This window comes from Ruegeria sp. AG7 (genome assembly GCF_056541545.1).
This window is the reverse complement of record NZ_JBQFYP010000001.1, coordinates 446,382-501,181: the sequence shown is the minus strand read 5'-3', so window position 1 is coordinate 501,181 and position 54,800 is coordinate 446,382. Positions and strand designations below refer to the sequence as shown.

Here is a 54,800-nt window from a genome sequence, read left to right as displayed (position 1 = left end):
GCAGAGCACTTCGCCGCCAACATTGTTGGAGCGAGCGTTTGCGTCCGACATCACACCTTTCGGAGTGCTGACAATCGACACGCCCAGACCCTGACGGACCTGCGGGATGTCATTGACGCCCATGTATACGCGGCGACCGGGTTTCGAAACCCGCTTCAGTTCGCGAATGACAGGGGTGCCTTCGTAGTATTTCAGGCTGATTTCGATGGCCGGATGACCGTTTTCGCCGGTCGTCTTTTCATAGCCACGGATGTAGCCTTCGTCCGCCAGCACGTCCAGAACCCAAACACGCAGCTTTGACGCCGGAGTGGATACGGTGGATTTGCCGCGCATTTGCGCGTTGCGGATACGGGTGAGCATATCGCCGATAGGATCATTCATATCTATGTCTCCCTTACCAGCTCGATTTCACCATGCCGGGGATCTGACCAGCAGAACCCAGCTCGCGCAGCATGATACGGCTGACCTTCAGCTTACGGTAGTAAGCGTGGGGACGACCGGTCAGCTGACAACGGTTGTGCAGACGGGTAGCCGAGCTGTTGCGCGGCAGTTTCGCCAGTTTCAGACGCGCTTTGAAACGCTCTTCCATCGGCTTGCTCTCGTCATTCGCGATTTCTTTCAGCTCGGCACGCTTTGCGGCATATTTGGCCACCAGGCGTTCGCGCTTCTTTTCGCGTTCGATCATTGCTTTTTTAGCCATGTCTCAATCCTCCCGGCGCTTACGCGTTGAACGGCATGTTGAATGCTTTCAACAATGCCTTTGCTTCAGCGTCGGTTTTCGCTGTGGTGGCAATTACGATATCCAGGCCCCAGACCTCGTCGACCTTGTCGAAGTCGATTTCCGGGAACACGATGTGCTCTTTCATGCCCATGGCAAAGTTGCCACGACCGTCGAAAGAAGGCTTAACACCGCGGAAGTCACGAATACGCGGCATTGCGATCGTGATCAGACGATCCAGGAATTCGTACATCCGGTCACCGCGCAGGGTCACTTTCGCACCCAGCGGCATGTCTTCCCGGACGCGGAAACCCGCGATCGACTTCTTCGCCTTAGTTGAAACGGCCTGTTGACCGGCAATTGCAGTCAGATCCTCGACAGCAGCTTTCGCTTTCTTCGAGTCTTTGACGGCCTCGGCACCACAGCCGATGTTCAGAACGATTTTTTCCAGCTTGGGCAGCTGCATGTCGTTCTTGTAGCCGAACTCTTCTTTCAGAGCGGCACGGATGGTCTCGGCGTACTGCGCTTTCAGACGCGGGGTGTAGGTTGCGTTATCAAGCATCGATCACGTCCCCTGTGGTCTTGGCGAAGCGAACTTTCTTGTCGCCTTCCACGCGGAAGCCAACGCGGGTTGCTTTGCCGTTCTTGTCCAGCAGTGCCAGGTTCGAAAGATCGACCGGCAGAGCTTTGGGCAGGCGGCCGCCTTGCGAGGTTTGCGACTGGCGGGTGTGGCGGATGGCGATGTTGATGCCATCGACCACAGCTTTGCCGGCTTTGGGGTCAACCGAGGTGATAGTTCCCTCTTTGCCCTTGTCCTTGCCGGACAGCACGACGACCTTGTCGCCTTTGCGGAGTTTAGCAGCCATGATTACAGCACCTCCGGAGCCAGCGAGATGATTTTCATGAAGTTCTTCGCGCGCAGTTCACGAACAACGGGGCCAAAGATACGGGTACCTACGGGCTCGTTGTTGTTGTTCAGGATGACGGCGGCGTTGCGATCGAAACGGATCGCGGTGCCGTCTTCGCGACGGACTTCCTTGGCGGTGCGTACGACGACGGCCTTACGGACGTCACCTTTCTTTACGCGGCCGCGCGGGATGGCTTCCTTCACCGAGACGACAATGATGTCGCCAACGGAGGCGTATTTACGCTTGGAACCACCCAGGACCTTGATGCACTGAACTCGGCGTGCGCCAGAGTTGTCAGCGACATCCAGATTGGTCTGCATCTGGATCATGTGGTTTCTCCCGACCTGTGGGGGCTGGTCTGATTAAATCCCCCAGGGTTTCGACAAATGAAAAATCCCGGAAGCTTACGCTTCCAGAACTTCCCAACGTTTCGTCTTCGATTTCGGCGCGCATTCGATGATGCGTACAGAGTCGCCGACCTTGAAGGCGTTCTTTTCGTCATGAGCCCGGTATTTCTTGGACTTACGAACGGTTTTGTGCAGCAGCGGGTGCTTGAAACGGCGCTCGACCAGCACGGTGATGGTCTGTTCGTTGGCGTCGCTGGTCACGGTGCCTTGCAGGATACGCTTGGGCATCTGATTACTCCTCGGATGCCGCAGCAGCGGCCTTTTCGTTCAGGATGGTTTTGACGCGGGCAGCGTTGCGGCGGGCCGCTTTGATGCCAGCAGTGTTTTCCAGCTGACCGGTTGCCTGTTGAAAGCGCAGGTTAAAGCTTTCTTTCTTCAGGTTGACCAGTTCCTCGCGGAGCTGATCAGGGGTCTTGTCACGCAGTTCTTGGGCGTTCATCGCCTTTTCCTTTGCTCAAAACACCAGAAGGCCCCGTACTCGGGTCACCTTTGACCTGGTGGATGAATGATAGACATACGAATCGCCCGACAACGCCGGGAGACCGCAAGATGCCGCTCTATAGGGGGTTAGGGGTGGGGTGGCAAGGGAAAGTTTGCCATGCGGGAACAGGGAATTTCCCGAAATCAAAAACCCGCTTGTGTCACCGTGTCAGACCCTGGCTATTTGCCACTCTGGTCAATACGGACAGCATCTCGGAAACCTCTTCCGGCGAAAGACGGCCATGACCGTCCAGGAACGCTCCGATGTCACGCCCGGTATATCGCCCCGTCAGCTTCCCTTCGTCAAGGATCAGATTGTTTCGCACAAGCTCCACGGCGGTCACATGGCAAATACGGCATTTCTCGATGAAGACACCGCCCGAGTCCCGGATAATCCGGAAATGAGCAAGCAGTACCTCGGCCTTGTCCGTAGTCACCCCGCCATGACCGGAGCGCAAGTAATTTTCGACCGCCCGTCCGGACCGGGCTCCGACCAGCACGCCATCTGACACACCAAGCTCATCCCAAACGAAATCACCGGAATGGGGGGCGTGGCATCCGGCACAGCTGTCTTCGTAGATGCGGTGCGGGTTCGCAACTTGCCCCACAGCACTTGTCGTGCAGGCAATTGTCGCAACCAGAACGAATGAGAATAGGGCTTGCATCGTAAATGCCTGACCAAAGCCTGAACAATACACCTCAACATGACGGGCGGGTGCATAGCTTGGATTCTATCGTGTGTCTGAACCCAATGGAATGATTGAGATCAGATGGCTCAAATTCGCTTTTACGAAAAACGCGGCCCCGTTTGCACGAGACCGCGTCTGCAACTGTCTAAGTCTGGGCGACTTACGCCAGAGCGATGTTCACAGCCGACTCGCGGCCGTCACGGCCGGGCTCGATGTCGAATGTTACTTTCTGGTTGTCGGCCAGACCGGTCAGACCCGAGCGTTCGACAGCAGAGATGTGTACAAACACGTCTTTGCCACCGGTCTCCGGTGCGATGAAGCCAAAACCTTTAGTTGTGTTGAACCATTTTACGGTGCCATTGGCCATATCCGTATTCTCCAAATAATTGCTGTCCGCGGAATTGCGACAGCGCGGCGTGGTCGGTCTGGATCGAGAGACTGAACGCCGAATATCGGGAGACAGTGGTCGAAAAAGAAAAACGTAAGCGTGCCTCACATGGTCCATGTCGGCACATATTGCAAGTGTTATCGAAAACTCTTTGTGAATCGTGATTGGTAGGGGGCCGCCCGTTCGTCTCGCAAACGCTACACTGAACAACTACCGTGCAATGAGCTGATGCTCACTCCCACTTATAGTTGAAACTCACTGAAATCCGCTCTTCCTCGGCCATGTTCATCGGCACCTCGTGGCGCAGCCAGCTTTCCCACAGCAGAACATCGCCCACCTGCGGCTTCACATAGATGAAGGGCTGCAAATCGCGCCGCCCGCCTTTCAGCCGCGTCGGCGCGGCCATCATGCGGCCTGAGCGGGGGTCTTCCAGCTTCAGCGCGCTCGCGCCTTCGGGCATCGCCACATAGGTGGTGCCGGAAATCACACTGTGCGGGTGCAGGTGGCTGGAATGCATGCCACCCTCGGGCAGGATGTTGATCCACAGGTCTTCCAGCTTCAGCTTACCCTCGCCCAGATCAAACTCCAGATCCTTGGCAAAAGCCGCCACATGGCTGTCCAGCGCCTTGACCAGATCGGCGAATATCGGAAACCGCCAGGGCAGGTCGGTCAGCGAAGCATAGCTGGTGTAACCGGGATAGCCGTTTTCTTCGCACCAGTCCTGACCGGCCTCGTCATCCTCGGCGATGACAAGGCACGAGCTTTCCAACTCCTCCGCATCGATCGGGGGACCGAACTCGGACAAAGAGGCACGATAGAGGCGGGTGACGAAGAGTGATTCAATCTGTGGCATGGGGCTGTCTTAAACCAGCCGCGCAGTGAACGCGATGGCTGTTTTGCGAGGCTCTGCCTCGCGCTCCGGGATATTTGCAGCCAGATGAAGAACGGATCCCCTGCTTCATCTAGCCCAAAATATCCCGGGGGAGGCGCGCGGCACGCGCGGCGGGGGCAGAGCCCCCTAAAGAAAAACCCCCGCCGGTGTTCCGACGGGGGTCAATCTTGTCACGAGCGGGGGTGCCCCCGGATCGCTTACCAGTCTTCGCGAACCACGACGCGGGTCTTGATCGGCAGCTTCATCGCAGCCAGGCGCAGGGCCTCGCGGGCGATGTCGTCATTGACGCCGTCGATCTCGAACATCACGCGACCGGGCTTGACCTTGCAAACCCAGCGGTCGACCGAGCCCTTACCTTTACCCATACGAACTTCGATCGGCTTTGCCGTGACCGGAGTGTCGGGGAAGATGCGGATCCAGACACGGCCCTGACGCTTCATGTGACGCGTCATGGCACGACGTGCAGCCTCGATCTGGCGTGCGGTTACACGCTCAGGCTCAATCGCTTTCAAGCCGTAGGTGCCAAAGTTCAGATCAGAGCCGCCCTTGGCTTCGCCCTTGATCCGGCCTTTGTGCAACTTGCGGAATTTTGTACGCTTTGGTTGAAGCATATCTTTCCCTCCTTAGCGACGACCGCCACCAGCACCACGAGGTGCAGGGCCGTCCTGGAGTTCCTGTGCTTTACGGTCACGTGCCTGCGGATCGTGCTCCATGATCTCCCCTTTGAAGATCCAGACCTTGATCCCGATGATCCCGTAGGGGGTCATCGCTTCGGCATGTGCGTAATCGATGTCGGCGCGCAGCGTGTGCAGCGGCACACGGCCTTCGCGGTACCATTCGGTCCGTGCGATTTCGGCACCACCCAGACGGCCAGCGACGTTCACCCGGATACCCAGGGCGCCCATGCGCATGGCGTTCTGTACGGCACGCTTCATCGCGCGGCGGAACGAAACACGGCGTTCCAGCTGCTGAGCGATCGACTCGGCAACCAGCTGACCGTCAAGCTCGGGCTTGCGCACTTCGACGATGTTCAGGTGCAGTTCGCTGTCGGTCATCGCAGCCAGCTTCTTGCGCAGGACTTCGATGTCCGCACCTTTCTTGCCGATGATGACACCCGGACGTGCGGTGTGGATCGTAACGCGGCACTTCTTGTGCGGACGTTCGATGATCACACGGGCAACACCGGCCTGCTTGCACTCTTTCTGGATGAACTCACGGATCTTGAGGTCTTCCAGCAGAAGATCACCGTAGTCCTTGGTATCTGCGTACCAGCGGCTGTCCCAGGTGCGGTTGACCTGAAGGCGCATGCCGATCGGATTGACTTTATGTCCCATTAGGCTTGCTCCTCAACTTGACGCACCTTGATGGTGATCTCCGAGAACGGCTTCATGATCTTGCCGAAACGGCCACGGGCACGCGGGCGACCGCGCTTCATGACCAGGTTCTTGCCAACCCAGGCTTCGGCGACGATCAGCTCGTCAACGTCCAGGTTGTGGTTGTTTTCGGCATTCGCGATTGCGGACTGCAGGCACTTCTTGACGTCCTGCGCGACACGCTTGTTCGAGAAAGTCAGGTCGGTCAGGGCCTTCTCGACTTTCTTGCCGCGGATCATAGCTGCTACCAGGTTCAGTTTCTGCGGGCTGGTGCGAAGCATGCGCGTTTTCGCCATTGCTTCGTTTTCAGCCACGCGGCGGGGGTTCTTTTCCTTGCCCATGACTTACTTCCGCTTCGCTTTTTTGTCTGCGGCGTGGCCATAATAGGTCCGGGTCGGCGAATATTCACCGAACTTCTGACCGATCATGTCTTCCGAGACGTTTACCGGGATATGCTTCTGGCCGTTGTACACACCAAAGGTCAGACCCACGAACTGGGGCAGGATGGTGGAACGACGCGACCAGATCTTGATGACTTCGTTGCGGCCCGACTCGCGCGCTGCTTCGGCTTTTTTCAGCACGTAAGCATCGACGAAAGGACCCTTCCAAACAGAGCGAGACATGGATTAACGTCCCTTCTTCTTGGCGTGCCGCGAGCGGATGATCAGCTTCTGGGACGCTTTGTTCTTGTTGCGGGTACGCTTACCCTTGGTGTCCTTACCCCACGGCGTAACCGGCGTACGGCCACCCGAGGTACGACCCTCACCACCACCATGCGGGTGATCGATCGGGTTCATAGCAACACCACGAACCGACGGACGCACGCCCTTGTGGCGCATACGACCGGCTTTACCGATGTTCTGGTTGCTGTTGTCGGGGTTGGACACGGCACCGATGGTGGCCATGCATTCCTGACGGACCATGCGCAGCTCGCCCGAGCTCAGACGGATCTGAGCGTAACCGCCATCGCGGCCAACAAACTGAGCGTAAGTACCGGCCGCACGTGCGATCTGACCGCCTTTGCCAGGCTTCATCTCGATGTTGTGGACGATGGTACCGATGGGCATGCCCGAGAACGGCATTGCGTTGCCCGGCTTGATATCGGCCTTTGCCGACGCGATGACCTTGTCACCAACAGCCAGACGCTGCGGAGCCAGGATATACGCCTGCTCGCCGTCTTCGTATTTTACCAGTGCGATGAACGCGGTCCGGTTCGGGTCATATTCGATCCGCTCGACGGTTGCCGCGACATCAAATTTGTTCCGTTTGAAGTCAACGATCCGGTAGAGACGCTTTGCGCCACCGCCGCGGCGGCGTGAAGTGATCCGTCCGGTGTTGTTCCGGCCGCCCGATTTGGTCAAACCCTCTGTGAGAGACTTGACCGGACGTCCTTTCCAAAGCTCCGAACGGTCGATCAGCACCAGCCCGCGCTGGCCCGGCGTCGTCGGCTTGTACGACTTGAGTGCCATGCTTTCTGTCTTCCGTTTAGCAAGTGCAGGGGAGGTCCCCCGCTATGTGATAGGCCCCCGTAGGTGCCAAAGGTATAGGGCCCCGAAGGTCCCCGGTTGCAAAATATCTAAGGCCCCGGAACGAATCCGAGGCCGCAAGATTGGGAGCGTTTAGCAGTGTTGGCGGTGGGTGTCTATAGGATAAAGCACATTCTCTTAGCACATATCAGAAAGCCTGCACACGCACGTTTCGGCGTTTAAGAGCGCGAAAGACGATCCGCTCCTGCACGATCACTTTTTGTCGCGCGCGGCCTTCTCGTCCTTGGTCAGCTTGTTATTCCAAACATTGTTGCTTAAACCCAGCTCAACGCGTGCAGGTTTGGTTTTTCCGACGCTGACTTTGCCTCCCTTATCTAGGAACTCTTTAATAAGGGCGTCATCTGTCGTTTCTTTGGGGATATATTTCATGAGAATGACACTATCCGCATCAAACTCTAGGGGCAATGACCGCAATGCGGACTTAGCCGCCGCTCAAAATCCGTCAGGAAGCCAAAATGACAAAATTGGTCAAATTCTAGCTGGTTCAGTTCTCTGGTAATCCGGCTGCCCGGAGGCCGTTTAACCAACGCTCAAGGAACTCCGGGTTGTTTACGGTCTCGCGAATTTGGTTGCCGTGTGTACCGATCGTAAAGTCGGGATCGAGTTCCAGAAGCTTGGCGGCCACCTTTTGCGCTTCGTCTATTTCGCCGAGGCATGTGAGGTTGACGATCATTGCCCTGTAGTCCCATGCTCGGAGCGTTGGTCTACGCTTGATCGCTTCAAGCCCCTCGTCACATCGCCCAACTGCCCAATAGGCGCGGGAAAGTTCGTTGAAATACCAGCCGGGAGTTATTGGATTGATGTCAATCGCACGCTCCATCAACGCAACAGCTTCGTCGGCACGACCGAGATACAGCAAGGGATCATTGGCAACTGCCATCGCTTCACTGCTGCTTGGGTTCAGTTCAAGCGCCATTTGATATCTTTTCACCGCATCTGCGTGTTCACCGACGGCAAGATGAAGATCGCCACGTGCAATATGCGATTCATAAAACGTGGGATCTGCATCAAGAGCCTTCTCTGCAAATTCAACGCCTCGTCGAATAAGCTCATTGCGAGGGACATCGGGATAGACCCATCCCTGAAGCAAGTCGAAATAAATCAAGGTTGCCATACCAGCGTATCCGAAGGGTGCATCGGGATCTGCCTCAATGGACTGTTCGAACAGTTGTGCGGCTGCCTGCCTCGCTTCCGGAGATCTTTTTTGGAACTCATTCACGCCCGTTAAGTACCAGTGCAGAGCATCTACCTTTGCTCTTCCTCCGCTTGGTGGCGGTTTCGAGGTCAATTCGCTGCCGATCTGCGTAGCAATGCTTCGCACAATCTGCGATTGGACTTCGAATAACTCGTCGATGGAAGCGTCGAACTCGTCCGCCCATATGTGCGAACCGTCGTGGCCATTGATCAATTGGACGGTCACCCTGAGCCTGTCCTTAGATTTCTGTTGACTGCCCTCGACCACGTAATCCGCATTCAACTGCTTTGCTATGTCGGTAATATCGGTAGGCTTGTCCCGGAAGCTAAAGCTTGAGTTTCGTGCCAGTACGAGAAATTCACGATAGCTGGCCAGTTCCGTAATGATACCTTCCGCAATTCCGTCGCTCAGCCAGCCTTTGTCGTCGCCGGTGCTGTGGTCATCCAGAGCGAGGACGGCAATTCGCGGCGGACCTGAAGGCTTGGACGCAAACGGGGATAGCCAGAAAAAAAGGCCTGCGCCAAGTGCCAGAATGACAGATAATGCAGCAAGCAAGAGTGGAGTGCGTCTTTTCTCTGGCAAAGGGGCTACAGATTTAGCACTGAATACTTCCACCTGGCGGTCAATATTTTTCAAACGCTTGGAACCCAGCGGGTGAAAGTAGAAGTCAGTTTTGCCTTTGGTGTAGTCAGCCACCGCCTTACTGACGATGATACCGCCCGGATCAGCAATAGCTTCCAACCGGGCTGCAACATTAACGCCATCGCCGAGCAGGTCTTGGCCATTGGCAATCACGTCGCCAACATTGACACCGATCCGAAACAAAATCTCACGGCCAGTTTCGGACGCCGAGTTGTAGCGGGCGACGCTGGACTGAATGTCCCATGCACATTTTACCGCTTCGACCACGCTTGCAAATTCCACGATCAAGCTATCGCCAGCCGTATTGGCTATCCTACCTCCGAATTTTTCTATGATTGGATCAACAATCGTTTCACGCAAAACTCGGAATGCACGAACGGTCCCTTCCTCGTCCTCGGCGACTAGGCGTGAATAGTCAACTACATCAGCCGCCAGAATAGCAGCTAATTTTCGATTAGAGTTTTCGCTCATTTCAGCATCATGGCTCGTGGTCTTTCCCCTCCAGTTTTGCACACTTAGCCAGATGTCGTCGAGAAGAAGTCGCGGGACCGCTTTGGGCTCCCAGCAGAAACTCATCTAAGTAAAAGAACTCCTGCTTTTTCGAAGTTTTCTTTCCGGCGTTCAGAGCCGTTGAACGAACCCCTCACCCATAAAGTGCGCGGGCTTCGGCGAAGGACAGCAGTCGGCGGCTTTGCTCATCCCACAGGTGCAGGCGCGCGTTGGCGAGGCTCTCGCGGATGGTCATCCGGTTGCTGTTGGCCAGCTCATCATGGTCGCGCAGCACTTCGGTCAGGCGATAGAACGGAATGCGGCTGTACAGGTGATGCACGTGGTGGATGCCGATATTGGCGGTGAACCACTGCAACACGGACGGCAATATATAATGAGAGCTTCCGTGCAGCGCCGCTTCGTGCAACTGCCAGTCTTCATCGGCGTCCCAATGTGTGTCCTCGAACTGGTGTTGCACATAGAACAGCCATACCCCGGCGGTGGCGGCAATCAGGGTCGAGGGCAGGAAGATCAGCACCATCGGCATCAGCCCGCCAAAATAGTAGATGGCCACAAGCGCAACCAGAATTGCAAGATTGGTGGCCATCGCGCTGACCCAGAACCGGACGCTGTCGGTCAGACCCAGTGGAAGGCGGTTCTGAAACAGGAACAGATATCCGGGGCCAAAGACGAACAGGGTGATCGGGTTTCGATACACACGATACCAGAACCGGTTCATCGGGGTTTTCGCCTGATACTCGGCCACGGTCAGGGTGTGGATATCGCCCATCCCGCGTTTGCCCAGATTGCCGGAACTGTTGTGATGTGTGGAATGCGTGCGGCGCCAGACATCATAAGGTGTCAGCGTCAGAACTCCGATCGAGCGTCCAACCCAGTCACTGACCGTCCGGTTCTTGAAGAACGCGCCGTGCCCGCAATCGTGCTGGATGGCAAACAGGCGCAACAGAAAGGCCGCGTTGAGAACGGAAATCGCAAAAGCAAGCCAATAGCTGACCGACAGCAACATCCAGGACAAAGCCCAGAGCGCGAAGAAGGGGATGATACTGACGCCCAGCTCAAACGCGCTGCGCAGCTGGTCGGGTTCGCGATATTTGGCAAGCGTTGTTACCCAGTCACGTGCAGCGGTAGTCTCCGGCTGTTTCCGGGTCGAGAGAGTGGTTTCAGTCATGCGCCTGCCAAGTTCTTGTTTGTGGCAATCCGGATAGACTACCGCCCGGTCATGGCAAGCGATAATTGCCAAAATCGCCATATTTCGTGCTCGATTTTCGGTCAGACCCCGGTGAAGGTGTCCTTTTGGGTTCACCCGCGGGGCCGGTCCCGGGGCTTTTGCCGGTCATGACAAGCGGCTGGCGATCTACAGTCTTGCCAAGCCCTGCCATCGGGCCTATACGCCTGCGGTGGCTTTTTGGCCGCGAGAATCAAAACCAAGAAATGCCGTGTTTGGCCCATCACGCTTCGGGGGTCATATCCGGCTTAGGAGAAGCGAAATGAAACTGAACGAATTGCGCGACAATCCTGGCGCCGCCCCAAAACGCACCCGCGTTGGCCGTGGTCCGGGTTCCGGCAAAGGTAAAATGGGTGGCCGTGGTATCAAAGGCCAGAAATCCCGCTCGGGTGTGGCCATCAATGGCTATGAAGGCGGTCAGATGCCCTTGTACCAGCGTCTGCCCAAGCGTGGCTTCAACAAGCCAAACCGCAAGGAATTCGCCGTCATCAACCTGGGCCTGATCCAGAAATTCGTCGAAGCCGGCAAGCTGGACGCCAAGGCTGCGATCACCGAAGACGCTCTGGTTGCGTCCGGTCTGGTCCGCCGCAAGCTGGACGGTATCCGCGTTCTGGCCAAAGGCGAGATCAGCGCCAAGGTTGATCTGGAAGTGACCGGTGCGTCGAAAGCTGCTGTCGAGGCAGTTGAAAAAGCGGGCGGTTCACTGAAAGTCACAAAAGCCGCTGCGGCAGAGTAAGCGCTTGTGAGCGGGCAAAGACCCGCTTACATAGACTTCAGAGTTTTCCAAGACGCCGTCCGAGCCGGAAAACGGTTCCGGGCGGCGTTTGCATAAGAGAGACCGACTTTATGGTATCAGCAGCAGAACAAATGGCAGCCAACACAAGCTGGGCTGCCCTTGGCAAGGCCACCGATCTGCGCAACCGCATCCTGTTCACGCTGGGTTTGCTGATCGTCTATCGTCTGGGCACCTTCATTCCGGTGCCGGGGATCGACGGAGCAGCATTGCGCGAGTTCATGGAACAGGCGGGGCAGGGCATCGGCGGCATGGTTTCGATGTTTACGGGCGGGGCGCTTGGCCGAATGGGCATCTTTGCCCTTGGCATCATGCCCTATATCTCGGCCTCGATCATCGTGCAGCTGCTGACGTCGATGGTTCCCGCGCTCGAACAGCTCAAGAAAGAGGGCGAGCAGGGCCGCAAGAAGATCAACCAATACACCCGTTTCGGCACCGTGGCGCTGGCCACCGTCCAGGCCTATGGTCTGGCCGTTTCGCTGGAATCGGGCGATCTGGCGACCGATCCGGGGCTGTATTTCCGCATGTCGACCATGATCACACTGGTCGGCGGCACCATGTTCCTGATGTGGCTGGGTGAGCAGATCACCGCACGCGGCATCGGCAACGGTATCTCTCTGATCATTTTCGTCGGCATCATCGCCGAGGTCCCCGCCGCCTTGGCGCAGTTCTTCGCGTCGGGCCGTTCGGGCGCAATCAGCCCCGCCGTGATCGTTGGCGTGATCGTGATGGTGATTGCCGTCATCATGTTCGTGGTCTTCATGGAACGGGCGCTGCGAAAGATCCATATTCAGTACCCGCGCCGTCAGGCCGGGATGAAAATCTACGAAGGCGGCTCCAGCCACCTGCCGGTCAAGGTCAACCCCGCGGGCGTGATCCCGGCGATCTTTGCCAGCTCGCTGCTGCTGCTGCCGGTGACGATCTCGACCTTCTCGTCGGGCGCGGCAAATGGGCCGGTCATGTCGTGGCTGCTGGCCAATTTCGGCCCCGGACAGCCGCTGTATCTGCTGTTCTTCGCGTCGATGATCGTGTTCTTTGCATATTTCTACACGTTCAACGTGTCGTTCAAACCGGATGATGTGGCGGACAACCTGAAAAAGCAGAACGGGTTCGTGCCCGGTATCCGTCCGGGCAAGAAAACCGCCGAGTATCTGGAATACGTGGTCAACCGCGTGCTGGTTCTGGGGTCGGCCTATCTGGCACTGGTCTGCCTGCTGCCCGAGATTCTGCGCAACCAGTTTGCCATCCCGTTCTATTTCGGCGGCACCTCGGTTCTGATTATCGTCTCCGTGACCATGGATACGATCCAGCAGGTTCAGAGCCATCTTCTGGCGCATCAATACGAAGGGCTTATCGAAAAGTCTCAACTGCGCGGCAAAAGCAAGAAACGCGGCAGGAAGGGACCCTCTCGTCGATGAATATCATTCTTTTGGGCCCCCCGGGGGCTGGGAAAGGAACGCAGGCCCGTCACCTGGTGGAAACACGTGGCATGGTGCAGCTCAGCACGGGCGACATGCTGCGCGAAGCCAAGACCTCGGGCACCGAGATGGGCCGGAAGGTTGCGGCGATCATGGACGCGGGCAAGCTGGTCACCGATGAAATCGTGATCGGCCTGATCGAAGAGAAACTGACCACCGAAACAGGGGCCGGTTTCATCTTTGACGGCTTTCCCCGCACGCTGGCGCAGGCCGATGCTCTGGCCGCTTTGCTGGCCAAGCTGGGCCAGTCGCTGCACACCGTGATCGAGATGCGCGTTGATGACGACGCGCTGGTGGGCCGGATCACGGCGCGTTCGACCTGTGGTGGCTGTGGTGAGGTCTATAACGACAACACCAAACCGATCCCGGCAGATGGTAAATGCACCAATTGCGGCAAGGAAAATGATTTCCAACGCCGCGCCGACGACAACGAAGACAGCCTGCGCACGCGCCTGATGGAATACTACAAGAAGACGTCGCCGCTGATTGGCTATTACTACGCCAAGGGCGATCTGCGTCCGGTGAATGGGCTGGCGGATATCAAGGAAGTCACCGCGTCGATCGAGGCGATACTGGGTTGACCGAAAGTTGGGGCTTGACGGCCCCACCAAAAGCCCATATCGACCCCCATCCCTAAAGGGAATCAAGACTGCATGCGGGATTCGTCCCAATTGCCCCGACCACCTCGAATAATACTGGACCCTCTGGCGTCACTGCCACGGTAAAGTGTTGTGAAAAAAGGTTCCGGAGTTACGGAACCGCAACAAAAAGGAAAGTGACACGTGGCACGTATTGCCGGCGTAAACATCCCGACTGCAAAGCGGGTTCCAATCGCCCTCACATATATCACCGGTATCGGCAACACCTCGGCCAACGCGATCTGCGAAGCCGTGGGCATTGAATCGCACCGCCGCGTCAATGAACTGTCGGATGCCGAAGTTCTGGCCATCCGCGAACATATCGACGCCAACTACACCGTCGAAGGTGACCTGCGTCGCGAAGTTCAGATGAACGTCAAGCGTCTGATGGACCTGGGCTGCTATCGCGGTCTGCGTCACCGCCGCAACCTGCCGGTTCGCGGTCAGCGTACCCACACCAACGCTCGTACCCGCAAAGGCCCCGCAAAGGCCATTGCCGGTAAGAAGAAATAAGGGAGGGTCTGACTGATGGCACGCGATAAGACTCGCATCAAGCGCAAAGAGCGCAAGAACATCGCATCGGGCGTTGCCCATGTGAACTCGACCTTCAACAACACCAAGATCCTGATCTCGGACGTACAGGGCAACGCCATCTCGTGGTCGTCTGCCGGTACCATGGGCTTCAAGGGATCGCGGAAATCTACCCCGTATGCCGCGCAGATGGCTGCGGAAGACGCAGGCAAGAAAGCGCAGGAACATGGCGTCAAGACGCTGGAAGTCGAAGTTCAGGGCCCCGGTTCGGGTCGTGAGTCGGCTCTGCGCGCACTGGCTGCCGTGGGCTTCAACATCACGTCGATCCGTGACGTGACCCCGATTGCTCACAACGGCTGCCGTCCGCCGAAGCGTCGTCGCGTCTAAGCGATCTGAAATTAAGCTGGGGCTGTGTTTTTACACGGCCCCAGCACGTCATTTTGAACCTCGGGCGTCTGCACCTTGTTGGTCATGGGGCGCGGGCAGGAATGGAGGGATTACATGATCCACAAGAATTGGGCAGAATTGATCAAGCCGACCCAGCTGGAAGCCAAGCCGGGCAACGACCCTGCGCGTCAGGCGACTCTGGTTGCCGAACCGCTGGAGCGTGGTTTTGGTCTGACCCTGGGCAACGCCCTGCGTCGCGTCCTGATGAGCTCGCTGCAAGGCGCGGCCATTACCAGCGTCCAGATCGACAACGTCCTGCACGAGTTCTCGAGCGTGGCGGGCGTGCGCGAAGACGTCACCGACATCATCCTGAACCTCAAGCAGGTTGCCCTGCGCATGGAAGTCGAAGGCCCCAAGCGCCTGTCGATCAATGCCAAAGGTCCGGCAATCGTTACCGCAGGTGACATCAGCGAAAGCGCAGGTATCGAGGTTCTGAACCGCGATCACGTCATCTGTCACCTGGACGACGGCGCCGACCTGTTCATGGAGCTGACCGTCAACACCGGTAAGGGTTACGTTTCGGCCGAAAAGAACAAGCCGGAAGATGCGCCCATCGGCCTGATCCCGATCGACGCGATCTATTCGCCGGTCAAGAAAGTCGCCTATGACGTGCAGCCGACCCGCGAAGGTCAGGTTCTGGACTATGACAAGCTGACCCTGAAGATCGATACCGACGGTTCGATCACTCCCGATGACGCACTGGCCTACGCCGCGCGCATCCTGCAGGATCAGCTTTCGATCTTCGTCAACTTCGACGAGCCGGAATCGGCAAACCGTCAGGACGAAGACGATGGTCTGGAGTTCAACCCGCTGCTGCTGAAGAAAGTGGACGAGCTGGAACTGTCGGTCCGTTCGGCAAACTGCCTGAAGAACGACAACATCGTCTATATCGGCGACCTGATCCAGAAGACCGAAGCCGAGATGCTGCGCACCCCGAACTTCGGCCGCAAGTCGCTGAACGAGATCAAGGAAGTGCTGTCCGGCATGGGTCTGCACCTCGGCATGGATGTCGAGGATTGGCCGCCCGACAACATCGAAGATCTGGCAAAGAAATTCGAAGACGCGTTCTAAGCATCTTCGGCTGCGGCGGCGGGTCCAACCTGCCGTCGCAGGTTTTGTACATTTCGGACCAATGGGGTCTGAAAGCCGGTACAAAACGTACAATCCGGGCAATCCCGCCCCAAGGTGAGCCTCTGACACGCATCGGAGGCCGGACAAAGCAAAACGCGAAAGAAGGAATTGAAAAATGCGTCACGCACGTGGTTACCGCCGCCTGAACCGTACTCATGAGCACCGCAAGGCTCTGTTTGCAAACATGGCTGGCTCGCTCATCGAACATGAGCAGATCAAGACAACTCTGCCCAAAGCAAAAGAACTGCGCCCGATCATCGAAAAGCTGATCACCCTGGGCAAGCGCGGCGACCTGCACGCCCGCCGTCAGGCCGCAGCTCAGCTGAAAGAAGACAAAGACGTCGCCAAGCTGTTCGAAGTTCTGGGCCCCCGCTATGCTGAGCGTCAGGGCGGTTATGTCCGCATCCTGAAAGCCGGATTCCGCTATGGTGACATGGCTCCGATGGCGATCATCGAATTCGTCGATCGCGACATCGATGCCAAAGGCGCCGCGGACAAAGCCCGCGCTGCCGCCGAAGAGGCCGCAGCCGAAGAATAAGCACTACGGTCATCGACCTGATGCGCCTGCCCGAGCAATCGGGCGGGCTTTTTTGTGCCTCAGCCAGCCAATTGTCATCATGTGGTTTGTCCATTAAGTTCAAACCGTTATGACAAATAAACCTGCAACTGGATACTCGGGCAAACCGCTCTGGGCGAAACTGGGTTTCAAACCCGGATATGCGGTCCGCACGCTCAACGCCCCTGCCAATTATCCCAACCTGACAGCGGGTGCCGACGGTGTTCTGTTCGACCCCGTAGCCGATCTCGCGGATGCGGTTCACATGTTCCTGAACCACCCGGACCAGATCGCCGAAATGGCCGCTGAGCAAATCGCCCACATACGGCCCGGAGGAATGCTGTGGGTCTCCTGGGCCAAGAAATCTTCGCCCCTGCACGCAGGTGTGACCGAGGATATGCTGCGCGGTGAAATCCTGCCGCTGGGCTGGGTCGACGTGCAGGTTTGCGCGGTTGACGCCGATTGGTCCGGGCTCAAGTTCCTGCGCCGCCGAAGCTGAGCGCGCGGCTTGCATTTATCGCCTTTGCCCCGCATATCCCAAGGATGATCTAATCCGGAGCCCCCATGATCCGCGCATCCTTTATCGCTCTTATGCTTGTCATGGCCCTGCCAGCATTCGCCGAAACCCGCGTCCCGCAATCACAGTCCGAAATCTCTCTGGGCTTTGCTCCGGTGGTCAAAAAGGCCTCGCCTGCGGTGGTGAATATCTACGCCAAGATCGTGCGGCAGGGGCGGGCCAGCCCGTTTTATTCGGACCCGTTCTTTCGGGATTTCTTCGGCGGCAGCCTGGGAACACCGCAGCCGCGGGTTCAGAACTCGCTGGGCTCCGGGGTCATCCTGTCTGAAGATGGTTACGTTGTGTCCAACTACCATGTTGTAGGCTCGGCGACCGAGATCAGGGTCGTGACAACCGATCGGCGCGAGTTTTCTGCCACGGTCGTACTGGGGCACGAAGAAAGCGATATTGCGATCCTGCGTCTGGAAGAGGCGCAAGATCTGCCCTACCTGACCCTGCGCGATTCCGATCAGGTCGAGGTTGGCGAACTGGCCCTTGCCATCGGCAACCCGTTCGGGGTGGGGCAGACGGTGTCCTCTGGTATCATCTCGGGCTTGGCGCGTACAGGTACGGCGACGGGCAATGCGCGCGGGTATTTCATTCAGACAGATGCAGCGATCAATCCGGGGAATTCCGGCGGTGCGCTGATTGATATGAACGGGGACCTGATCGGGATCAACACGTCTATTCTGACACGCTCGGGCGGGTCGAATGGCATCGGTTTTGCCATCCCCGCAAATCTTGTGGCCGAGTTCCTGAAACAGGCACAGCAGGGCAATGACAGTTTTGTCAGCCCTTGGGCAGGCATGACCGGTCAGCATATGAGCGCGGATATTGCTGAATCCCTTGGTCTTGCCATCCCACTGGGTGTTGTCATCTCGGACCTGCATGACCTTAGCCCGCTGCGCGAGGCGGGGCTTAAGGTGGGGGATGTCGTGACCCATGTGGACGGGGACGAAGTGAACTCACCTGCCGAGATGAAGTTTCGCATGTCTGTCGCAGGGGTTGGGGGAACATCGGTTCTGACACGGCTGCGTGGCACCCAGAGCGAAGAGGTTGAGGTGGCACTGATCAAAGCGCCCGAAGTCCCGGCGGCTGAAGAGACGACATTGGATGAAGACACTGTCCTGCCGGGGCTGGTGGTGTCCCGCGTCAACCCTGCGGTGATCTCTGATATGGGCTTGCCACTGTCCCAGACAGGTGTCGTTGTTGTTGATCCCGGTCCCTATGGTGGACGCGCGGGTTTGCGATCGGGGGATATTCTTGAAAGCATCAATTCCAATGACATCGAACGTCCTGGGGATGTAGAGAATGCGCTGACAGATCCGGGTCGTCGTGTGCAGATGGGTCTTCTGCGCGGTGGCCGGTCAGTCTCATTGCGGTTCCGGCTGTAACCCGTGAGCGATCTGTTCGATACCGGGCCAACGGAACCCACCGCTGCGCCACACCGTCCCCTGGCGGACCGGTTGCGCCCGCAGACTCTTGCCGAGGTCATCGGTCAGGAACAGGTTCTTGGCCCGAATGCGCCGCTGGGGGTCATGCTGGCGTCGGGCAGTCTGTCCAGCTTGATCTTCTGGGGGCCGCCCGGTGTCGGAAAGACGACGATCGCACGGTTGCTGGCGCAGGAAACCGATCTGCATTTCGTTCAGATCAGTGCGATTTTCACCGGTGTGCCGGATTTGAAGAAGGTTTTCGAAGCGGCCAAGATCAGGCGTCAGAATGGGCAGGGGACCTTGCTGTTCGTGGACGAGATTCACCGCTTCAACAAGGCACAGCAGGACGGTTTTCTGCCGCATATGGAGGACGGCACGATCCTTCTTGTCGGGGCAACGACCGAGAACCCGTCCTTTGAGCTGAACGCCGCTGTTCTCAGCCGGTCGCAGGTTCTGGTGCTGGAACGGCTTGGCCTTTCCGATCTTGAACGCCTGACCCAGCGTGCCGAAAAAGAGCTGGGCCGCGCGTTGCCGTTGACACCCGCAGCCCGCGATGCGTTGCAGGAAATGGCCGATGGGGACGGACGGGCGTTGTTGAACCTGATCGAACAGGTTTCGGCTTGGAAGGTTGATGCGCCGTTGGACACGGACGCGCTGTCGACGCGTCTGATGCGGCGGGCGGCGAAATATGACAAGTCGGGCGATGAACATTACAACCTGATTTCAGCCCTGCACAAATCGGTACGCGGGTCCGACCCGGACGCGGCGCTGTACTGGTTCGCGCGAATGCTGACAGGGGGCGAAGACCCGCGCTATCTGGCGCGTCGGATCACACGGATGGCGGTCGAGGATATCGGTCTGGCCGACCCGCAGGCGCAGGCCATATGCCTGCAATCCTGGGAAACGTATGAGCGGCTCGGTTCCCCCGAAGGTGAGCTGGCGCTGGCGCAGGCGCTGGTCTATCTGGCCCTGGCCCCGAAATCCAACGGCGCCTATGTCGGCTATAAGGCAGCGATGCGGCTGGCCAAGCAATCGGGAAGCGAGCCACCGCCCAAACATATCCTGAATGCCCCCACATCACTGATGAAGGATCAGGGATATGGTGCCGGCTACGCGTATGACCATGACGCCGAAGACGGGTTTTCCGGTCAGAACTATTTCCCCGAAACAATGAAACGCCCGGTTCTGTATCAACCGGTCGAGCGCGGGTTCGAGCGTGAGCTGAAAAAGCGCCTCGATTACTTCGCCAAGCTTCGGACCCAGCGCAACAGCTAGGCTGGCTGGGAATGCACTGATCGTGCCGAGAAGTGGCGGGCGGCGCTGAGCCCCCTCGAACGCCAAAGGTTCCTGTCTGATACCTTGACTCTTGCCGCGTTGCGCGCGAGAGACCCCCATGATTTCTGGGATACGGACAAAGACGCAATCCGGGCGGATCACCCGCGCGGCGCAAGGGGCAATGGCATGAGTGGCGTACAGATGATTACAGTCGCTGAAGGGGACGGCGATCAGCGTGTGGACCGCTGGTTGCGCCGCCTGTTCCCGCATGTCAGCCAGGGCCGCATCGAAAAGATGTGCCGCAAGGGGGAACTGCGCGTGGATGGCAGCCGGGCCAAGGCCTCGACCCGATTAGAGGTCGGGCAGGTGGTTCGTGTGCCGCCGTTGCCGGGGCCAGAACACAAACCGGTTGAGGTCAGGCATAGTATCTCGGATGCGGATGCCAAGATGATCCAGTCCTGCGTGATCTACCGTGATGATCACATTCTGGCCCTGAACAAGCCGCAGGGCCTGCCGGTTCAGGGCGGCAGCGGGCAGACCCGGCATGTCGACAGCCTGTCCGAGGCGTTGCGGTTTGGGTATGACGAAAACCCGCGTCTGGTTCACCGCCTGGACAAGGACACGTCAGGTGTTCTGCTGCTGGCCCGCACGCGCGAAGCCGCAAAGGGGCTGACAGCCGCTTTCCGTCACCGCGATACACGCAAGATTTACTGGGCGCTGGTTGCAGGTGTTCCCACGCCATATCTGGGTGAAATCAAGACGGGTCTTGTGAAAGCAGCTGGTCATGGCGCGCACGGCGAGGGTGAAAAGATGATCCCCGTCCATATGAACGAGATCGACAGCACCCCCGGTGCGAAACGGGCACATACACATTATGCGACCCTCTACCGCGTGGCCGGGCGCGCCGCTTGGGTGGCGATGGAGCCGATCACAGGCCGCACCCACCAACTGCGCGCGCATATGGCAGCCATCGGGCATCCGATCATCGGCGACGGCAAATACGGTGGCTCGGGGCAGGAAAACCTGGGTGATGGCTGGGGCGCGCAACTGGGTGGGATCATCAGCAAAAAGCTGCATCTGCACGCGCGGCGACTGTCATTCCTGCATCCGACAACGCGCAAACCTGTGACCGTGACAGCGCCCTTGCCGGAACATATGAAACACAGCTGGGACACCTTCGGCTGGACCGAGGATCTGGCCGCCGACGACCCGTTTGAGGCGCTGCAATGAGCGCACCCCTGCGGCTGGTTCTGTTTGATGTAGATGGTACTCTGGTCGACAGTCAGGGCAGTATCGTTCACGCCATGACCACCAGCTTTCAGGCCGCTTCGATCCCTGTACCGACGCGAGAGGTGATCCTGTCCATCGTCGGGCTGTCCCTGCCACATGCTATCGCACGGTTAGTGCCGGACCAACCTTCCTCGGTCCAGAACGATCTCGTTGAAGGGTATAAGGAAGCCTATCACGCGCATCGTGTGGATATGGGCGCGGCCAGCTCTCCGCTCTATCCCGGTGCGAGAGAGGCGATTGAAGCCTTGCACGCCGTGCCCGAAGTGCTTCTTGGGGTGGCAACCGGCAAATCCCAGCGCGGGCTTGATGCGTTGATCGAAGTGCATGGGCTTGAGCCCTACTTCGTCACCCGGCAGGTTGCCGACCACCATCCGTCGAAACCGCATCCATCCATGGTGCAGACCGCGTTGGCCGAGACCGGTGTCGAACCCGACTGCGCGGTGATGGTCGGCGATACAAGCTATGACATGGACATGGCTGCCGCTGCCGGAGTGCGCGGCATCGGCGTGGCATGGGGGTACCATGATCGGTCTGCTTTGACCTCGGCCACCTGCGTGATTGAGACCTTTGACCAGTTGCCCAATGCGCTGGCCGGGATATGGAACTGAAACATGAGCGACTGGAAACCGAAACGCTTCTGGAAAGAAAGCCGGATCACCGAGGTCGACGGCGGGTTTACGGTTGAACTGGATGGCCGCCGCGTCAAGACCCCTGCCAAAGCGGCGTTGATCCTGCCGACCCGCGCCATGGCCGAAGCGGTTGCGGCAGAATGGGATGCCCAGCAGAAAGAGGTAGATCCGTCGACAATGCCATGCACCCGTTCGGCGAATGCGGCAATCGACAAGGTTCGGTTCCAGTACGGGGAAGTTGCCGATATGCTTGCGGATTACGGCGATTCTGATCTGCTGTGCTATCGGGCGACACATCCAACAGAGTTGCAGGAACGTCAAAGCGCCGAATGGGACCCGGCGCTGGACTGGGCCGAGGCTGCGCTGTCTGCTCGCTTGCAGCCGGTTATCGGTGTGCTGCACAAGCCGCAATCTGCCGCTGCCCTGTCGGCGCTGCGTGCTCGCGTCCATGCGCTGGATGCGTTTCAACTGGCGGCGTTCCACGATCTGGTCAGCTTGTCGGGGTCATTGATTCTCGGGTTTGCGGCGGCCATGGATTGGCGCGAACCAGCCGAAATTTGGCGCATTTCGCGGCTGGACGAAACCTGGCAGGTCGAACAATGGGGTCACGATGACGAGGCCCATTTGGTCGCCGAAACGAAGAAAGCCGCGTTTCTGCATGCTAAACGCTTCTTTGATATGTCGGTTTGATCCTTATTTTCCGATTTTTGGCCAAATGTTCAAATTGGTTGGGGTCTGATCCATCGTTTTCGATGATCCGACCCTTGACGTTTGTTTATGAATACGCCCAAACTCAGTGCCACTAAAGGGGAGACACCTTTGGAGTAACCTATCCGGCATCCACTTGCCGGGCAGAGCCGCCTCTGATGGGGCGGGAAATCAGGAAGAGGTAAAAATGAAAAAATCCGTAATCTTGGGCGCGGCAACGATTGCCGGTCTTGCTGCTGGCGCAGCCGTGGCAGGGACCGTTGACGACGTTAAAGCGCGCGGCAAGCTGAACTGTGGCGTGACCACCGGTCTGGTTGGCTTTGCTGCTCCCGATGCCAATGGCGAATGGCAGGGCTTTGACGTATCGCTGTGCCGCGCCGTTGCTGCTGCTGTTCTGGGCGACGCAAGCGCGGTAGAATTCGTTCCGACCACTGGTAAGACACGTTTTACCGCTCTGGCTTCGGGCGAGATCGACATGCTGGCGCGTAACACCACCTGGACCTTCAGCCGCGACGTCGACCTGAAGTTCGAATTCACCGGCGTGAACTATTATGATGGTCAGGGCTTTATGGTTCCCAAGGCGCTGGGCGTAAGCTCGGCCAAGGAACTGGACGGCGCAACCGTTTGCATCCAGACCGGCACCACAACCGAGCTGAACTTGGCGGACTTCTTCCGTTCGAACAACATCAGCTACGAACCGGTTCCGATCGAAACCAACGCCGAAGCACAGCAGCAGTATCTGGCTGGCGCATGTGACGTTTACACCACCGACGCTTCGGGTCTGGCGGCAACCCGCGCCACATTCGAAAACCCCGGTGATCACATCCTGCTGCCCGAAATCATCTCGAAAGAGCCGCTGGGCCCGCTGGTCCGTCACGGCGACCACGAGTGGGGCGACGTTGTGCGCTGGACTCTGAACGCGCTGATCTCGGCTGAAGAGCTGGGCGTAACCTCGGCCAATATCGATGAACTGGCCGCTGGCACCGAAAACCCTGAAATCAACCGCCTGCTGGGTACCGAAGGCACCTTGGGCGAGATGCTGGGTCTGAACGCTGACTGGGCAGCCAAGGCGATCAAAGCCGGCGGCAACTATGGCGAAGTGTTTGCCAAGAACATCGGTGAAGAAACTCCGATCGGTCTGGCACGTGGCCTGAACGCACAGTGGACCGAAGGTGGCCTGCTGTACTCGCCGCCGTTCCGCTAATATCGACGGAAAAGGGCGCAGGGCAACCTGCGCCCTTTTTCACTAAAACTTACGCGAACGGACGCAGAGCGAGGACAACCTCGCCACAAAAACAAAGTCCGCAAGCCACGGGGATTCCTAAATATGTCGACTATGACTGACCCGCCGAAAGCTGATTTTCGGCTGTCGATGCTCATAAACGATACCCGCTATCGCTCGATGACATTTCAGGTGATTGCGGCAATCGTTATTGCGCTTAGCATCTGGTATCTGGGCAACAACCTGATCCAGAACCTCAGGGCCGCTGGCCTTAACATTTCCTATTCATTCCTTGGCGATCCGTCTGGGTACGATATCAACCAACGCCTCATTGAATATGACAGCCAGGCCTCTCATGGGCGGGCGGCGATTGTGGGTATTCTTAATACGCTGCTGGTCGCCTTTCTGGCTTGCATAACCGCGACCATCTTTGGTGTTCTCGCGGGGGTTCTGCGCTTGTCCAACAACTGGCTAATCTCAAAGCTGATGGCGTTTTATGTCGAGATCTTCCGGAATATTCCGGTTCTGATCTGGATCCTTATCATCTTCTTCATCATCACCGCTACGATGCCCGCACCAAGGGCCTATTTGGGTGAGGATGCCGATCGTGAAATGGTGCTCGGACTCTTTGCCTTCACCAACCGGGGAATTTACGTACCGCTTCCCTACTTTACAGGTGGTTTTGGCGGCGTTGCGAACTGGTTGCTTGTAATTGCAGTATTGGTCGCGTCCTATTTCTCTACGCGGTTAGTGAAAAAAAACGCCCAGATCAAGCAAGAGGAAACAGGCGTCAGACCGAACACCTTGCTGTTGAACGCTGCGATTTGGTTCTTGCCGGTTATCGTTGTTCTGTTTTTGTTGGGACTGTCATGGGACCTGCCTGATCCTTTGGCCAACCGTTTTAATCTGCGCGGGGGTCTTCAAATCGGTGCACCACTAATCGCATTGTGGTTCGCCCTGTCGATTTACACCGGTGCCTTCATTGCCGAAAACGTACGTGCGGGTATTCAAGCGATCAACAAAGGTCAGACCGAGGCTGCCGCGGCGCTGGGTCTTCGCCCTGGACGGATCATGAACCTCGTGGTCCTGCCGCAGGCGTTGCGGGTGATTATCCCGCCACTGATCTCGCAGTACCTGAACATCACCAAAAACTCGTCGCTGGCGATTGCCGTGGGCTATGCGGATATCACCGCAACGCTGGGTGGTATCACGCTTAACCAGACAGGTCGTGCAATCGAATGTGTTTTGCTGCTGATGCTGTTCTACCTGACAGCCTCGCTGCTGATTTCGACGGTGATGAACATTTACAACGCATCCGTCAAGTTGAAGGAGCGCTGAGCCATGAGTGATCAAACGACGAATTCGATCGCCTTCGTGGCCGAAGGCACAATCCCCCCCTCACCGCCCCCGGCAAACGAGGTCGGTGTGGCCAAGTGGATGCGCGAGAACTTGTTCTCGGGTGTGGCCAACACGATCCTGACGGTGATCTCGCTGATCCTGATCTACCTCATTTTGAATAACACGCTACCGTGGATTCTGAATGGAGTTTGGAATGCGAACTCGCTGGCGGAATGCCGCGAAATTCTGGCAGGAAAGACTGGTGCCTGTTTCGCCGTCCTGACCGAACGTTGGCCGCAACTGATCTACGGCTTCAAGTACCCGGCCGAAGAATACTGGCGCCCGAATCTGGCCTTTGTGCTGATGCTGGTGGCATTTGCGCCGGTGCTGTTCTTCGACCTGCCGCGCAAGATGCTTATCTTCACAGCGCTCTACCCGTTCATTGCGTTCTGGCTGATCTGGGGTGGTACCATTCTAGTTCCGTTTGCGGCTCTGCTGGGTTGCGTGGCCGGTGGTGCCGTGTTCCAGAAATTCGGCAAGAACAGCTTTGCGGCAGGTTTCTTTGGCGCCATCATCGTCGCGCTTGTCGTCTGGAAGATCGGTGGGGCGCTGATCCCTGAAGGGGCGTCAGAGAACGCAATGCTCTCCGCCGTTCCCAGCCGTGATCTGGGTGGCTTCATGCTGAACATGATGCTGGGAGTCACCTGTGTGTCGCTGTCAGTTCCGCTTGGCATCGCCCTTGCGCTGGGCCGTCAGTCCGACATGCCGCTGATCAAGTGGGTTAGCGTCATCTTCATCGAATTCATCCGTGGCGTGCCTCTGATCACGCTGCTGTTCGTGGCTTCGGTGATGCTGTCGTACTTCTTCCCACCTGAAAGCACAGTTGATCTGTTCCTGCGCGTTGTGATCATGATCACAATGTTCTCGGCCGCCTATATCGCCGAGGTGATCCGCGGCGGTTTGGCAGCGCTTCCACGTGGACAGTATGAGGCAGCAGACAGCCTTGGTCTGGATTACCCTCAGGCGATGCGTCTGATCATCCTGCCGCAGGCTCTGAAGATCTCGATCCCTGGTATCGTGAATGTGGCCGTTGGCCTGTTCAAGGACACCACACTGGTTTCGGTCATTTCGATGTTCGATCTGGTGGGTATGATCAGGGGACCCATCCTGGCGTCGACCGAGTGGAACGGCGTCTATTGGGAGCTTCTGGGCTTTGCCGCGCTTCTGTTCTTCGTCGTCTGCTACGGCATCTCTCAATATTCTCAGTGGCTCGAGCGTCGCCTTGCCACGGATCATCGTTAAGGAGTTCAACACATGTCTGAACTTGCAATCGACCGCGAAATCGACCGTTCCAAAATGCAGGTGAGCGACGAGGTTGCCATCGAAATCACCAACATGAACAAGTGGTACGGGTCCTTTCACGTGCTGCGCGACATCAATCTGACCGTCAACCAAGGCGAGCGGATTGTTATCGCGGGCCCGTCTGGATCGGGGAAATCCACCCTAATCCGCTGCCTGAACGCGCTGGAGGAACACCAGCATGGCACGATCATCGTGGATGGGACCGAGTTGTCGAATGACCTCAAGAACATCGACAAGATCCGGTCCGAGGTTGGCATGGTGTTCCAGCACTTCAACCTGTTCCCGCACCTGACCATTCTGGAGAACTGCACGCTGGCGCCGATCTGGGTGCGCAAGACGCCCAAGAAAGAGGCCGAAGAGCGCGCGATGCATTTCCTGGAGAAGGTGAAAATCCCCGAGCAGGCCGACAAGTATCCTGGTCAGCTTTCGGGTGGTCAGCAGCAGCGTGTGGCGATCGCCCGCTCACTGTGCATGATGCCGCGGATCATGTTGTTCGACGAACCGACATCGGCGTTGGACCCGGAGATGATCAAAGAGGTGCTCGACACCATGATCGAACTGGCCGAGGAAGGCATGACCATGCTGTGCGTGACGCACGAGATGGGCTTTGCCCGTCAGGTTGCCAACCGCGTGATCTTCATGGATGCGGGCCAGATCGTGGAACAGAACGAACCGGAAGAGTTCTTCAACAACCCGCAAAGTGAGCGGACCAAACTGTTCCTCAGCCAGATTCTGGGACACTGAACGTTTCAAGATGGTGGAAAGGCGGGGTTTTGTCCCGCCTTTTTCTATTCCAGCAACTCACGCGCGGTGGTGAAACCCAGCACAGTGCCCGTATGCCAGCGCACGTCCGACCAGCTGTCGGCGTCAAATGTCATCACAGTTGTTGCACAAGTCGGATAGTCTAAAAAGCGCATGTGATCCGGCGACTGTCGCACAAGTTGGCTGGCGAACTCGGCGATGCCGGGGTTATGGCCCAGCATCAATATTACGGGTTCCGTAGCGCCTGCCAATTCACGCAACATGTCTTCTGCGTCGGCGTGGTAGAGCGCTTTGTGAAAGCGGACCTTATCGGCCTTTAACCCCATTCCATCCCATGTCTCGCGGGTGCGGTTAGACGTCGAGCTGAGCACTTCATCCGGCATCCAGCCGTTTTCGCGCAGCCATGCACCAATGGCCGGGGCCGACCTGCGCCCGCGCTTGTTCAGGGGGCGTTCATGATCGGCAAGTCCTGGGTTATCCCAGCTGGATTTTGCGTGTCGCGTCAGGATCAGGGTGCGGGTCATGACGGATGAAAAGCCTTCATATGATGGGCTGATTGTTCGGGGTTGCGCCCTGCGCCCACGCTGAGCGGGCAGGCGAGACGGGCCAGACAGCCGCCTGTCATGCAGTTTTGACCCTCAGCGGTATCAAGATGGTCGTGGCAGGCCGCAAGGTCATAGAAGTTTTGCGCGTTCAGCGCGCCGACAGGGCAAGCTGTCGTGCACGGGGCGGCGCAGGTGTCACAGGGGGAAACGCCGGGCGCCTTAGGGATGGTAAGCTCATGGGCGAAATGCAGTGCGCCGCGATATGAGATCATCATGCCGACCGTGTCATGTACCAAGGCCCCCACCGGGCTGCTGAAGGTGCGTCCCGATTTCAGGGCCCAGTCGATGAAAGGCGCATAGGGTGGATCACCAAAGGGGAAATAGGCCTTTGCACCGAACGCATGTGCCATCTGGCCGACGACTCTGGTTGACCAGCGGTCTACTGGATCAGGCCCCCGCCATTCGAGCGAGGCTTTCAGAGCAGGCCAGAAATCAGAACCCGCGCCCAGCAAGATCAGCGTGCCTGTGTCGAGTTGCCGGGCTGCCACGCGATGGGGATGCAGCGCGCCCATGACAATCAACCCCGCCTGACGCGCCGCGTGTTCAACGCGGCCATAAGTTCCCGCATCCGGGCCAGAGGAAGGTCGCGCGAGATCTGTCATCTTCCCTCGGCTGTTGCAGTGATCAGTCTGGCCGTATCAGAGACCCGGCGCCATGTTCTGTGAACAGTTCAAGCAGAACCGCATTTGGCGCACGCCCGTCAAGTATCACGACGGCCCGAACGCCGCTGCGCAGGGCGTCCAGGGCAGTTTCGGTCTTGGGGATCATGCCGCCTGCGATGGTGCCTTCGCGGGTCATCTCGCGGATCTGGCCGGCTTTCAGCTCGGTCACCACTTCACCAGCCGCGTTCTTGACGCCCGAGACATCAGTCAGCAGCAGAAGGCGGTCAGCTTTCAATGCCGAGGCAATCGCCCCGGCTGCCGTATCGCCGTTCACGTTGAACGTTTCACCCTCACGGCCCGCACCCAGCGGGGCGATTACCGGGATCACATCATGTGAGAACAGATCATGCAGGATTTTCGGGTTCATCTCGGCAGGGGTGCCGACATAACCCAGCGACGCATCCGTCTGGTCGCAGATCATCAGGTTTGCATCCTTGCCCGACAAACCCACGGCCGAACCGCCCTGACCATTGATCGCCTGAACAATGCGCTTGTTCACCAGGCCAGACAGAACCATCTCGACAACTTCGACGGTTGCCGTGTCAGTCACGCGCTTGCCGTTCACAAAGTCGGACTGGATATTCAGCTTGTCCAGCATCGCGTTGATCATCGGACCACCGCCATGCACAACGACGGGGTTCACGCCGACCTGACGCATCAAGACGACATCGCGCGCAAAGCTCTCCATCGCCTCGTCACTGCCCATGGCGTGCCCGCCCAGCTTGATGACGACGATGGCTCCATCATAGCGCTGCAGATAGGGCAATGCGCTGTTCAGGGTTGCTGCGGTGGCGATCCAGTCCCGGTTCATGTCACGTGTCTTCATTGCTAAGGTCCCTCTGACCGTCCGTGTTAGGGCCTTTGCACCGCGCTGCCAAGGGCGAAGCTATTCCAGATGTGCAATGATCGAGCGCAGGGTCGGAATCCCGTCGCCTTTTTCGGACGAAGTCAGGACGATTTCCGGGAATGCTGCGGGATGTTTGGACAAGGCCGCGCGGGTTTGCTCCAGAACCTTTTCGCGCTCGTTGGCCTTGACCTTGTCAGCCTTGGTGAGAACGCATTGAAAGGTCACGGCACTGGTATCCAGCAATTTCATGATTTCAGCGTCGACCGGTTTTACCCCGTGTCGTGCGTCGATCAGGACAAAGGCACGGCGCAGTGTCTGACGACCGCTCAGGTATTGCTTGAGAAGCTTCTGCCATTTTTCCACCACGTTAACCGGTGCATTCGCATACCCATAGCCCGGCAGGTCCACCAGATAGAGGTCGGGGCCTTGCGTGAAGAAGTTGATTTCTTGCGTGCGGCCAGGTGTGTTCGAGGCTCGCGCCAGACCCTTGGTTCCGGTTAGCGCGTTGATCAGGCTGGATTTGCCGACATTCGAGCGTCCGGCAAAGCAAACCTCTAACCGGTCAGGGGCGGGCAGGCCCGTCATGGCGACCACGCCTTTGATAAATTCAGACGGGCCGGCAAACAGTTTGCGACCGCGTTCTTTGGCGAAGTCATCCGGCTCTTCAGCCAGCGGAAACGGAAGCGTGGTCATAGCAACTCCAGCGTATCATTCAGACGGATTTCACCACCCTGAACAACTTCTGCATAAACACCGAAATCCTGATGATCCCAGCTGTTCAGCGCGCCCAAAGTATCCGCGTCGCGTTCGCCGGTTTCCGGATTCGCGGTCGTGGCCAGACAGCGGGTGATACGCTCGCGAACCCGGAGTACGGTTTCGCCAATGCGAAGGTCACGGCCCAGCCAGTCAAATTCATCCCACTCAGGCAGGCCTTCGAACCAGATGTTTCCGCGCCACCGCGCCGCAGACAAAGACTGGCCCAGCTTTTGTTCAACAGCGCGATGAGAGGCCATGTTGCACAGGCTGATTGACGGGAAATCGGTATCGGTCATGCCGCGCCCGGGCACCCGGACAATTCGGGCAGACGCAGCGCGGTCTATAGGCATAAGCGGCTTTACCCAATCCAGGAAAACCGATTGCTCCGTGTCGGGGTGAAAGCTCAGATCCGGGCGGTCCGGGTGGTGCAAAGTGACCTGGTCGCCGTCCAGTTTCGCCCAAATTGCCATCAGCTTGGGAGCTTTTGAACCGCGGCTGAAATCCACACACGGGGCCCATTCTGTTCCGTCGGTCTTGGTCGCTTCATGGGCAACCGCCCAAACGCGATCCCCGGGCATGGTCTGCCCGGGGTTGAGGGTAATCAGGCTCAGGGCTTCACGCCCATGGCTTTTGATCGGGTGACGCCAAAGGCCTGAAACAGTTCCGCTCATTTCTTGTCCGTGTTCGGCAATCGCTTAAATCCGGATTTGATGTTTCCGAATACGTCCGGCGAATAGCCCTGACTGCGCATGATCAGATACTGTTGGGTAAAGGTGATCGTGTTGTTCGCAATCCAGTACACGACCAGACCGCTGGCAAAGCCGCCCAGCATGAACATGAAGACCCAGGGCATCCACGCGAAGATCATCGCTTGTGTGGCATCGGTTGGTGCCGGGTTAAGTTTCTGTTGCAGCCACATCGAGATCCCCAGCAGCAGCGGCAGAATACCGATAAAGATCAGCGCCATCAGGGTATCCGGTTGCGGGCCGGCCCAGGGCAGCAAGCCAAAGAGGTTCATGATTGAGGTCGGGTCAGGTGCGCTCAGGTCCTGGAAGGGGCCAAACCACGGTGCTTGACGCAGTTCGATTGTGACGAAAATCACCTTGTACAGCGAGAAGAAGATCGGGATCTGCAACAGGATCGGCAAACAACCGGCAGCGGGGTTCACCTTTTCCTTCTTGTACAGCTCCATCATGCCCTGCTGCATCTTCTGGCGGTCGTCGCCCGCGGCTTCTTTCAGGGCTTCCATCTGCGGTTGCAGTTCCTTCATCTTCGCCATCGAGACGTAGGACTTGAAGGCCAGCGGGAACAGGATTGCCTTGATGATCAGTGTCAGGCCAATAATGGACCAACCCATGTTGCCGATCAGCGCATGAATGTTGTGCAGCAGCCAGAAAATCGGCTTGGTCAGGAAGAAGAACCAGCCCCAGTCGATACTGTCGATGAATTTCTGCACACCGTCAGCCTGGTATTCGCGGATGGTCTCCCATTCCTTTGCGCCAGCAAACAGCTGCGTTGTCACCTGCTCGGTCGCTCCCGGTGCCACGGTCAGCGTCAGAAGTACCGTTTCTGTCTGGTAAATCTTGCGACGCGAGTCGTATTTGGCAGCCGCCTTGAAAGCAGAACCGGGTTCCGGGATCAGCGTGGTCATCCAGAAGTGATCGGTGAACCCGATCCAGCCGTTTTCCTTGACCTGGAATACCTCGGCCTGCGCGCGTTCGTCCGGATCGATATCGAAATCACGAACGTCGCCATAATCCACTTCGGTCAGAGTGCCGTCGGCCATACCGATCACACCTTCATGCAGAATGAAGAAGTTTTTCAGGTCCGGCAGGTCGCCGTCTTCGCCAATGCCGTGGCGCGCAAGAATGCCATAAGGTGCCAGTCCAACTTCGGTTCCGGTGGCGTTTTCGACAGATTGCGTGACCGTGAACATATAGTTCTCGTCAACCGCGATGGTGCGGCGGAATGTCAGTCCATTGCCGTTTTCCCAGGCCAGCGTCACCGGCGTGTCAACACCCAGGGTTTCACCCTGCTCAAGCGTCCAGATGGTATTTGGTCCGGGTACGTCTGTACCGGTCAGGCCCGCGCCGGGGGCCCAACCATAGAGGGCGTAATAGGCGGATTGCGATCCGACCGGCGACAACAGCTCGACAATCGGAGAATCCTCGGCCAGTGAGACCTTGTAGTCTTTCAAAGACAGCTCGTCGATCCGACCGCCAGCAAGGGACAGGCTGCCGGTCAGGCGGGGCGTGTCGATATTGATGCGGGGCGCTTCGGCCTTGGGCTCAGCTTCGGTGGCGGCCGCAGTTGCCTCTCCGACAGTGCTGGTATCGGCTGTGCTGGGCGCCTGAACCTCATTGCCTTCGACGCTGGTTACTTCAGCCTGATCCGGCGTTGTCGTCTGTTCCGGAGGGGGGAACAGCACGAACCAGACCAGGATCACGAGAAAGCTGAGCGCGGTTGCGAGGATAAGGTTCTTGTTCTGATCGTCCATCGGGGACAGCCACCTTGAGCAGTGAAAGACACCCGCAGGGTTCAACAGAGTGCAGACCCAAAGGTCAAGCGGAATCGCCCGTCATTTCGTCACGGAGGGGTCTTCTTTGTCACGATTTCCGGTTCCCTACCGCGTTTGCCGCCCGATTTTAGGAACTCCTTCGATCTTGTTGCGGTAAGACGAGATCCAATCCTTGGTTTTCTCAAATGGCATGGGCTTGCCGATGCCAAACCCCTGAACATGATCGCAACCCAGTTGGGCCATCAGAGCGTGTTCACCCGGTGTTTCGACACCTTCGGCCAAAGTTTCCAGATGCAAACGTTCCGCCATCATCAGAATGGCGCTGGCAAGCTGTTGCTGGCTTGGGTCCAGATCCGCTTTGGCAACAAATGACCTGTCTATCTTGATGCGGGATACGTTGAACCGTTTGATAGAACCGATCGAGGCATGTCCTGTCCCGAAATCGTCCAGATCAATACAGCACCCCATTGCGGCAAGCCCGGTGACGTTGCGGGTGATGACATCGTCGGGCCGTCTGGAGAACACGGTTTCCAACACCTCGACCGCCAGCCTGTCAGGAGTCAGATCGAATTGATCCAATTCCCATTTCAGACGGTCGATCAGGCCCGGATTGCGCAGTTCGTCAGATGAGAAATTGATCCCGATGCGCGGCACCGACAGCATGGACCGATCCCATTCGCGCATTGCAGAGAAGGAATGATGCCGCATGGCCTGCCCCAGCCGGTCCATCAGTTCGGCCTGTTCGGCAAAGGGCAGGAACACATTGGGGGCAAGAACCCCTTTTTTCGGATGTTCCCAGCGGGCCAGAGCCTCAAACCCACTGATACGCCCGGTATCGGTGGAGATCTGGGGTTGAAACCACGGGCGGATTTCACCGCTGTCCAGCGCCGCCTCGAACTCTTTGCGCAAGTTGATCCTGACCTGCGCCCGTCTGCGCGTCTGAGAGGAAAAAGCGCGAATCGTGGAAGGCCCGTTTTGTTGCGCCTCCAAAAGGGCGTTATTTGCGGCCTCCTGCCATTCGATTGCCGAGCCGTCAGTGATATTGCTGCTCAGGCAAAAGCCAATGGAACAGGACATATACACGCCGGTGCCATTCAACATGATGGGGTCTTCAACGGCGTTTTGCATACGGCCCGACATCTGAATACATGCTTCCAGATCCAGTTGCCGTGCCGGGTGCAGAACAACCATCATCCTGTTTCCACCCATCCGGGTTGCGCAATCATTGGAGCGGATCATGGACAAAACGCGCGAGCAGAATTTCTGTGCAACGTGGTTTGCCGCCGCCTGTCCGTGCAGATCAAGCAATTGCGTGAAGTCATCCAGAACCACCGCGAAACAGGCCGAGTTTTCCCCCTTCAGGCGGGCGTCGGCAAATACCTTCTCCAAAACTGTTTCAAACTGGTCCTTTGACAGCAGACCGCCGGGGCGCCAAAGCCCTTTACGCGACGGATTGGCTGCGAACGCATTGATGCCTGCGACGATCAGAGGCAAAATCAGGGCCAGTGCAACCAGGGCCTGTTCACCCCCAATCCAGAACGCACTCAGACAAAGCGCCGGAACAAAGGCCAGCGCGGCTGGGCCGCCCAGAACGGTTTTCAACGAATGGACAAAACGGTCGGTAAGGGGATGGTTCCGCATCAGCTTTCTGGCCTTGGGCATGATCTGCACAAGGCAAAGCCTATGAAACCAGTCTAAGTCAGTCGTTAACGCAGAAGCGGAATCTCTTCTAAGTTCCCAGATTTTTCGTCGGAATTTAGTGAAAGGTTAATGAAATCAAACAGCTTTCCATCCAGAAGGTGCGATGGCCGCGCGTTTGTTAACGCTCGGAACATAACCTGTCGCCGACCCGGGCTGTTCTTTTCCCATTGATCCAGAATCTGTTTGACCTGCTGGCGCTGCAACCCATCCTGACTGCCGCACAGGTCACAGGGAATGATCGGGTATTGCATCGCCTTGGCAAATTTCTCGCAATCGGCTTCGGCGACATGGGCGAGCGGGCGGAATACAAAAAGATCGCCTTCTTCGTTCACCAGTTTCGGTGGCATCGTGGCCAGGCGGCCGCCGTGGAACAGGTTCATGAAAAACGTCTCAAGGATATCGTCGCGGTGATGCCCCAGAACGACCGCCGAGCACCCTTCCTCGCGCGCGATGCGATAGAGGTTGCCACGGCGCAAACGGGAACACAGGGCGCAATAGGTCCGGCCCTGCGGAACCTTGTCCATCACAACGGAATATGTGTCCTGATATTCGATCCGATGCGGCACGTCCATTCGACCCAGAAACTCGGGCAGGACCGTCGCCGGAAAGCCCGGCTGGCCCTGATCCAGATTGCAGGCCAGCAGATCGACAGGCAACAGGCCCCGCCACTTGAGCTCGTAGAGAACGGCCAGCAATGTATAGCTGTCCTTGCCACCCGAAAGACAGACCAGCCAGCGGGGAGGCTTGCCATCCTTGTCGTGGGCGGACGGATCCACCATCCCGTATTGCTCGATCGCTTCACGGGTCTGGCGCACAATGCGTTTACGCAGCTTCTTGAACTCGGTTGTCGAGGGCGCGCCGGCAAACAGCGGGTGGATATCGTCTGCATCATCAAACATGCGCCGTGGTTACAGCGGACCGAAGGCCCGGGCAAGGCGTAGAAGCTGGATCAACCGCATTTGGAGAGTAGTTACACCCGTGTTACCCTGCGCGTATTTTTCAGGAGGTATATTATGGACTATTTCTTTTCCGTCCGCGCCCGAAGCGGCGATCACTATTCAAACAAGATGGGCGCCGCGCGATATCTGGCTATTCCGGGGAATGTCGGGCAACCGGCACGGCAGCATGAAATACCGCAATCTCAATGGATAAGCCGGATTCAGGCCGAAGCCGGGGCGACGGCTACCGAGAACGGGCATATTGTCGTCTTCGTGCACGGGTTCAATACCGAGCAATACCAGATGCTGGAACGTCACCGCAAAATTCGCACCGGTCTTGAGATGCATGGCTTTAACGGTGTGGTCATCAGTTATGACTGGCCAAGCGATGGATCTGTTCTGGGCTATAACGTTGATCGGGCTGACGCGCGGCGTGCGGCTGAGAAATTGTTCAGTCACGGGATCACGCGGCTGTCCCGGATGCAGACTGCCGATTGCCGGTACAACGTCCATGTTCTGGCACATTCCATGGGCACGTTCTTGGTGCGAGAAGCCATGGATTATGCCGATGACGACCACGAAACCGCGCAACACAGCTGGATGACCAGCCAGATCGCGTTTGTCGCGGCGGATGTATCCGCGAAATCGTTCCGCGATGGCAGTTCCAAGACGTCCTCTCTGATGCGACGTTGTACTAGGCTGACATGTTATTACAGCCCGTTTGACGAGGTTTTGTCGATCTCAGAGGTCAAGCGTGTCGGAGTATCGCGCCGACTGGGCCGTGTCGGAATGCCAAACGACCGGCCCGAGAAAGCGGTTAATCTGTATTGCGGGTCTTACTTCAAAAATACCCGCGATGAATACGGGGACGGGCCTTCTGCGACACACAACTGGTATTTTGACTCGCCCCGGTTTTTCGAAGACTTGCACCATACATTGATGGGAAAACTTGACCGAGAGGTCATTCCGACCCGCAGCTTCACCGACCGCGGCAATCTGGCGTTGATTTAAGGGTCTGTATTGTCGGGCACCGGATCGTAACCGTCACCGCCCCAGGGATGGCACCGGCATATCCTGTGCGCAGCCAGCCATGATCCCCGGATCGCGCCATGTTTTTCCAATGCTTCCAGCGCATAGGCCGAGCATGTGGGCTGATAGCGGCAATTGAAACCAACCCAGGGGCTGAAAATCAGCCGGTACGCGCGAACGGGCAGGGCGACGATATGGGACAGGAAGGTCATTTGTGGCCCGCATGCACTTTGCGAAGCGCACACCGCAAGTCGCTCAGCAGGACATCATAAGGAAGATCGGCGGTTACATCCGCCCGCCCGATCAGCACATAGTCCCATCCCTCAAGACCGGACACAGGCAAGACCGCCCGTGCGACTTCTCTCAGACGGCGCTTGGCACGATTGCGGGCCACGGCATTTCCGACTTTCTTTGAGCAGGTAAAGCCAACGCGCAGCCCGACCGCTTCATCCGGAGCGCGTCGGCGGGCCTGCACCATCATCGAAGACGTTCCCTGTCTGCGCGCGCGCGCGGCTTTCAGGAAATCGGCTCTTTTTTTTAGGATCGTCAGAGATGTGGGTAGACAAACAGAAGCCGCCGGGGGCGTATTCCCGGGGTGGTTCTTACCATCCTCAGGGGCCTCCGGCGGCATCATGTTCATACCCTGATCAGTGGGCGGTTTTACGCGCTCAGCGATTTGCGGCCGCGGGCGCGGCGCGCATTCAGGATCTTGCGGCCGGCTTTTGTGGCCATGCGCGCGCGGAAACCGTGGCGGCGTTTGCGAACCAGGTTCGAAGGCTGATAGGTGCGTTTCATCGCTCCGTCTCCAATCTATAGCGGTCGGGTGCGGCGCGGATTCGCCTGGCCCTAGTGTTCGAAGCCCGTCCTCTACTGCCAAGCGAAGTGTAAGTCAAACCCCAACGGTCCGGTTTTCGCGGCTTTTGCAACAATTCTGTAAACCGGATGCAGAAAAGATTTCAAATCGGTCGATTATCGTCTGAAACTGTCACGTTCGCGGCCACATAGATCAAGGCCCCGTGAACCCCCTGTTGCCAAAAGCGCAAGCAGCGCATGTTGGGCGTAAGATGAAGCAAGAAGAACCGGAAAGCCAGATGTCCGAAACAAGCCACGCTCCACGAAACGGGTTGGCGCGTCATATCCCCTTGCTGGTGATTCTCGGTGTCGCCGCGGTGGGGTTTTTCACGCTGGGTGATTACCTGACTTTCGAAACCCTGCGCGACAACCGCGAAGCGTTGCTGGCGTGGCGGGACGCAAACTATTGGGCCATGGTGGCCGGGTTCGTTGCCGTCTATATCGTAATCGTCGCGTTTTCGCTGCCCGGGGCTGCTGTCGCCTCGATGACAGGTGGGTTCCTGTTTGGACTGTTTGCCGGAACGGTGTTCAATGTATTTTCGGCCACTATTGGCGCATCGGCCATCTTTTTGGCTGCCCGCTGGGGGTTGGGCAATGCTTTGACGGCCCGGCTGGATGCTTCAAAGGGGACGATTGGGAAGCTGAAAGACAGGTTGCGCGAGAACGAAATCTCGGTGCTGTTCCTGCTGCGGCTTGTCCCGGTTGTGCCGTTCTTTGTGGCCAATCTGGTGCCTGCGCTGGTGGGCGTCAAATTTCGCAATTTTCTGATCACGACGGCGCTGGGCATTATTCCGGGGGGTATCGTTTACACCTGGATCGGCGTTGGGCTGGGCGGTGTGTTCGACCGTGGCGAAACACCGGACGTATCTTTGTTGTGGGAACCCTTCGTCATTGGCCCCATTGTCGGCTTGTGTGTGCTGGCTGCTTTGCCGATTGTCATCAAGTCCCTGCGTGGCGGAAAGGACGCCTGACCCATGCAACACCTCAAGACAGATATCCTGGTCATTGGGGCCGGGTCCGGTGGGTTATCGGTTGCGGCCGGTGCCAGCCAGATGGGTGCGAAGGTGATCCTTCTGGAAGGGCACAAGATGGGCGGCGACTGCCTGAACTTCGGCTGCGTCCCGTCGAAAGCGCTGATCGCAAGCGGCAAAGCGGCCTTTGGTCAGGCGCATTCCGCCGCGTTTGGCGTGGCCGATGTAAACCCTCAGATCGACTATGCGGCGGCGAAGGATCATGTGCGGGATGTGATTGCCCAGATCGAACCGATGGACAGCCAGGAGCGCTTCGAAAGTTTGGGTGTCCAGGTGATCCGCGAATATGGCAGCTTTATCTCCCCGACCAAAGTGCAGGCCGGAGATCATGTCATCACCGCGCGCCGGATCGTGATTGCGACCGGGTCGTCGCCAATGGTTCCGCCAATCCCTGGTCTGGACACTGTACCTTATCAAACAAACGAAACCATCTTCGACCTGCGCGAGCGTCCGGAACACCTGCTGATCATTGGCGGTGGTCCGGTGGGTATGGAAATGGCGCAGGCTCATGTCCGTTTGGGCAGTAAAGTAACAGTCGTTGAAGGGCAGAAGGCGTTGGGCAAAGACGACCCCGAGGCCGCGTCCATTGTGCTGGAGGCTTTGCGCAGTGAAGGTGTCGTGATCCACGATAACGCCGTGGTGGCGCAGATTCGCGGAAAGGATGGTGTTGTGGAGGTCGTGACCGAGAACGGCGATATTCACCGGGGCTCTCACCTTTTGATCGCCGCAGGGCGCAAGGCCAATATCGAGCGTCTGAACCTGACTGCGGCGGGAATTGACCGCACCAGAACCGGAATCAAGACGGATGACAGCTTGCGGACGTCAAACCGCCGGGTCTATGCGATCGGCGATGTCGTGGGGGGGCTGCAATTCACCCATGTTGCAGGGTATCATGCGGGTATCATCATTCGATCCGCCTTGTTCAGCCTGCCCACCAGGGCGAAAACGGCGCATATCCCATGGGCAACGTTCACCGATCCTGAACTGGCGCAGGTTGGTCTGACCGAAGCTCAGGCCCGCGACCGGCATGGCGACAGGCTGGAGGTTGCGCGCTTTGATTATCACCACAATGACCGCGCTTTGGCCGAGCGCAAAACCAAAGGGTTCATAAAGGTCATGGTGGTGAAGGGCAGGCCCGTCGGTGCCACGATTGTGGGCCATCAGGCGGGCGAGTTGATCAACATGTGGTCGCTGGCTTTGGCCAATAATCTGAAGATGGGACAGATCGCTGCTATGGTTTCACCCTATCCAACGATCGGAGAGCTTAACAAACGCGTTGCTGGCGCTTATTTCTCTCCAAGGCTGTTTGAGAATCAGACAGTTAAACGTGTGGTCAGGTTCGTCCAGCGCTGGATTCCCTGACCTGAAGAGGAGCGTAATTTGAACTCGCTGTCGGGCCGATTTCTGATCCTGACGACGGTCTTCGTTATGTTGGCCGAAATCTTGATCTTTGTCCCGTCGATTGCCCGGTTCCGCGAGGATTTCCTGCTAAACCGTCTGGAACGCGCCCAGATCGCATCGCTGGCGTTGCTGGCTGACGATATGCTGGCCGAAGATCTTGAGGCAGAACTGCTGGCGAATGCCGGTGTCTACAACGTTGTGTTGCGTCGGGATGAAGTCCGCCAACTCATGCTGTCGTCACCAATTCCCGAGGCAATCACCAAAACATTCGATCTACGGGATGCCGGTCCGTGGATTTTGATCCGGGATGCGGTGAGCCGGATATTCATACCCGAAAATGAAGTCATCCGTATCATTGGCGAGCCGGTCAAGGGCGCGGGGTTGCTGATTGAGGTCACGATCGACAGCGCCCCCCTGCGTATGGCGATGGTTGACTACGGCCTGCGCATTCTGGGGCTGTCCTTTGTCATCTCAATCATCACGGCGTCCTTACTGTTCCTTGCGGTGCGCGTGGTTCTTGTTCGCCCAATCAAAAGCGTAGTGGGATATATGCAGCGCTATGCCAGCGCACCCGAGGATGCGCGCGGCATCATCTCGCCGAATTCCAGAGTGACGGAATTGCGCGAGGCCGAAGAAGCGCTGAAGATGTTGCAAACGGAACTGACGCAGGCGCTCAAACAGCGCGAGCGGCTGGCGCAACTGGGTGGGGCGGTTGCAAAGGTCAGTCATGACCTGCGTAACATCCTGACATCGGCGCAGCTGTTCACGGACAGGATCGAATCCAGTGATGACCCGCTGGTCCGGCGAATGGCTCCGAAGTTGGTGAATTCGATCACCCGTGCTGTATCGCTGTGTGAAAGCACATTGGCATTCGGTCGCGCGGAAGAACCTGCACCCACTTTGACGATGGTGCCCTTGCGGACAATTGCGGCTGACGTCGCTACCAGTGAACAGCTGGCAGTCGCGGGGGGCTGCGTCGAGATTGTGAACGAAGTGCCTGAAGATCTGATCGCCCGCGCCGACCCCGAGCAGTTGTTTCGTGTCATCATGAACCTCGTGCGTAACGCAAGACAGGCGTTGGAAGCTTCGGGTAAGCCGGGTCATATCACCATCGACGGGTGTGAATATCAGGACGCCTGGTGTCTTGAAATTCGCGACACCGGGCCGGGTCTTCCGCCAAAAGCACGTGAAAACCTGTTCACACCGTTTCAGGGTGGGGTCCGCAAAGGAGGCTCTGGCCTGGGCCTTGCAATCTCTCAGGAACTGGTGCGCGGGCATGGCGGTAACCTGACACTGAAAGAGACCGGGCCCGAAGGAACGATCTTTGAAATAAGGCTTCCGCGCGGAGACATGACTTTTTGATTTTTTTTTTAAGAATCGGCTTGCACGTCTTTGACCACAGGTCTAAACAGCGCCTCACCAACGCGGACCGATAGCTCAGCTGGATAGAGTACTTGACTACGAATCAAGGGGTCGGGGGTTCGAATCCTCCTCGGTCCGCCACTTGGTAAATCTAACCTCTTGTAAAATAGTGATAAATACGGATCAGGCGAACTCCTGCCCCACATTTTGCCCAACAAGTAGGTTTGGTCTGAAGTTTTTTTCCTTTCGTTTCTAGACTCGAATTGCCTGTGCGTCGCGATGTCAGCGCCAGGTTCGACGATCTGTAAAATTTGGAAAGGAAAAATGATGCGAAAAGACACACCCAAGGAAATCTGTGACGAAATGCTGGGCTTGGCCATGGAAGCCGCGGGTTTGGCTGTAGCACTGGACAACGCACTCTTCTTCGACATTGGGGGACTATGGCGGGCCTGGACCGGGTGGTCGCGCAATGGCGAATGCACCAAGCCTCGGACTCGATGCGTTCTGCCAGAAGGTACTTGTCCTGCAGGACAAAGAGGGCAAGGTGCGCGTGATCATGAACGATCTTCTGGCCCTCGCCGAGCGCCACGAGGTCGGTAAGTCTCTGGCGTTGCGGGTGATCAATCGGCGGATTCAAAAAGACTTTCGCCGACGCGCTGGAGAATTGATATGGTCGCGAGAAACACGCTGCAATCCGCATTCCTGCTTGTAACCGCAGCAGGCCTTATCCCCATCGCGCTGTCCTATGGCTTCGCTCCGGGCGCCAGCCTGCCTTGGCTGTTTGGTATCGATGCCGATGGCGTCAACACCCGCCACATCTTCCGTGCCGTTATGGGGCTATATCTCGCGCTGGTCGGATTCTGGATCACAGGCGCATTTCGCGCGGATCTTCGTATTCCGGCACTCTGGAGCCTCCTGATCTTCATGGTTGGACTGGCTTTGGGCCGCCTTCTGAGCCTCGTCGTTGACGGGTGGCCAGAACCTCTTCTGACCCTCTACATGGTGCTCGAATTCGCCTTCGCCGGTATCGCATGGCGCCTGTTGCGCAATGTCGGGCATGATCCGGAGCGGAAGAACTAAGATCACGTCACAGAACGACCACTGATCACAATACTTCGCGAGCATGCGTTCCGAGGCAGGCTAGCTTGAGCTCTTTGCAAGAATTTCCAAAATTCGGTTCCTCTCAGAAAACCCGCCATTAACTTCACAGTAGCGAACGACAGCTTAGTCCGCTCACCTACCATTTGCCGCCTAGTTCTAAACGTCCGGAATGTGCGGTAGGCTACGTGCCGCACATGCGAAAGACCAAAGCTCGGTCGACGGCAGCAATGGGCTCCATCGCGGACCTCGGAGGCAGCGCAGCAAGCTATGATAAAATGTTTCGGTCAACGTCGGGTTGTCGCTTTGGGAGGGCATGGCGGATCGGAGGATCAGTCATGGAAACACCAAATTTACCTGCCATTCGCGCTCTTCGTCCAGCTTGGAACAAGGGCCGGATCGTCGGCCAGAAGCGACCTTTGAAACCAAAGCACGTCTGGGCGATCCGAGTGCGCCTTGAATTGGCCCAAAACCATCGCGACCTCGCGCTGTTCAACATGGCAATCGATAGCAAGTTGCGCGGCTGCGACCTGGTGAAGATGAAGGTCGTAGATGTCATGGCGTCAGGTCAAATCAAGGAACGGGCTTCGGTCCTTCAGAGCAAGACGCAGAAACCTGTGCGCTTTGAGATTTCCGAAGGCACTCGAGCCTCTGTTGAAAAGTGGATGGAAGACGAACTGATGATCGGTTCAGAGTACCTGTGGCCAGGCCGATTTCATGAACGCCTGCACATCTCGACACGCCAATATGCGCGGATTGTCCGCGACTGGGTGACGTCGATCGGTCTCGAGGCAAGTGCCTACGGCACACATTCAATGAGGAGAACCAAAGTCACTCAGATTTACAAGAAGACCGGGAACCTTCGAGCTGTTCAGCTTCTTCTTGGCCACACCAAAATGGACTGCACCGTCCGATACCTTGGTGTGGAACTCGAGGATGCCCTGGCTATCGCCGAAGCGATTGAAATCTAGGTTCTAGGGCCGTCCGAGAGGGGCGGCCCATAGCCGACCTTGAGCATAGCAGCCGAATGCTGCTTCGCGCCCGAATTGCCGACCTTCGCTGCGGGTGCGAAATTCGGTGTCAGGCAAGCGAGCGATATGCGGACTTTGAATGAATTCACTGCTGTTGCTCGAATGGCAGCTGCTGGCGGATAGCGACGGCGACCCCAGCAGGTGTGGCGGAAAGCGGACTTTCGCAGCGATAGTGGCGTGGCTTGGTTCTGGCTGTCAAAGCGGACCTTCGATTTCGCATCATCTGTGGAAGCGCCTTTCGATCTAAACGATCCAGAGAGTGGCCCTGTCGAAAGCCAAAATGACGATCCAATGCGCCGTGACAGCGTTCGGTGCAGATTTCTTTGATGGCATGTCGAAAAACTGTGCAGACGTTCCGCGGCACATAAAAATAAGCTGATAAAATAGGCATGCTGGTGGCCTGGTGAGATACTTGGTGGCCTTTGAATTGCGATCGATAAAGCTTGGGCTCACTTAGGTGCCTATGAAACAACACCTCACTGTCGTTGTCGTTGAGCGGAATCAAGAACGTGCGTTTGCCATTGTGGATGCCTTAAAGGAGTCCGAAGACGTAGACGTTTTTGTGATTGGCAATGTCTCAGGGCTGGCACGTAAAATTGCAATGCATAGCCCAGACATCGTTCTAATCGACATAGACAATCCATCGCGGGATATGCTGGAGGAGTTGACAGTTGCGTCTGGCCCATTGGACCGACCAGTGGCCATGTTCGTCTCGGGCGCGGCGGGCGGTTTGGCAAAAACCGCCGTTGAGGCGGGGGTGTCGGCCTATGTGGTCGATGGTTTGCAAGCCGAGCGCATCAAACCCGTGATCGATACCGCCATCGCCCGGTTTCAGGTGCTACGTCAGATGCGAACCGAACTGGCCGAAACCCGCCGTGCTCTGGAAGAGCGCAAGCTGATTGACCGCGCCAAGGGCCTGCTGATGAAGGCCAAAGGCATTCAAGAGGACGAGGCCTACGCCTTGCTGCGTAAAACTGCGATGAACCAGAACCGGCGCGTTGCAGACGTGGCCGAGGCCTTGGTGACAGCGTCGGGGTTGCTCTCATGAGGACGGTAACGCTGCCTGTCGCTTACATGCCTTTGGTGGACGCGGCCCCGCTGATTGTCGCGCGCGAGATGGGGTTTGACCATGCAGAAGGGATCTCGCTGGACCTTCGCCCCGCACCATCGTGGTCATCGTTGCGGGATATGCTGGCCTTCGGCCATGTCGACGCAGCCCATCTGTTGTCTCCGGTGCCCGTGGCGATGGCTTTGGGTTTGGGGGGTATCGCAACACCGCTTTCCGCCGTGTCGGTCCTGTCCCTGAATGGCAATGTCATCGGTGTCGGCACCAAATTGGCCAAGCGACTGGCGGATATGGGGTATGAGTTCGATTTTTCAGACGCCCAAGCCGCCGGGGATACATTGGCGCAAGCCGCTGGTGATATTCTTGTCTTTGGCGTTCCATTTCCGTTTGCGATGCATGTTGAACTGCTGCGCTATTGGGTTGCCGGAACGGGTCTAGCTTCAAAAAAGGTCGAAATCCGTACCGTCCCGCCGCCACTGATGGCGCAAGCTCTCGCCAGCGGTGAGATTGACGCGTTCTGCGTAGGTGAGCCGTGGGGATCCTTTTCGGTAGACGATAATGTTGGTGCCTTGCTTCTGCCTGGCCGAGCGATATGGACCTGCGCACCAGAAAAGGTACTGGCCGTCAGAAACGATTGGGCGGAAACTGAACCTCATCTTTTGGGCAGCCTCATGCGGGCGGTTTGGCGGGCGGGTCGGTGGCTGTCCAACCCGGACAGCCGGACCACCGCATCAGAGATGCTATCGCGCAAAACCTACCTCAATGTCTCGCCCGAGTTGGTTGACCGTGCCCTTATGGGTGAGTTCACGATCTCTGCGCGTGGAGAGCAGCGCAAAGTGGAGGGATTTGTCGAGTTCTTTGATGGCGCAGCAACCTTCCCCTGGCGCAGTCAGGCGAAATGGGTTGCGCATCAACTCGCAAAACGAAACGGGTTGGACCCTGCGACGGCTGAACGACAGGCCGCCAAGGTCTTTCGCAGCGATCTCTATCGTCGCGAATTGCAAGGACTGGGTGTTGACACACCAGGCGCATCCGAAAAGCTGGAAGGGGCATTGACCGAGTCGACGGCTGTCGCTTCGGCGACGGGCAGCCTGATTCTGCCGCAAAACATGTTTTTTGACCGACGCATTTTCGAGCCGACCGGATAAGGTTGCACAATTTTTTTGCACCGCAGCATTGAATCGCGCTGCACCGCAGAAAATTCCACGCTAAAATGGCGAATTTTGGTGACCACCCGATATGCGGCTGGCTTAATCAGTTCATCGGCAGGCAACGACGCCCACCGAAGGAATTCGCCTAGAACGCTGGGCACCTCACAAGAGCAAAGCCGCTCGACCAACCGCCATTTCCTCCCGGCGGTGTGTGTCGGCGGCTTTTTTGTTTGCCCAATCGAAATGGGCTGAAACGAAAGGGACCGAGATGAAAAAGCTACTTCTGAGCCTCGCTGCGACGACAGCGCTTGTGTCTCCGGCATTGGCCGAGCTGGAGCTTGAAAAAGATGAACTGACTTTCGGCTTTATCAAACTGACTGACATGGCACCGTTGGCGGTGGCTTATGAGAATGGGTATTTTCTGGATGAAGGTCTGTTCGTCACGCTTGAGGCACAGGCCAACTGGAAAGTGCTGCTGGATGGCGTGATCGACGGGCAATTGGACGGTGCGCATATGCTGGCCGGGCAACCTTTGGCCGCAACAATAGGTTACGGCACCGAGGCGCATATCATTACCCCTTTTTCGATGGACTTGAATGGCAACGGTATCACCGTTTCCAATGAGATTTGGGAAGAAATGAAGCCGAATATCCCCGTGATGGACGACGGCCGCCCGCAGCATCCCATCAGCGCCGAGGCATTGGCTCCGGTCGTTGAGAAATACAAATCCGAAGGCAAGCCATTCAATATGGGCATGGTCTTCCCGGTCTCGACCCACAACTACGAACTGCGCTATTGGCTGGCGGCGGGTGGGCTGCACCCGGGCTTCTACAGCCCTGAAAACGTAACCGGTCAGATCGGCGCGGACGTTTTCCTGTCGGTGACGCCTCCGCCGCAGATGCCTGCGACGTTGGAGGCTGGAACAATCTACGGCTATTGCGTCGGTGAGCCGTGGAACCAGCAGGCCGTGTTCAAAGGCATTGGCGTTCCGGTCATCACTGACTATGAGTTGTGGAAAAACAATCCTGAAAAGGTGTTCGGCATTAACGCCGAGTTTGCCGAGGAATATCCAAACACCACTCTGGCTGTGACCAAAGCGTTGATCCGCGCGGCGCAGTGGCTGGATGAGAACGACAACGCCAACCGCCCCGAGGCAGTCGAGATCCTGAGCCGTCCAGAATATGTGGGCGCGGACTATGACGTCATCGCCAACTCGATGACCGGCACATTCGAATACGAAAAAGGTGACAAGCGCGAGGTTCCCGATTTCAACGTGTTCTTCCGCTACAATGCGACCTACCCGTTCTACTCGGACGCTGTTTGGTACCTGACTCAGATGCGCCGTTGGGGTCAGATCGCCGAAGCAAAACCAGACAGCTGGTATGACGAAGTCGCAAAGTCTGTCTACAAGCCCGAAATCTATCTGGAAGCCGCACGCCTGCTTGTCGACGAAGGCCTTGCGAATGAGGCCGACTTTCCTTGGGAGAGCGATGGTTACAAAGCGCCGACCCCGGCCGAGGATATCATCGACGGCATCGCCTATGACGGTCGTACCCCCAACGCCTATCTCGAAAGCCTCTCTATCGGTCTGAAAGACGGTCAGACGATCGTCGATTCGGATGTGCAAGGCTAATCCCGAAAATCCGCGCCCAGCATCTGCTGGGCGCGGCCCAAACAGTGCCCCGCCATCGCAAGGACACATCAGATGACAACGGTCGATCCAGAATTCAATGCAGACGCCGCCCGAGAGGAACGTCGCGCCCGCCTTTTCACCCGCATCAACGCAGCTGACAAGTGGTTTCAGGTGCTGGGCCTCAGCTGGGCCACGCCCGTCCTAAAGGCCGCCGCCGGAGACAACCCACGTGCGCAGATGACCGAAATCTGGCGGTTGCTGATCGTACCCCTGCTGTCGATCTGTGCCTTCCTGCTGCTCTGGGCCACACTGGCCCCCAAGGTGCAGACTTCGCTTGGTGCGGTTCCCGGACCTGCGCAGGTTTGGAGCGAGATGGTCAGCCTGAACGAAGACGCAAAAGCCAAGGCCGCCAAGCGCTCCAAATTCGAAGCGATGGTCGAAAAGCGCAATCAGAAGTTCATCGATGCCGGTCAGCCAGAGAAGGTCAAGGAAGTCGCCTTTACCGGGGCACCTTCGTATTACCAGCAAATCTGGACCTCGATCAAAACGGTGTTTTTCGGCTTTCTGATCGCCACAGTGGTCGCCGTGCCGCTTGGCATTGCCGCTGGTTTGTCCCCGACCGCCAATGCCGCACTGAATCCGCTGATCCAGATCTTCAAACCGGTGTCTCCTCTCGCGTGGTTGCCGATTGTGACCATGATTGTCTCGGCGGTCTACGTCACGAATGACGGCTGGTTTGCGAAATCCTTCCTGATCTCTGCCATCACCGTGACCCTGTGTTCGCTTTGGCCCACGCTGATCAACACCTCTCTGGGTGTGGCATCGATCGACAAAGACTTGGTGAACGTTTCCAAGGTTTTGAAAATGAACACTTATACCAAGATCACCAAGCTGGTGCTGCCCTCGGCCTTGCCGCTGATCTTCACCGGCCTGCGCTTGTCGCTGGGCGTCGGCTGGATGGTTCTGATCGCGGCGGAAATGCTGGCGCAGAACCCCGGCTTGGGCAAGTTTGTCTGGGATGAGTTCCAGAACGGCTCCTCCAGTTCGCTCGCCAAGATCATGGTTGCGGTTTTCACCATCGGCATTATCGGCTTCCTGCTGGATCGGGTGATGTACGCGCTGCAATCCCTGTTTACCTTCACGAACAACCGGTGATCGAGATGAGCATTCTGAGCTTCAAGAACGCCTCGAAATCCTTTGGCGAGGGCACCGCACGCACGGATGTGCTGCAAGGCATCGATCTGGAGGTGCAAGAGGGCGAGTTTCTGGTGATCCTCGGCTTTTCGGGCACCGGCAAGACCACTCTGATAAACCTGATGGCCGGGTTAGACAGCCCGACCACTGGGGAGGTCACGTTCAAAGGTGCCCCGATCAAAGGCCCGGGCCCCGAGCGTGGCGTGATCTTCCAGAATTATTCGCTGATGCCCTGGCTGACGGTCAGCGGCAATGTGGGTCTGGCGGTGGATACGGTCTTTTCTGGCCTCAGCAAGACCGAGAAAGCCGAGAAGGTCGCGCATTATGTGAAGATGGTGGGTCTCAGCCATGCCGCAACGCGCCGCCCGGCGGAACTGTCCGGCGGGATGCGCCAGCGGGTCAACGTGGCGCGCGCCTTGTCGATGAATCCCGAAGTTCTGCTGTTGGATGAGCCTTTATCGGCGCTCGACGCGCTCACCCGCGCCAATCTGGCAGATGAGATCGAACACATCTGGGAGGCCGACAAAAAGACCTGCGTGCTGATCACCAATGACGTTGATGAGGCGATCATTCTGGCCGACCGTATCATCGCTCTGAACCCAGATGGGACTTTGGGGCAGGAGTTTCGAGTGTCGATCCCACGCCCGCGGGATCGGGGTGCGATGAACAACGATGAGACGTTCAAACGTCTCCGCGCTGACGTCACCAAGTATCTGATGGATGTGGGGATCGAGGCCAAGGTCGAAGGCTCTCGTATTCTGCCGGATGTCACCCCGATCCACGGGGTTCCAACGGCGGTGGCAGAGGCGCAAAAGGGGATGATCGAGAACCGCTTCCTCGACTTTTCGCAGCTGCACAAGGTTTATCCGACGCCCAAAGGCCCTTTGACCGTGGTCGAAGATTTCGACCTTAAGATTGACAAGGGTGAGTTCATCTCGCTGATCGGCCATTCCGGCTGCGGCAAGTCCACGGTTTTGACCATGGCGGCAGGTCTGAACGACATCTCCAAGGGCGCGATCAAGCTGGATGGTCGTCACGTTGAAGGGGCCGATCCGGAACGCGCCGTGGTGTTCCAATCGCCCAACCTGTTCCCATGGCTAACCGCCAAGGAAAACGTCGCGATTGGCGTCGACAAGGTCTATCCCAAGGCCAGCATGGCCGAGCGGCAGGACGTGGTGGAGTATTATCTGGAACGTGTCGGACTGGCTGATGCGATGGACAAATCTGCCTCGGATCTCTCGAACGGCATGAAGCAACGCGTCGGCATCGCCCGCGCCTTTGCTCTGTCTCCAAAACTCCTGCTGCTGGATGAGCCCTTTGGGATGCTCGACAGCCTGACCCGCTGGGAATTGCAGGAAGTCCTGATGGAGGTCTGGTCCCGCACCAAGGTCACCGCAATCTGTGTGACCCATGACGTGGATGAGGCGATCCTACTGGCCGACCGAGTGGTGATGATGACCAACGGCCCGCAGGCGACAATCGGCAAGATCACCAAGGTCGACCTGCCGCGCCCGCGTACCCGCAAGGCCCTGTTGAAACATCCGGACTACTACGCCTACCGGCAGGAAGTCCTCGATTTTCTCGAAGAATACGAACACGGCACCAAGCCAAAAACACCCGCCCCAAAGGCGATTGCAGCGGAGTGAAATCATGAAGCAGAGACTTGTTGTCATTGGCGCAGGCATGGCCTCGGGTCGGGTGCTGGAACACCTGACCGACGCCGCGCCGGATGCATTCGACATCACCCTGTTCAACGCCGAGCCGCGCGGGAACTACAACCGCATCATGCTCAGCCCGGTCCTGTCGGGCGAGAAAACCTACGATGAAATCGTCACCCATGATGACACCTGGTATGCCGAGCGCGGAATCTCCTGCCGCTTTGGCGAGAAGGTTGCCAAGATCGACCGTGAGATGAAGGTGGTTGAGGGCGAGAACGGCCACGTTCCATACGACAAGTTGGTGATCGCGACAGGGTCGAACCCGTTCATGATCCCTCTGCCCGGGCATGATCTGGAAGGGGTGATTGCCTATCGTGATCTTGAAGACACGCAGCGGATGATGGGCATGGGGCCCGACAACAAGGTCGTCGTAATTGGAGGCGGTTTGCTGGGGCTTGAGGCGGCTGCGGGCATGGCGGCCCATGGCGTCGACGTCACCGTGGTCCACATCATGGGCCACCTGATGGAACGGCAACTGGACGAGGCCGCAGGCTACTTGCTGAAAAAGTCGTTGGAAGACAAAGGTATCAAGACTTGTCTGCAAGCGAACTCCAAGGAGATTCTAGGGAAGGAAGGTAAGGTCCACGCATTACTGCTGGAGGACGGAACCGAACTGCCCTGTGACCTGCTGGTCATGGCCGTGGGCATCCGTCCCAACACGGCTCTGGCACAAGAGGCGGGGCTGGCCACCGGGCGCGGCATCCATGTGGATGACCAGATGCTGACCTCGGACCCGGATGTCTTTGCGGTGGGCGAATGCGTCGAACATGACGGGGCGGTCTTTGGTCTTGTCGCGCCGCTCTATGATCAGGCGAAGGTCGCCGCGCAGGCGCTGTTGGGCGAAAAGACTGCGTTTGTTCAGAAAACCCTCTCGACCAAGCTGAAAGTCACCGGCTGTGATCTGTTTAGCGCGGGTGATTTCGCGGACGCGCCTGAGCGTGAGGATATCGTGTTCCGCGACCCCTCGCGCGGGGTCTACAAGCGGCTGGTCATCGAAGAGGATCGTCTGGTCGGCGCGGTCATGTATGGCGACACTGCCGATGGCAGTTGGTTCTTCGGTCTGATCAAGGATGGCACCAACATCGACGAAATGCGTGAGACGCTGATTTTTGGGCCCGCCTATCAGGGGGGCGACACCGCGGACCCTCTCTCAGCCGTTGCAGCATTGCCGCCTGAGGCGGAGATTTGCGGCTGCAACGGCGTATGCAAGGGCGAGATTGTTGAGGCGATCAATGCAGGGGCCGGTGATCTGGGTGCTGTGCGCGCCGGCACTAAGGCCAGCGCGTCCTGCGGGACATGCACGGGGCTGGTCGAGCAAGTCTTGCAAGTCACTCTGGGCGACGACTTCCAAATGCCAACGGCGCAACCAATCTGCGGCTGCACCGATCTGACCCATGAAGATGTACGTCGTCTGATCAAGGGGCAGGAGTTTAAAAGCCAGGCCGCCGTCTGGCAAGAGCTGGGCTGGACCACGCCCAACGGCTGCCATGTCTGCCGTCCCGCGATCAACTACTATCTTCTGGCCGATTGGCCGCTGGAATACCAAGACGACCCGCAAAGCCGGTTCGTGAACGAACGCAAACACGCCAATATCCAAAAGGACGGCACGTTCAGCGTTGTTCCGCGCATGTGGGGAGGCATCACCACCCCCGAAGAATTGCGCGCCATTGCCGATGCGGCAGACAAATACGATGTGCCGACGGTGAAGGTCACGGGCGGTCAGCGTATCGACCTTCTGGGCGTGAAGGGCGAGGATCTGCCCGCCATCTGGTCGGATCTGAACCAGGCTGGTCTGGTCTCTGGCCACGCCTATTCCAAGGGCCTGCGCACGGTCAAAACCTGTGTCGGCACCGATCATTGCAGGTTTGGAACACAAGACAGCACGGGTCTCGGCATCAAGCTTGAGAAAATCCTGTGGGGGTCGTGGACTCCGCACAAGCTGAAACTGGCGGTGTCAGGTTGCCCGCGCAACTGCGCCGAGGCGACCTGCAAGGATATCGGTGTGGTCTGCGTGGACTCAGGGTATCAGATCAGCATCGGCGGTGCCGCCGGTATGGACGTCAAAGAGACTGAATTGCTCTGTCAGGTCCCAACCGAAGACGAAGCGATTGAAGTCGTGATGGCCGTCACCCAAGCCTATCGCGAAGGCGGCAAGTATCTGGACCGTTTGTATAAATGGCTGGGCAAAGTGGGCATGGACTGGGTCAAAGCTCAGGTCGTGGAGGACCGGGAAAACCGTGCCGCTCTGGTCGAACGGTTCGAGCTGTCTCAAAGCATCTACCGTAAGGACCCGTGGGCGGAACACGTCAAGGACAAGGCGCAGACCTATGCGCCGATCGCAGATTTCACACTGGAGGCCGCAGAATGAGCTGGATCGACATCGGACATATCGACGACATCCCACTGCGTGGCGCGCGTTTGGTGAAAACGCATATCGGCTGCATCGCGGTCTTCCGCACCGCCGAAGCCGAAATCTTCGCTGCCACCAACAGCTGCCCACACAAAGGTGGGCCGTTGTCCGAGGGCATCGTGCATGGGCAATCCGTGACTTGTCCCCTGCACAACTGGGTGTTTGACCTGAACACTGGCGAAGCCCAAGGCACAGATGATGGGCGGATTGCAACGTATTCGGTGCGTATCGAAAACGGTCGCATCCTGCTGGACGACAGCGCGGTGACCCGTCGGAGCGCAGCTTGATGGACGGCACCGGCTTACCAGAGGTTCGTTCGACTTGCGCCTATTGTGGTGTAGGTTGCGGCGTTCTGCTTCGACCTGATGGTGCAGGGGGGCTGACCGTGGAAGGCGATCCCGACCATCCAGCGAACTTCGGTCGCCTGTGTTTAAAGGGTTTGTCACTGAGTGATACGGTTGGGTTGGACAACCGCCTGTTGGCCCCGCGTGTGTTTGGACAGGATGCAGAATGGCACGATGCGCTGCAACTGGTTGCAGATCGGTTTTCGTCAACGATTGCCGAACATGGTTCCGACAGTGTCGCATTCTACGTCTCGGGGCAGTTGCTGACCGAGGACTACTATGTCGCCAACAAGCTGATGAAAGGTTTCATTGGGTCGGCGAACATCGACACCAACTCGAGGCTATGTATGGCTTCAACCGTGGCAGGGCACAAACGCGCCTTTGGCACCGATACGGTGCCCGGAACCTACGAGGATCTGGATCAGGCTGATCTGGTTGTCCTGGTTGGCTCGAACCTCGCTTGGTGCCATCCCGTTCTTTATCAGCGCGTCATTGCCGCACGGCGTAAGCGTGGCACGAAGATTGTGGTTATTGACCCACGTCGAACCGCGAGCTGCGATCAGGCCGATCTACATCTGGCGTTGCAACCCGGCAGCGACGTCGCTCTGTTCAACCGCCTGCTGCGCAGCATTCACAAGACGGGGCACGTTGCCGCAGATTTTCTGGATCGCAGCGTTGGATTCTCGGAAGCCCTCGAGCTGGCACAGCTTGACGATCCTGATGAGACGGGGCTTACCTCAGATGAGATTGAAGCCTTTTGCGATCTGTGGATTGGCACCGAGCGCGTTGTCACAATCTTCAGTCAGGGCGTCAATCAATCCTCTAGCGGAACCGACAAGGTCAACGCGATCCTGAACTGCCATCTGGCCAGTGGTCGGATCGGGCGCCCAGGAATGGGGCCGTTTTCGGTAACCGGTCAACCAAATGCCATGGGTGGTCGAGAGGTGGGCGGCCTAGCCAATATGCTAGCCTGCCATTTGGATATCGAAAACGATGCCCACCGCGCAGCAGTCCGGAAATTCTGGAACGCACCGAAGATGGCGCAGAAGCACGGTCTCAAAGCTGTCGACATGTTTCGCGCCGTCGAAGATGGCCAGATCAAAGCACTATGGATCATCCACACCAATCCAGCAGTCACAATGCCGGACGCCGATCGAGTCAAGGCGGCGATCAAAAACTGCCCCTTCACCGTAGTAAGCGATCTGACGGCCCAAACAGACACTGCGCGCTTAGCAGACGTTTTGCTTCCAGCCGCAGGATGGGGCGAAAAAAGCGGCACTGTAACCAACTCTGACCGCACGATCAGCAGGCAACGTGGTGTTCTGACCCCTCCGGGACAGGCACGCGCGGATTGGGATATCTTGGCCGATGTGGGTCGCCGTATGGGTTGGACAGAGGCTTTCAGTTATGAATCTCCGGCGCAGATTTTTCGAGAATATGCGGACATGTCCTCGCTTGCCGTTTTATTCGGTAAAGACTTTGAGATTGCTAGGTTTTCGGACATCAGCGACGAAGACTATGATGCCATGTGCCCGACACGGTGGCCAACGACATCGCCGAAAGCTGACGGTCGTTTCTTCGGTGACGGGAAGTTTTTTCATACTGACGGCAAGGCGCGGTTTGTGCCGGTCATCCATCGAACGCCCAGGGCAGAGCCATCAGAACGCTACCCTTTCCTGTTGAACACAGGGAGAAATCGGGATCAGTGGCACACCATGACCCGATCCGGTTTGTCGCCTCGCTTATCGGCGCACCTGGCCGAGCCCTATTTGGAAATGAACCCGAAGGACGTCGATCAGCTGGGGTTCTATCCCGCCGATTTGGTCGAAGTTAGCAGCTCAGTCGGAAGCGGCATTTTTCGGCTTCGCATCACTGAAGCTATTGCGCCTGGAAATGTGTTCGCGCCCATTCACTGGACTGGAGAAACGGCCCCGGCCGCCCGTGTAAACGCCATAGTTCCCAGCGTTACTGATCCGATTTCCGGACAACCGGAGAGCAAGTCAACAGCGGTATCTGTACGACGTATGCATGCTGCATGGTACGGTTTCGCCGTTTCAATTGAACCAGTGTTGCCTAGGGCGGACTATTGGGCAGCTGCAAAAACAAGCAACGGCTACAGAATGGAGCTAGCTGGGAAGCAGATCGTAGAAGACTGGGAAAAGACTGCGCGCGATTGGTTCGGGTTGCCGGATGCAACGGTGACTTCAGTACAAGATTCCAAACGCGGTTCGTACCGAATTGCGCTCTCAGACGGGCGGCAAATTTTGGCAGCGCTCTTTGTTTCTCGCCAACCGACAACACTTATGCGAGATTATTTGGCGGCTTTGCCT

The 54,800-nt window shown here is 57.6% G+C and carries 61 protein-coding genes and 1 tRNA gene (2 of these 62 cut by a window edge); 33 read left to right on the top strand and 29 right to left on the bottom strand.

Features of this window, described 5'->3' with window-relative positions; all coding sequences use genetic code 11:
* The 18 genes from rpsH to ACR0BF_RS02550 all read right to left on the bottom strand — a co-directional run.
* Nucleotides 1–381: the 5' portion of a 30S ribosomal protein S8 gene (gene rpsH / locus ACR0BF_RS02635; RefSeq protein WP_209505841.1), read on the bottom strand. Its footprint begins 12 nt before the window's first position; the window shows 381 of its 393 coding nt (coding positions 1–381); the start codon lies at nucleotides 379–381; its stop codon lies beyond the left edge, outside the window.
* A 13-nt stretch (nucleotides 382–394) separates the two neighbouring features.
* Nucleotides 395–700, bottom strand: a complete 306-nt coding sequence (gene rpsN, locus ACR0BF_RS02630; protein ID WP_142639784.1) for a 30S ribosomal protein S14 — start codon at nucleotides 698–700, stop codon at nucleotides 395–397.
* A gap of 19 nt (nucleotides 701–719) precedes the next feature.
* Entirely contained in the window at nucleotides 720–1,280 is a 561-nt protein-coding gene (gene rplE / locus ACR0BF_RS02625) for a 50S ribosomal protein L5 (RefSeq protein ID WP_480484777.1), read from the bottom strand.
* The gene (gene rplX / locus ACR0BF_RS02620) at nucleotides 1,273–1,584 is read right to left on the bottom strand and encodes a 50S ribosomal protein L24 (RefSeq protein ID WP_480484776.1); all 312 of its coding nucleotides are present in this window, start codon (nucleotides 1,582–1,584) and stop codon (nucleotides 1,273–1,275) included. The genes rplE and rplX overlap by 8 nt, the downstream gene beginning before the upstream one ends.
* Nucleotides 1,585–1,586: 2 nt before the next feature.
* On the bottom strand, nucleotides 1,587–1,955 hold the full coding sequence (gene rplN / locus ACR0BF_RS02615) for a 50S ribosomal protein L14 (RefSeq protein ID WP_005621870.1): 369 nt from the start codon (nucleotides 1,953–1,955) through the stop codon (nucleotides 1,587–1,589).
* 75 nt (nucleotides 1,956–2,030) lie between these two features.
* Nucleotides 2,031–2,261, bottom strand: coding sequence for a 30S ribosomal protein S17 (gene rpsQ, locus ACR0BF_RS02610; RefSeq protein WP_209505845.1), 231 nt, complete (start codon nucleotides 2,259–2,261; stop codon nucleotides 2,031–2,033).
* A gap of 4 nt (nucleotides 2,262–2,265) precedes the next feature.
* Nucleotides 2,266–2,472 (bottom strand): 50S ribosomal protein L29, encoded by a 207-nt coding sequence (rpmC, locus tag ACR0BF_RS02605; RefSeq protein WP_209505847.1) that lies wholly within the window; start codon nucleotides 2,470–2,472, stop codon nucleotides 2,266–2,268.
* Nucleotides 2,473–2,674: 202 nt separating this feature from the next.
* A complete protein-coding gene (locus ACR0BF_RS02600) occupies nucleotides 2,675–3,178 on the bottom strand; it encodes a hypothetical protein (RefSeq protein ID WP_480554839.1) in 504 nt (167 codons plus the stop codon).
* Nucleotides 3,179–3,362: 184 nt separating this feature from the next.
* A complete protein-coding gene (locus ACR0BF_RS02595) occupies nucleotides 3,363–3,569 on the bottom strand; it encodes a cold-shock protein (protein WP_480474053.1) in 207 nt (68 codons plus the stop codon).
* A 253-nt stretch (nucleotides 3,570–3,822) separates the two neighbouring features.
* Nucleotides 3,823–4,443: a 2OG-Fe(II) oxygenase family protein gene (locus tag ACR0BF_RS02590; protein WP_480474052.1), complete on the bottom strand. Its 621-nt coding sequence runs from the start codon at nucleotides 4,441–4,443 to the stop codon at nucleotides 3,823–3,825.
* Between the two features lie 236 nt (nucleotides 4,444–4,679).
* Entirely contained in the window at nucleotides 4,680–5,093 is a 414-nt protein-coding gene (gene rplP / locus ACR0BF_RS02585; protein ID WP_267364819.1) for a 50S ribosomal protein L16, read from the bottom strand.
* 12 nt (nucleotides 5,094–5,105) lie between these two features.
* A complete protein-coding gene (gene rpsC, locus ACR0BF_RS02580; RefSeq protein WP_209505853.1) occupies nucleotides 5,106–5,816 on the bottom strand; it encodes a 30S ribosomal protein S3 in 711 nt (236 codons plus the stop codon).
* The gene (gene rplV / locus ACR0BF_RS02575; protein WP_209505855.1) at nucleotides 5,816–6,196 is read right to left on the bottom strand and encodes a 50S ribosomal protein L22; all 381 of its coding nucleotides are present in this window, start codon (nucleotides 6,194–6,196) and stop codon (nucleotides 5,816–5,818) included. The genes rpsC and rplV overlap by 1 nt, the downstream gene beginning before the upstream one ends.
* Nucleotides 6,197–6,199: 3 nt before the next feature.
* On the bottom strand, nucleotides 6,200–6,478 hold the full coding sequence (gene rpsS / locus ACR0BF_RS02570) for a 30S ribosomal protein S19 (RefSeq protein ID WP_005980699.1): 279 nt from the start codon (nucleotides 6,476–6,478) through the stop codon (nucleotides 6,200–6,202).
* Nucleotides 6,479–6,481: 3 nt separating this feature from the next.
* Nucleotides 6,482–7,324 (bottom strand): 50S ribosomal protein L2, encoded by an 843-nt coding sequence (rplB, locus tag ACR0BF_RS02565; RefSeq protein WP_480474051.1) that lies wholly within the window; start codon nucleotides 7,322–7,324, stop codon nucleotides 6,482–6,484.
* Nucleotides 7,325–7,594: 270 nt separating this feature from the next.
* Nucleotides 7,595–7,771 (bottom strand): hypothetical protein, encoded by a 177-nt coding sequence (locus tag ACR0BF_RS02560; protein ID WP_480520333.1) that lies wholly within the window; start codon nucleotides 7,769–7,771, stop codon nucleotides 7,595–7,597.
* A 115-nt stretch (nucleotides 7,772–7,886) separates the two neighbouring features.
* Complete coding sequence (locus ACR0BF_RS02555) at nucleotides 7,887–9,710, bottom strand: adenylate/guanylate cyclase domain-containing protein (protein WP_480624207.1); 1,824 nt, start codon at nucleotides 9,708–9,710, stop codon at nucleotides 7,887–7,889.
* 172 nt (nucleotides 9,711–9,882) lie between these two features.
* Nucleotides 9,883–10,917, bottom strand: a complete 1,035-nt coding sequence (locus ACR0BF_RS02550; protein ID WP_480624206.1) for a fatty acid desaturase — start codon at nucleotides 10,915–10,917, stop codon at nucleotides 9,883–9,885.
* 319 nt (nucleotides 10,918–11,236) lie between these two features.
* Between ACR0BF_RS02550 and rplO the strand changes: the two genes are divergently transcribed.
* The 17 genes from rplO (at nucleotide 11,237) to ACR0BF_RS02465 (ending at nucleotide 27,105) form a co-directional block, all read left to right on the top strand.
* On the top strand, nucleotides 11,237–11,710 hold the full coding sequence (gene rplO / locus ACR0BF_RS02545; RefSeq protein ID WP_480496037.1) for a 50S ribosomal protein L15: 474 nt from the start codon (nucleotides 11,237–11,239) through the stop codon (nucleotides 11,708–11,710).
* A 110-nt stretch (nucleotides 11,711–11,820) separates the two neighbouring features.
* Nucleotides 11,821–13,185, top strand: a complete 1,365-nt coding sequence (gene secY, locus ACR0BF_RS02540; RefSeq protein WP_480474046.1) for a preprotein translocase subunit SecY — start codon at nucleotides 11,821–11,823, stop codon at nucleotides 13,183–13,185.
* Nucleotides 13,182–13,826 (top strand): adenylate kinase, encoded by a 645-nt coding sequence (locus tag ACR0BF_RS02535; protein WP_267363761.1) that lies wholly within the window; start codon nucleotides 13,182–13,184, stop codon nucleotides 13,824–13,826. Before secY ends, ACR0BF_RS02535 begins: the two co-directional genes overlap by 4 nt.
* Before the next feature lie 201 nt (nucleotides 13,827–14,027).
* Nucleotides 14,028–14,396, top strand: coding sequence for a 30S ribosomal protein S13 (rpsM, locus tag ACR0BF_RS02530; protein ID WP_480474045.1), 369 nt, complete (start codon nucleotides 14,028–14,030; stop codon nucleotides 14,394–14,396).
* Nucleotides 14,397–14,411: 15 nt separating this feature from the next.
* Nucleotides 14,412–14,801 (top strand): 30S ribosomal protein S11, encoded by a 390-nt coding sequence (gene rpsK, locus ACR0BF_RS02525; protein ID WP_170462414.1) that lies wholly within the window; start codon nucleotides 14,412–14,414, stop codon nucleotides 14,799–14,801.
* A gap of 114 nt (nucleotides 14,802–14,915) precedes the next feature.
* Complete coding sequence (locus tag ACR0BF_RS02520) at nucleotides 14,916–15,932, top strand: DNA-directed RNA polymerase subunit alpha (protein ID WP_480474044.1); 1,017 nt, start codon at nucleotides 14,916–14,918, stop codon at nucleotides 15,930–15,932.
* Nucleotides 15,933–16,107: 175 nt separating this feature from the next.
* The gene (rplQ, locus tag ACR0BF_RS02515; RefSeq protein WP_480474043.1) at nucleotides 16,108–16,530 is read left to right on the top strand and encodes a 50S ribosomal protein L17; all 423 of its coding nucleotides are present in this window, start codon (nucleotides 16,108–16,110) and stop codon (nucleotides 16,528–16,530) included.
* 109 nt (nucleotides 16,531–16,639) lie between these two features.
* A complete protein-coding gene (locus tag ACR0BF_RS02510; RefSeq protein ID WP_480624205.1) occupies nucleotides 16,640–17,047 on the top strand; it encodes a glycosyltransferase in 408 nt (135 codons plus the stop codon).
* Nucleotides 17,048–17,112: 65 nt separating this feature from the next.
* A complete protein-coding gene (locus ACR0BF_RS02505; protein WP_480520339.1) occupies nucleotides 17,113–18,498 on the top strand; it encodes a trypsin-like peptidase domain-containing protein in 1,386 nt (461 codons plus the stop codon).
* Nucleotides 18,499–18,501: 3 nt separating this feature from the next.
* Nucleotides 18,502–19,812: a replication-associated recombination protein A gene (locus ACR0BF_RS02500; protein WP_480554832.1), complete on the top strand. Its 1,311-nt coding sequence runs from the start codon at nucleotides 18,502–18,504 to the stop codon at nucleotides 19,810–19,812.
* A gap of 186 nt (nucleotides 19,813–19,998) precedes the next feature.
* The gene (locus tag ACR0BF_RS02495) at nucleotides 19,999–21,042 is read left to right on the top strand and encodes an RluA family pseudouridine synthase (protein WP_480624204.1); all 1,044 of its coding nucleotides are present in this window, start codon (nucleotides 19,999–20,001) and stop codon (nucleotides 21,040–21,042) included.
* Nucleotides 21,039–21,710 carry an HAD-IA family hydrolase gene (locus ACR0BF_RS02490; RefSeq protein WP_480607388.1) on the top strand — a complete coding sequence of 224 codons (672 nt, stop codon included), beginning with the start codon at nucleotides 21,039–21,041 and terminating at the stop codon, nucleotides 21,708–21,710. The genes ACR0BF_RS02495 and ACR0BF_RS02490 overlap by 4 nt, the downstream gene beginning before the upstream one ends.
* Before the next feature lie 3 nt (nucleotides 21,711–21,713).
* Nucleotides 21,714–22,421: an ATP12 family chaperone protein gene (locus ACR0BF_RS02485; protein WP_480624203.1), complete on the top strand. Its 708-nt coding sequence runs from the start codon at nucleotides 21,714–21,716 to the stop codon at nucleotides 22,419–22,421.
* 205 nt (nucleotides 22,422–22,626) lie between these two features.
* On the top strand, nucleotides 22,627–23,643 hold the full coding sequence (locus ACR0BF_RS02480) for an amino acid ABC transporter substrate-binding protein (protein ID WP_480474036.1): 1,017 nt from the start codon (nucleotides 22,627–22,629) through the stop codon (nucleotides 23,641–23,643).
* A 123-nt stretch (nucleotides 23,644–23,766) separates the two neighbouring features.
* Nucleotides 23,767–24,999 carry an amino acid ABC transporter permease gene (locus tag ACR0BF_RS02475; protein ID WP_480624202.1) on the top strand — a complete coding sequence of 411 codons (1,233 nt, stop codon included), beginning with the start codon at nucleotides 23,767–23,769 and terminating at the stop codon, nucleotides 24,997–24,999.
* 3 nt (nucleotides 25,000–25,002) lie between these two features.
* Entirely contained in the window at nucleotides 25,003–26,301 is a 1,299-nt protein-coding gene (locus ACR0BF_RS02470) for an amino acid ABC transporter permease (RefSeq protein ID WP_480607394.1), read from the top strand.
* 12 nt (nucleotides 26,302–26,313) lie between these two features.
* A complete protein-coding gene (locus ACR0BF_RS02465; protein ID WP_480624201.1) occupies nucleotides 26,314–27,105 on the top strand; it encodes an amino acid ABC transporter ATP-binding protein in 792 nt (263 codons plus the stop codon).
* 44 nt (nucleotides 27,106–27,149) lie between these two features.
* Here the strand turns inward: ACR0BF_RS02465 and ACR0BF_RS02460 are convergent, their stop codons facing one another.
* The 8 genes from ACR0BF_RS02460 to ttcA all read right to left on the bottom strand — a co-directional run bounded on the left by ACR0BF_RS02460 (nucleotide 27,150) and on the right by ttcA (nucleotide 35,111).
* Nucleotides 27,150–27,647, bottom strand: a complete 498-nt coding sequence (locus ACR0BF_RS02460) for a SixA phosphatase family protein (protein ID WP_480520349.1) — start codon at nucleotides 27,645–27,647, stop codon at nucleotides 27,150–27,152.
* On the bottom strand, nucleotides 27,644–28,330 hold the full coding sequence (locus tag ACR0BF_RS02455) for a ferredoxin (RefSeq protein ID WP_480624200.1): 687 nt from the start codon (nucleotides 28,328–28,330) through the stop codon (nucleotides 27,644–27,646). The genes ACR0BF_RS02460 and ACR0BF_RS02455 overlap by 4 nt, the downstream gene beginning before the upstream one ends.
* Nucleotides 28,331–28,352: 22 nt before the next feature.
* Complete coding sequence (gene argB, locus ACR0BF_RS02450; RefSeq protein WP_480474030.1) at nucleotides 28,353–29,216, bottom strand: acetylglutamate kinase; 864 nt, start codon at nucleotides 29,214–29,216, stop codon at nucleotides 28,353–28,355.
* 60 nt (nucleotides 29,217–29,276) lie between these two features.
* Nucleotides 29,277–29,930, bottom strand: coding sequence for a ribosome biogenesis GTP-binding protein YihA/YsxC (yihA, locus tag ACR0BF_RS02445; protein WP_480474029.1), 654 nt, complete (start codon nucleotides 29,928–29,930; stop codon nucleotides 29,277–29,279).
* Nucleotides 29,927–30,664: an MOSC domain-containing protein gene (locus ACR0BF_RS02440; RefSeq protein WP_480624199.1), complete on the bottom strand. Its 738-nt coding sequence runs from the start codon at nucleotides 30,662–30,664 to the stop codon at nucleotides 29,927–29,929. The genes yihA and ACR0BF_RS02440 overlap by 4 nt, the downstream gene beginning before the upstream one ends.
* On the bottom strand, nucleotides 30,661–32,490 hold the full coding sequence (gene yidC / locus ACR0BF_RS02435; RefSeq protein ID WP_480554821.1) for a membrane protein insertase YidC: 1,830 nt from the start codon (nucleotides 32,488–32,490) through the stop codon (nucleotides 30,661–30,663). The genes ACR0BF_RS02440 and yidC overlap by 4 nt, the downstream gene beginning before the upstream one ends.
* Before the next feature lie 126 nt (nucleotides 32,491–32,616).
* Nucleotides 32,617–34,152, bottom strand: a complete 1,536-nt coding sequence (locus ACR0BF_RS02430) for a putative bifunctional diguanylate cyclase/phosphodiesterase (RefSeq protein WP_480624198.1) — start codon at nucleotides 34,150–34,152, stop codon at nucleotides 32,617–32,619.
* A 65-nt stretch (nucleotides 34,153–34,217) separates the two neighbouring features.
* On the bottom strand, nucleotides 34,218–35,111 hold the full coding sequence (gene ttcA, locus ACR0BF_RS02425; RefSeq protein WP_480474025.1) for a tRNA 2-thiocytidine(32) synthetase TtcA: 894 nt from the start codon (nucleotides 35,109–35,111) through the stop codon (nucleotides 34,218–34,220).
* Between the two features lie 114 nt (nucleotides 35,112–35,225).
* Here ttcA and ACR0BF_RS02420 point away from each other — a divergent pair, with 114 nt between their 5' ends.
* A complete protein-coding gene (locus ACR0BF_RS02420) occupies nucleotides 35,226–36,161 on the top strand; it encodes an alpha/beta fold hydrolase (protein ID WP_480474024.1) in 936 nt (311 codons plus the stop codon).
* On the opposite strand, the gene yidD is transcribed toward ACR0BF_RS02420, so the two are convergent.
* The 3 genes from yidD to rpmH are packed head-to-tail and all read right to left on the bottom strand — an operon-like array spanning nucleotide 36,158 to nucleotide 36,974.
* Nucleotides 36,158–36,391 (bottom strand): membrane protein insertion efficiency factor YidD, encoded by a 234-nt coding sequence (gene yidD / locus ACR0BF_RS02415; protein WP_209505895.1) that lies wholly within the window; start codon nucleotides 36,389–36,391, stop codon nucleotides 36,158–36,160. The genes ACR0BF_RS02420 and yidD overlap by 4 nt on opposite strands.
* Nucleotides 36,388–36,813, bottom strand: coding sequence for a ribonuclease P protein component (gene rnpA / locus ACR0BF_RS02410; RefSeq protein WP_480607413.1), 426 nt, complete (start codon nucleotides 36,811–36,813; stop codon nucleotides 36,388–36,390). The genes yidD and rnpA overlap by 4 nt, the downstream gene beginning before the upstream one ends.
* Nucleotides 36,814–36,839: 26 nt before the next feature.
* A complete protein-coding gene (gene rpmH, locus ACR0BF_RS02405; RefSeq protein ID WP_005980833.1) occupies nucleotides 36,840–36,974 on the bottom strand; it encodes a 50S ribosomal protein L34 in 135 nt (44 codons plus the stop codon).
* Nucleotides 36,975–37,243: 269 nt separating this feature from the next.
* Here rpmH and ACR0BF_RS02400 point away from each other — a divergent pair, with 269 nt between their 5' ends.
* From ACR0BF_RS02400 to ACR0BF_RS02330, 15 genes are all read left to right on the top strand, one after another.
* Nucleotides 37,244–38,002: a TVP38/TMEM64 family protein gene (locus tag ACR0BF_RS02400; RefSeq protein ID WP_480624197.1), complete on the top strand. Its 759-nt coding sequence runs from the start codon at nucleotides 37,244–37,246 to the stop codon at nucleotides 38,000–38,002.
* A 3-nt stretch (nucleotides 38,003–38,005) separates the two neighbouring features.
* Nucleotides 38,006–39,424, top strand: a complete 1,419-nt coding sequence (locus ACR0BF_RS02395) for a dihydrolipoyl dehydrogenase family protein (RefSeq protein ID WP_480624196.1) — start codon at nucleotides 38,006–38,008, stop codon at nucleotides 39,422–39,424.
* A gap of 18 nt (nucleotides 39,425–39,442) precedes the next feature.
* A complete protein-coding gene (locus ACR0BF_RS02390) occupies nucleotides 39,443–40,825 on the top strand; it encodes an ATP-binding protein (RefSeq protein WP_480607419.1) in 1,383 nt (460 codons plus the stop codon).
* Between the two features lie 64 nt (nucleotides 40,826–40,889).
* Nucleotides 40,890–40,966: transfer RNA gene (locus ACR0BF_RS02385), tRNA-Arg, on the top strand.
* A 328-nt stretch (nucleotides 40,967–41,294) separates the two neighbouring features.
* A complete protein-coding gene (locus ACR0BF_RS02380; protein ID WP_480624195.1) occupies nucleotides 41,295–41,537 on the top strand; it encodes a hypothetical protein in 243 nt (80 codons plus the stop codon).
* Entirely contained in the window at nucleotides 41,495–41,905 is a 411-nt protein-coding gene (locus ACR0BF_RS02375; RefSeq protein ID WP_480624194.1) for a DUF4345 domain-containing protein, read from the top strand. The genes ACR0BF_RS02380 and ACR0BF_RS02375 overlap by 43 nt, the downstream gene beginning before the upstream one ends.
* A gap of 356 nt (nucleotides 41,906–42,261) precedes the next feature.
* On the top strand, nucleotides 42,262–42,894 hold the full coding sequence (locus tag ACR0BF_RS02370) for a tyrosine-type recombinase/integrase (protein ID WP_480624193.1): 633 nt from the start codon (nucleotides 42,262–42,264) through the stop codon (nucleotides 42,892–42,894).
* Nucleotides 42,895–43,417: 523 nt separating this feature from the next.
* Complete coding sequence (locus ACR0BF_RS02365) at nucleotides 43,418–44,002, top strand: ANTAR domain-containing response regulator (protein WP_480624192.1); 585 nt, start codon at nucleotides 43,418–43,420, stop codon at nucleotides 44,000–44,002.
* Complete coding sequence (locus tag ACR0BF_RS02360) at nucleotides 43,999–45,168, top strand: CmpA/NrtA family ABC transporter substrate-binding protein (protein ID WP_480448383.1); 1,170 nt, start codon at nucleotides 43,999–44,001, stop codon at nucleotides 45,166–45,168. The genes ACR0BF_RS02365 and ACR0BF_RS02360 overlap by 4 nt, the downstream gene beginning before the upstream one ends.
* 271 nt (nucleotides 45,169–45,439) lie before the next feature.
* Nucleotides 45,440–46,804, top strand: coding sequence for a CmpA/NrtA family ABC transporter substrate-binding protein (locus tag ACR0BF_RS02355; protein WP_480608235.1), 1,365 nt, complete (start codon nucleotides 45,440–45,442; stop codon nucleotides 46,802–46,804).
* Between the two features lie 72 nt (nucleotides 46,805–46,876).
* Nucleotides 46,877–47,959, top strand: a complete 1,083-nt coding sequence (locus tag ACR0BF_RS02350) for an ABC transporter permease (RefSeq protein WP_480608232.1) — start codon at nucleotides 46,877–46,879, stop codon at nucleotides 47,957–47,959.
* Nucleotides 47,960–47,964: 5 nt separating this feature from the next.
* The gene (locus ACR0BF_RS02345) at nucleotides 47,965–49,644 is read left to right on the top strand and encodes an ABC transporter ATP-binding protein (protein ID WP_480608229.1); all 1,680 of its coding nucleotides are present in this window, start codon (nucleotides 47,965–47,967) and stop codon (nucleotides 49,642–49,644) included.
* 4 nt (nucleotides 49,645–49,648) lie between these two features.
* Nucleotides 49,649–52,084, top strand: coding sequence for a nitrite reductase large subunit NirB (nirB, locus tag ACR0BF_RS02340; protein ID WP_480608226.1), 2,436 nt, complete (start codon nucleotides 49,649–49,651; stop codon nucleotides 52,082–52,084).
* The gene (gene nirD / locus ACR0BF_RS02335; protein WP_480624191.1) at nucleotides 52,081–52,413 is read left to right on the top strand and encodes a nitrite reductase small subunit NirD; all 333 of its coding nucleotides are present in this window, start codon (nucleotides 52,081–52,083) and stop codon (nucleotides 52,411–52,413) included. The genes nirB and nirD overlap by 4 nt, the downstream gene beginning before the upstream one ends.
* A protein-coding gene (locus tag ACR0BF_RS02330; protein WP_480624235.1) for a molybdopterin-dependent oxidoreductase crosses the window boundary here: on the top strand, nucleotides 52,413–54,800 show its 5' portion. It continues 273 nt past the right edge of the window; the window shows 2,388 of its 2,661 coding nt (coding positions 1–2,388); its start codon is at nucleotides 52,413–52,415; its stop codon lies beyond the right edge, outside the window. Before nirD ends, ACR0BF_RS02330 begins: the two co-directional genes overlap by 1 nt.

What these genes read in the sequence shown, in the direction of transcription:
- rpsN (WP_142639784.1), bottom strand. Translation starts at nt 700, where the DNA reads ATGGCTAAAAAAGCAATGATCGAACGCGAAAAGAAGCGCGAACGCCTG.
- rplE (WP_480484777.1), bottom strand. Translation starts at nt 1,280, where the DNA reads ATGCTTGATAACGCAACCTACACCCCGCGTCTGAAAGCGCAGTACGCC.
- rplX (WP_480484776.1), bottom strand. Translation starts at nt 1,584, where the DNA reads ATGGCTGCTAAACTCCGCAAAGGCGACAAGGTCGTCGTGCTGTCCGGC.
- rplN (WP_005621870.1), bottom strand. Translation starts at nt 1,955, where the DNA reads ATGATCCAGATGCAGACCAATCTGGATGTCGCTGACAACTCTGGCGCA.
- rpsQ (WP_209505845.1), bottom strand. Translation starts at nt 2,261, where the DNA reads ATGCCCAAGCGTATCCTGCAAGGCACCGTGACCAGCGACGCCAACGAA.
- rpmC (WP_209505847.1), bottom strand. Translation starts at nt 2,472, where the DNA reads ATGAACGCCCAAGAACTGCGTGACAAGACCCCTGATCAGCTCCGCGAG.
- ACR0BF_RS02600 (WP_480554839.1), bottom strand. Translation starts at nt 3,178, where the DNA reads ATGCAAGCCCTATTCTCATTCGTTCTGGTTGCGACAATTGCCTGCACG.
- ACR0BF_RS02595 (WP_480474053.1), bottom strand. Translation starts at nt 3,569, where the DNA reads ATGGCCAATGGCACCGTAAAATGGTTCAACACAACTAAAGGTTTTGGC.
- ACR0BF_RS02590 (WP_480474052.1), bottom strand. Translation starts at nt 4,443, where the DNA reads ATGCCACAGATTGAATCACTCTTCGTCACCCGCCTCTATCGTGCCTCT.
- rplP (WP_267364819.1), bottom strand. Translation starts at nt 5,093, where the DNA reads ATGCTTCAACCAAAGCGTACAAAATTCCGCAAGTTGCACAAAGGCCGG.
- rpsC (WP_209505853.1), bottom strand. Translation starts at nt 5,816, where the DNA reads ATGGGACATAAAGTCAATCCGATCGGCATGCGCCTTCAGGTCAACCGC.
- rplV (WP_209505855.1), bottom strand. Translation starts at nt 6,196, where the DNA reads ATGGGCAAGGAAAAGAACCCCCGCCGCGTGGCTGAAAACGAAGCAATG.
- rpsS (WP_005980699.1), bottom strand. Translation starts at nt 6,478, where the DNA reads ATGTCTCGCTCTGTTTGGAAGGGTCCTTTCGTCGATGCTTACGTGCTG.
- rplB (WP_480474051.1), bottom strand. Translation starts at nt 7,324, where the DNA reads ATGGCACTCAAGTCGTACAAGCCGACGACGCCGGGCCAGCGCGGGCTG.
- ACR0BF_RS02560 (WP_480520333.1), bottom strand. Translation starts at nt 7,771, where the DNA reads ATGAAATATATCCCCAAAGAAACGACAGATGACGCCCTTATTAAAGAG.
- ACR0BF_RS02555 (WP_480624207.1), bottom strand. Translation starts at nt 9,710, where the DNA reads ATGAGCGAAAACTCTAATCGAAAATTAGCTGCTATTCTGGCGGCTGAT.
- ACR0BF_RS02550 (WP_480624206.1), bottom strand. Translation starts at nt 10,917, where the DNA reads ATGACTGAAACCACTCTCTCGACCCGGAAACAGCCGGAGACTACCGCT.
- rplO (WP_480496037.1), top strand. Translation starts at nt 11,237, where the DNA reads ATGAAACTGAACGAATTGCGCGACAATCCTGGCGCCGCCCCAAAACGC.
- secY (WP_480474046.1), top strand. Translation starts at nt 11,821, where the DNA reads ATGGTATCAGCAGCAGAACAAATGGCAGCCAACACAAGCTGGGCTGCC.
- ACR0BF_RS02535 (WP_267363761.1), top strand. Translation starts at nt 13,182, where the DNA reads ATGAATATCATTCTTTTGGGCCCCCCGGGGGCTGGGAAAGGAACGCAG.
- rpsK (WP_170462414.1), top strand. Translation starts at nt 14,412, where the DNA reads ATGGCACGCGATAAGACTCGCATCAAGCGCAAAGAGCGCAAGAACATC.
- ACR0BF_RS02520 (WP_480474044.1), top strand. Translation starts at nt 14,916, where the DNA reads ATGATCCACAAGAATTGGGCAGAATTGATCAAGCCGACCCAGCTGGAA.
- rplQ (WP_480474043.1), top strand. Translation starts at nt 16,108, where the DNA reads ATGCGTCACGCACGTGGTTACCGCCGCCTGAACCGTACTCATGAGCAC.
- ACR0BF_RS02510 (WP_480624205.1), top strand. Translation starts at nt 16,640, where the DNA reads ATGACAAATAAACCTGCAACTGGATACTCGGGCAAACCGCTCTGGGCG.
- ACR0BF_RS02505 (WP_480520339.1), top strand. Translation starts at nt 17,113, where the DNA reads ATGATCCGCGCATCCTTTATCGCTCTTATGCTTGTCATGGCCCTGCCA.
- ACR0BF_RS02495 (WP_480624204.1), top strand. Translation starts at nt 19,999, where the DNA reads ATGAGTGGCGTACAGATGATTACAGTCGCTGAAGGGGACGGCGATCAG.
- ACR0BF_RS02490 (WP_480607388.1), top strand. Translation starts at nt 21,039, where the DNA reads ATGAGCGCACCCCTGCGGCTGGTTCTGTTTGATGTAGATGGTACTCTG.
- ACR0BF_RS02485 (WP_480624203.1), top strand. Translation starts at nt 21,714, where the DNA reads ATGAGCGACTGGAAACCGAAACGCTTCTGGAAAGAAAGCCGGATCACC.
- ACR0BF_RS02480 (WP_480474036.1), top strand. Translation starts at nt 22,627, where the DNA reads ATGAAAAAATCCGTAATCTTGGGCGCGGCAACGATTGCCGGTCTTGCT.
- ACR0BF_RS02475 (WP_480624202.1), top strand. Translation starts at nt 23,767, where the DNA reads ATGTCGACTATGACTGACCCGCCGAAAGCTGATTTTCGGCTGTCGATG.
- ACR0BF_RS02470 (WP_480607394.1), top strand. Translation starts at nt 25,003, where the DNA reads ATGAGTGATCAAACGACGAATTCGATCGCCTTCGTGGCCGAAGGCACA.
- ACR0BF_RS02465 (WP_480624201.1), top strand. Translation starts at nt 26,314, where the DNA reads ATGTCTGAACTTGCAATCGACCGCGAAATCGACCGTTCCAAAATGCAG.
- ACR0BF_RS02460 (WP_480520349.1), bottom strand. Translation starts at nt 27,647, where the DNA reads ATGACCCGCACCCTGATCCTGACGCGACACGCAAAATCCAGCTGGGAT.
- ACR0BF_RS02455 (WP_480624200.1), bottom strand. Translation starts at nt 28,330, where the DNA reads ATGACAGATCTCGCGCGACCTTCCTCTGGCCCGGATGCGGGAACTTAT.
- argB (WP_480474030.1), bottom strand. Translation starts at nt 29,216, where the DNA reads ATGAAGACACGTGACATGAACCGGGACTGGATCGCCACCGCAGCAACC.
- yihA (WP_480474029.1), bottom strand. Translation starts at nt 29,930, where the DNA reads ATGACCACGCTTCCGTTTCCGCTGGCTGAAGAGCCGGATGACTTCGCC.
- ACR0BF_RS02440 (WP_480624199.1), bottom strand. Translation starts at nt 30,664, where the DNA reads ATGAGCGGAACTGTTTCAGGCCTTTGGCGTCACCCGATCAAAAGCCAT.
- yidC (WP_480554821.1), bottom strand. Translation starts at nt 32,490, where the DNA reads ATGGACGATCAGAACAAGAACCTTATCCTCGCAACCGCGCTCAGCTTT.
- ACR0BF_RS02430 (WP_480624198.1), bottom strand. Translation starts at nt 34,152, where the DNA reads ATGCGGAACCATCCCCTTACCGACCGTTTTGTCCATTCGTTGAAAACC.
- ttcA (WP_480474025.1), bottom strand. Translation starts at nt 35,111, where the DNA reads ATGTTTGATGATGCAGACGATATCCACCCGCTGTTTGCCGGCGCGCCC.
- ACR0BF_RS02420 (WP_480474024.1), top strand. Translation starts at nt 35,226, where the DNA reads ATGGACTATTTCTTTTCCGTCCGCGCCCGAAGCGGCGATCACTATTCA.
- yidD (WP_209505895.1), bottom strand. Translation starts at nt 36,391, where the DNA reads ATGACCTTCCTGTCCCATATCGTCGCCCTGCCCGTTCGCGCGTACCGG.
- rnpA (WP_480607413.1), bottom strand. Translation starts at nt 36,813, where the DNA reads ATGATGCCGCCGGAGGCCCCTGAGGATGGTAAGAACCACCCCGGGAAT.
- rpmH (WP_005980833.1), bottom strand. Translation starts at nt 36,974, where the DNA reads ATGAAACGCACCTATCAGCCTTCGAACCTGGTTCGCAAACGCCGCCAC.
- ACR0BF_RS02400 (WP_480624197.1), top strand. Translation starts at nt 37,244, where the DNA reads ATGAAGCAAGAAGAACCGGAAAGCCAGATGTCCGAAACAAGCCACGCT.
- ACR0BF_RS02395 (WP_480624196.1), top strand. Translation starts at nt 38,006, where the DNA reads ATGCAACACCTCAAGACAGATATCCTGGTCATTGGGGCCGGGTCCGGT.
- ACR0BF_RS02380 (WP_480624195.1), top strand. Translation starts at nt 41,295, where the DNA reads ATGGCGAATGCACCAAGCCTCGGACTCGATGCGTTCTGCCAGAAGGTA.
- ACR0BF_RS02375 (WP_480624194.1), top strand. Translation starts at nt 41,495, where the DNA reads ATGGTCGCGAGAAACACGCTGCAATCCGCATTCCTGCTTGTAACCGCA.
- ACR0BF_RS02370 (WP_480624193.1), top strand. Translation starts at nt 42,262, where the DNA reads ATGGAAACACCAAATTTACCTGCCATTCGCGCTCTTCGTCCAGCTTGG.
- ACR0BF_RS02365 (WP_480624192.1), top strand. Translation starts at nt 43,418, where the DNA reads ATGAAACAACACCTCACTGTCGTTGTCGTTGAGCGGAATCAAGAACGT.
- ACR0BF_RS02360 (WP_480448383.1), top strand. Translation starts at nt 43,999, where the DNA reads ATGAGGACGGTAACGCTGCCTGTCGCTTACATGCCTTTGGTGGACGCG.
- ACR0BF_RS02355 (WP_480608235.1), top strand. Translation starts at nt 45,440, where the DNA reads ATGAAAAAGCTACTTCTGAGCCTCGCTGCGACGACAGCGCTTGTGTCT.
- ACR0BF_RS02350 (WP_480608232.1), top strand. Translation starts at nt 46,877, where the DNA reads ATGACAACGGTCGATCCAGAATTCAATGCAGACGCCGCCCGAGAGGAA.
- ACR0BF_RS02345 (WP_480608229.1), top strand. Translation starts at nt 47,965, where the DNA reads ATGAGCATTCTGAGCTTCAAGAACGCCTCGAAATCCTTTGGCGAGGGC.
- nirB (WP_480608226.1), top strand. Translation starts at nt 49,649, where the DNA reads ATGAAGCAGAGACTTGTTGTCATTGGCGCAGGCATGGCCTCGGGTCGG.
- nirD (WP_480624191.1), top strand. Translation starts at nt 52,081, where the DNA reads ATGAGCTGGATCGACATCGGACATATCGACGACATCCCACTGCGTGGC.